The organism is Herbidospora sp. RD11066 (genome assembly GCF_054661255.1).
This window is the reverse complement of sequence record NZ_BAAGDO010000001.1, coordinates 1-57,671: the sequence shown is the minus strand read 5'-3', so window position 1 is coordinate 57,671 and position 57,671 is coordinate 1. Positions and strand designations below refer to the sequence as shown.

47 protein-coding genes are annotated in these 57,671 nt (G+C 69.0%); 23 read left to right on the top strand and 24 right to left on the bottom strand.

Annotated features, from left to right (window positions below; translation table 11 throughout):
- The first annotated feature begins 45 nt into the window (after positions 1 to 45).
- The 8 genes from ACYQ78_RS00235 to ACYQ78_RS00200 all read left to right on the top strand — a co-directional run bounded on the left by ACYQ78_RS00235 (position 46) and on the right by ACYQ78_RS00200 (position 9,043).
- Positions 46 to 927: a carbohydrate ABC transporter permease gene (locus ACYQ78_RS00235; RefSeq protein WP_459798566.1), complete on the top strand. Its 882-nt coding sequence runs from the start codon at positions 46 to 48 to the stop codon at positions 925 to 927.
- A complete protein-coding gene (locus ACYQ78_RS00230; protein ID WP_459798565.1) occupies positions 924 to 1,733 on the top strand; it encodes a carbohydrate ABC transporter permease in 810 nt (269 codons plus the stop codon). The genes ACYQ78_RS00235 and ACYQ78_RS00230 overlap by 4 nt, the downstream gene beginning before the upstream one ends.
- The gene (locus ACYQ78_RS00225; protein ID WP_459798564.1) at positions 1,733 to 2,614 is read left to right on the top strand and encodes an NAD-dependent epimerase/dehydratase family protein; all 882 of its coding nucleotides are present in this window, start codon (positions 1,733 to 1,735) and stop codon (positions 2,612 to 2,614) included. Before ACYQ78_RS00230 ends, ACYQ78_RS00225 begins: the two co-directional genes overlap by 1 nt.
- A gap of 1 nt (position 2,615) precedes the next feature.
- On the top strand, positions 2,616 to 3,470 hold the full coding sequence (locus ACYQ78_RS00220; protein ID WP_459798563.1) for a 5-dehydro-4-deoxyglucarate dehydratase: 855 nt from the start codon (positions 2,616 to 2,618) through the stop codon (positions 3,468 to 3,470).
- Positions 3,467 to 4,525 carry a mandelate racemase/muconate lactonizing enzyme family protein gene (locus ACYQ78_RS00215; RefSeq protein ID WP_459798562.1) on the top strand — a complete coding sequence of 353 codons (1,059 nt, stop codon included), beginning with the start codon at positions 3,467 to 3,469 and terminating at the stop codon, positions 4,523 to 4,525. The genes ACYQ78_RS00220 and ACYQ78_RS00215 overlap by 4 nt, the downstream gene beginning before the upstream one ends.
- Positions 4,522 to 6,468, top strand: a complete 1,947-nt coding sequence (locus tag ACYQ78_RS00210) for a DUF6807 family protein (protein WP_459798561.1) — start codon at positions 4,522 to 4,524, stop codon at positions 6,466 to 6,468. The genes ACYQ78_RS00215 and ACYQ78_RS00210 overlap by 4 nt, the downstream gene beginning before the upstream one ends.
- A gap of 5 nt (positions 6,469 to 6,473) precedes the next feature.
- Entirely contained in the window at positions 6,474 to 7,763 is a 1,290-nt protein-coding gene (locus ACYQ78_RS00205; protein ID WP_459798560.1) for an ABC transporter substrate-binding protein, read from the top strand.
- A 77-nt stretch (positions 7,764 to 7,840) separates the two neighbouring features.
- Positions 7,841 to 9,043 (top strand): pectate lyase family protein, encoded by a 1,203-nt coding sequence (locus ACYQ78_RS00200; protein ID WP_459798559.1) that lies wholly within the window; start codon positions 7,841 to 7,843, stop codon positions 9,041 to 9,043.
- Positions 9,044 to 9,140: 97 nt separating this feature from the next.
- On the opposite strand, the gene ACYQ78_RS00195 is transcribed toward ACYQ78_RS00200, so the two are convergent.
- From ACYQ78_RS00195 to ACYQ78_RS00185, 3 genes are read right to left on the bottom strand one after another with little or no spacing between them, the layout of a single operon-like run.
- Positions 9,141 to 10,040, bottom strand: a complete 900-nt coding sequence (locus ACYQ78_RS00195) for a hypothetical protein (protein WP_459798558.1) — start codon at positions 10,038 to 10,040, stop codon at positions 9,141 to 9,143.
- A 14-nt stretch (positions 10,041 to 10,054) separates the two neighbouring features.
- Positions 10,055 to 11,458, bottom strand: a complete 1,404-nt coding sequence (locus ACYQ78_RS00190) for an aldehyde dehydrogenase (NADP(+)) (protein WP_459798557.1) — start codon at positions 11,456 to 11,458, stop codon at positions 10,055 to 10,057.
- 41 nt (positions 11,459 to 11,499) lie between these two features.
- Positions 11,500 to 12,012, bottom strand: a complete 513-nt coding sequence (locus ACYQ78_RS00185) for a DUF402 domain-containing protein (RefSeq protein WP_459798556.1) — start codon at positions 12,010 to 12,012, stop codon at positions 11,500 to 11,502.
- Positions 12,013 to 12,052: 40 nt separating this feature from the next.
- On the opposite strand from ACYQ78_RS00185, the gene ACYQ78_RS00180 reads away from it, so the two are divergent.
- Entirely contained in the window at positions 12,053 to 15,469 is a 3,417-nt protein-coding gene (locus ACYQ78_RS00180; RefSeq protein WP_459798555.1) for an AfsR/SARP family transcriptional regulator, read from the top strand.
- Between the two features lie 72 nt (positions 15,470 to 15,541).
- Positions 15,542 to 17,104: an MFS transporter gene (locus ACYQ78_RS00175; protein WP_459798554.1), complete on the top strand. Its 1,563-nt coding sequence runs from the start codon at positions 15,542 to 15,544 to the stop codon at positions 17,102 to 17,104.
- 209 nt (positions 17,105 to 17,313) lie between these two features.
- Here ACYQ78_RS00175 and ACYQ78_RS00170 read toward each other — a convergent pair whose 3' ends face one another.
- Positions 17,314 to 18,999: a ribonuclease J gene (locus ACYQ78_RS00170; RefSeq protein ID WP_459798553.1), complete on the bottom strand. Its 1,686-nt coding sequence runs from the start codon at positions 18,997 to 18,999 to the stop codon at positions 17,314 to 17,316.
- Between the two features lie 38 nt (positions 19,000 to 19,037).
- A complete protein-coding gene (dapA, locus tag ACYQ78_RS00165; protein WP_459798552.1) occupies positions 19,038 to 19,958 on the bottom strand; it encodes a 4-hydroxy-tetrahydrodipicolinate synthase in 921 nt (306 codons plus the stop codon).
- Between the two features lie 229 nt (positions 19,959 to 20,187).
- On the opposite strand from dapA, the gene ACYQ78_RS00160 reads away from it, so the two are divergent.
- The gene (locus tag ACYQ78_RS00160) at positions 20,188 to 21,000 is read left to right on the top strand and encodes an ArsR/SmtB family transcription factor (protein ID WP_459798551.1); all 813 of its coding nucleotides are present in this window, start codon (positions 20,188 to 20,190) and stop codon (positions 20,998 to 21,000) included.
- A gap of 384 nt (positions 21,001 to 21,384) precedes the next feature.
- On the opposite strand, the gene ACYQ78_RS00155 is transcribed toward ACYQ78_RS00160, so the two are convergent.
- Positions 21,385 to 21,885 carry an ATP-binding protein gene (locus tag ACYQ78_RS00155; RefSeq protein WP_459798550.1) on the bottom strand — a complete coding sequence of 167 codons (501 nt, stop codon included), beginning with the start codon at positions 21,883 to 21,885 and terminating at the stop codon, positions 21,385 to 21,387.
- Positions 21,886 to 22,043: 158 nt separating this feature from the next.
- Between ACYQ78_RS00155 and ACYQ78_RS00150 the strand changes: the two genes are divergently transcribed.
- From ACYQ78_RS00150 to ACYQ78_RS00140, 3 genes are all read left to right on the top strand, one after another.
- Complete coding sequence (locus tag ACYQ78_RS00150) at positions 22,044 to 22,766, top strand: GntR family transcriptional regulator (RefSeq protein WP_459798549.1); 723 nt, start codon at positions 22,044 to 22,046, stop codon at positions 22,764 to 22,766.
- A 2,561-nt stretch (positions 22,767 to 25,327) separates the two neighbouring features.
- Entirely contained in the window at positions 25,328 to 25,987 is a 660-nt protein-coding gene (locus ACYQ78_RS00145; RefSeq protein ID WP_459798548.1) for a JAB domain-containing protein, read from the top strand.
- A gap of 93 nt (positions 25,988 to 26,080) precedes the next feature.
- Entirely contained in the window at positions 26,081 to 26,587 is a 507-nt protein-coding gene (locus tag ACYQ78_RS00140) for a GntR family transcriptional regulator (protein ID WP_459798547.1), read from the top strand.
- Between the two features lie 1,166 nt (positions 26,588 to 27,753).
- Here ACYQ78_RS00140 and ACYQ78_RS00135 read toward each other — a convergent pair.
- On the bottom strand, positions 27,754 to 28,548 hold the full coding sequence (locus tag ACYQ78_RS00135; protein ID WP_459798546.1) for a GNAT family N-acetyltransferase: 795 nt from the start codon (positions 28,546 to 28,548) through the stop codon (positions 27,754 to 27,756).
- A 424-nt stretch (positions 28,549 to 28,972) separates the two neighbouring features.
- Complete coding sequence (locus ACYQ78_RS00130) at positions 28,973 to 29,863, bottom strand: DMT family transporter (RefSeq protein ID WP_459798545.1); 891 nt, start codon at positions 29,861 to 29,863, stop codon at positions 28,973 to 28,975.
- A 145-nt stretch (positions 29,864 to 30,008) separates the two neighbouring features.
- On the opposite strand from ACYQ78_RS00130, the gene ACYQ78_RS00125 reads away from it, so the two are divergent.
- From ACYQ78_RS00125 to ACYQ78_RS00110, 4 genes are all read left to right on the top strand, one after another.
- A complete protein-coding gene (locus tag ACYQ78_RS00125) occupies positions 30,009 to 31,448 on the top strand; it encodes an aminotransferase-like domain-containing protein (RefSeq protein WP_459798544.1) in 1,440 nt (479 codons plus the stop codon).
- A gap of 90 nt (positions 31,449 to 31,538) precedes the next feature.
- Positions 31,539 to 32,078 (top strand): CGNR zinc finger domain-containing protein, encoded by a 540-nt coding sequence (locus ACYQ78_RS00120; protein WP_459798543.1) that lies wholly within the window; start codon positions 31,539 to 31,541, stop codon positions 32,076 to 32,078.
- Between the two features lie 38 nt (positions 32,079 to 32,116).
- Positions 32,117 to 32,734: an N-acetyltransferase family protein gene (locus ACYQ78_RS00115; RefSeq protein WP_459798542.1), complete on the top strand. Its 618-nt coding sequence runs from the start codon at positions 32,117 to 32,119 to the stop codon at positions 32,732 to 32,734.
- Complete coding sequence (locus ACYQ78_RS00110; protein WP_459798541.1) at positions 32,731 to 33,603, top strand: 1,4-dihydroxy-2-naphthoate polyprenyltransferase; 873 nt, start codon at positions 32,731 to 32,733, stop codon at positions 33,601 to 33,603. Before ACYQ78_RS00115 ends, ACYQ78_RS00110 begins: the two co-directional genes overlap by 4 nt.
- 236 nt (positions 33,604 to 33,839) lie before the next feature.
- On the opposite strand, the gene dapB is transcribed toward ACYQ78_RS00110, so the two are convergent.
- From dapB to rimP, 13 genes are all read right to left on the bottom strand, one after another.
- The gene (gene dapB / locus ACYQ78_RS00105; protein WP_459798540.1) at positions 33,840 to 34,580 is read right to left on the bottom strand and encodes a 4-hydroxy-tetrahydrodipicolinate reductase; all 741 of its coding nucleotides are present in this window, start codon (positions 34,578 to 34,580) and stop codon (positions 33,840 to 33,842) included.
- A 16-nt stretch (positions 34,581 to 34,596) separates the two neighbouring features.
- Entirely contained in the window at positions 34,597 to 35,904 is a 1,308-nt protein-coding gene (locus ACYQ78_RS00100; protein WP_459799725.1) for a M16 family metallopeptidase, read from the bottom strand.
- A complete protein-coding gene (locus tag ACYQ78_RS00095; RefSeq protein ID WP_459798539.1) occupies positions 35,904 to 38,225 on the bottom strand; it encodes a polyribonucleotide nucleotidyltransferase in 2,322 nt (773 codons plus the stop codon). Before ACYQ78_RS00095 ends, ACYQ78_RS00100 begins: the two co-directional genes overlap by 1 nt.
- Positions 38,226 to 38,451: 226 nt before the next feature.
- Positions 38,452 to 38,721: a 30S ribosomal protein S15 gene (gene rpsO, locus ACYQ78_RS00090; protein ID WP_030450882.1), complete on the bottom strand. Its 270-nt coding sequence runs from the start codon at positions 38,719 to 38,721 to the stop codon at positions 38,452 to 38,454.
- A gap of 128 nt (positions 38,722 to 38,849) precedes the next feature.
- Complete coding sequence (locus ACYQ78_RS00085; protein WP_459798538.1) at positions 38,850 to 39,782, bottom strand: bifunctional riboflavin kinase/FAD synthetase; 933 nt, start codon at positions 39,780 to 39,782, stop codon at positions 38,850 to 38,852.
- 119 nt (positions 39,783 to 39,901) lie between these two features.
- Positions 39,902 to 40,786 (bottom strand): tRNA pseudouridine(55) synthase TruB, encoded by an 885-nt coding sequence (gene truB / locus ACYQ78_RS00080; RefSeq protein WP_459798537.1) that lies wholly within the window; start codon positions 40,784 to 40,786, stop codon positions 39,902 to 39,904.
- Positions 40,783 to 41,769: a DHH family phosphoesterase gene (locus ACYQ78_RS00075; RefSeq protein ID WP_459798536.1), complete on the bottom strand. Its 987-nt coding sequence runs from the start codon at positions 41,767 to 41,769 to the stop codon at positions 40,783 to 40,785. Before ACYQ78_RS00075 ends, truB begins: the two co-directional genes overlap by 4 nt.
- Positions 41,766 to 42,245: a 30S ribosome-binding factor RbfA gene (gene rbfA / locus ACYQ78_RS00070; protein WP_061299970.1), complete on the bottom strand. Its 480-nt coding sequence runs from the start codon at positions 42,243 to 42,245 to the stop codon at positions 41,766 to 41,768. Before rbfA ends, ACYQ78_RS00075 begins: the two co-directional genes overlap by 4 nt.
- Positions 42,246 to 42,297: 52 nt before the next feature.
- Positions 42,298 to 42,594, bottom strand: a complete 297-nt coding sequence (locus ACYQ78_RS00065; protein WP_459798535.1) for a DUF503 domain-containing protein — start codon at positions 42,592 to 42,594, stop codon at positions 42,298 to 42,300.
- A 108-nt stretch (positions 42,595 to 42,702) separates the two neighbouring features.
- Complete coding sequence (infB, locus tag ACYQ78_RS00060; RefSeq protein WP_459798534.1) at positions 42,703 to 45,909, bottom strand: translation initiation factor IF-2; 3,207 nt, start codon at positions 45,907 to 45,909, stop codon at positions 42,703 to 42,705.
- 142 nt (positions 45,910 to 46,051) lie between these two features.
- Complete coding sequence (locus tag ACYQ78_RS00055) at positions 46,052 to 46,354, bottom strand: YlxR family protein (protein WP_459798533.1); 303 nt, start codon at positions 46,352 to 46,354, stop codon at positions 46,052 to 46,054.
- Positions 46,338 to 47,327, bottom strand: a complete 990-nt coding sequence (gene nusA / locus ACYQ78_RS00050; RefSeq protein WP_459798532.1) for a transcription termination factor NusA — start codon at positions 47,325 to 47,327, stop codon at positions 46,338 to 46,340. The genes ACYQ78_RS00055 and nusA overlap by 17 nt, the downstream gene beginning before the upstream one ends.
- A 23-nt stretch (positions 47,328 to 47,350) precedes the next feature.
- Positions 47,351 to 47,851 (bottom strand): ribosome maturation factor RimP, encoded by a 501-nt coding sequence (gene rimP / locus ACYQ78_RS00045; protein ID WP_459798531.1) that lies wholly within the window; start codon positions 47,849 to 47,851, stop codon positions 47,351 to 47,353.
- 239 nt (positions 47,852 to 48,090) lie between these two features.
- On the opposite strand from rimP, the gene ACYQ78_RS00040 reads away from it, so the two are divergent.
- From ACYQ78_RS00040 to ACYQ78_RS00025, 4 genes are all read left to right on the top strand, one after another.
- Positions 48,091 to 48,552 (top strand): hypothetical protein, encoded by a 462-nt coding sequence (locus ACYQ78_RS00040; protein ID WP_459798530.1) that lies wholly within the window; start codon positions 48,091 to 48,093, stop codon positions 48,550 to 48,552.
- Positions 48,549 to 49,085, top strand: a complete 537-nt coding sequence (locus ACYQ78_RS00035) for a ferritin-like domain-containing protein (RefSeq protein ID WP_459798529.1) — start codon at positions 48,549 to 48,551, stop codon at positions 49,083 to 49,085. Before ACYQ78_RS00040 ends, ACYQ78_RS00035 begins: the two co-directional genes overlap by 4 nt.
- 40 nt (positions 49,086 to 49,125) lie before the next feature.
- The gene (locus ACYQ78_RS00030; RefSeq protein WP_459798528.1) at positions 49,126 to 49,311 is read left to right on the top strand and encodes a DUF4236 domain-containing protein; all 186 of its coding nucleotides are present in this window, start codon (positions 49,126 to 49,128) and stop codon (positions 49,309 to 49,311) included.
- A 215-nt stretch (positions 49,312 to 49,526) separates the two neighbouring features.
- Positions 49,527 to 51,059: a recombinase family protein gene (locus ACYQ78_RS00025; protein WP_459798527.1), complete on the top strand. Its 1,533-nt coding sequence runs from the start codon at positions 49,527 to 49,529 to the stop codon at positions 51,057 to 51,059.
- A gap of 467 nt (positions 51,060 to 51,526) precedes the next feature.
- On the opposite strand, the gene ACYQ78_RS00020 is transcribed toward ACYQ78_RS00025, so the two are convergent.
- The 3 genes from ACYQ78_RS00020 to ACYQ78_RS00010 form a co-directional block, all read right to left on the bottom strand.
- A complete protein-coding gene (locus tag ACYQ78_RS00020; protein WP_459798526.1) occupies positions 51,527 to 53,251 on the bottom strand; it encodes a replication initiator in 1,725 nt (574 codons plus the stop codon).
- Positions 53,252 to 53,394: 143 nt separating this feature from the next.
- Positions 53,395 to 54,825: an FtsK/SpoIIIE domain-containing protein gene (locus ACYQ78_RS00015; protein WP_459798525.1), complete on the bottom strand. Its 1,431-nt coding sequence runs from the start codon at positions 54,823 to 54,825 to the stop codon at positions 53,395 to 53,397.
- A gap of 359 nt (positions 54,826 to 55,184) precedes the next feature.
- Positions 55,185 to 55,583 carry a plasmid replication, integration and excision activator gene (locus ACYQ78_RS00010; RefSeq protein WP_459798524.1) on the bottom strand — a complete coding sequence of 133 codons (399 nt, stop codon included), beginning with the start codon at positions 55,581 to 55,583 and terminating at the stop codon, positions 55,185 to 55,187.
- Between the two features lie 952 nt (positions 55,584 to 56,535).
- Here ACYQ78_RS00010 and ACYQ78_RS00005 point away from each other — a divergent pair.
- The gene (locus tag ACYQ78_RS00005) at positions 56,536 to 57,525 is read left to right on the top strand and encodes a pentapeptide repeat-containing protein (RefSeq protein WP_459798523.1); all 990 of its coding nucleotides are present in this window, start codon (positions 56,536 to 56,538) and stop codon (positions 57,523 to 57,525) included.
- Positions 57,526 to 57,671: the final 146 nt, after the last annotated feature.

Below are 57,671 nucleotides of genomic sequence, written 5' to 3'. Positions count from 1 at the left end.
GTTGCAGTGTCACTCCCTATCAGCTCCCGCTAAGGAGTCACGGCCATGCGTGTCGCACGGTCGCCGCGCACCCCCTATGTCCTGATCGCCCCGGCGGTCGTCGCGATGCTCGGGTTTCTCGTCTACCCGATGGGCAGCGTGATCTATTACAGCCTGCAGCACTACGACGTCACCCAGCCCTGGGACAACGGCTTCGCGGGCCTGGAGAACTTCCGCGTCCTGCTGTTCGAGGACCCGCTGTTCTGGCAGAGCCTCGGGTTCAGCGTGAAATGGGTGGTCGTCGAGGTCGTCCTGCAACTGCTGTTCGGGCTCGCGCTGGCGCTCATCGTCAATGAATCCTTCATCGGACGGGCGATCTCGCGCGCCTTGGTCTTCTCCCCGTGGGCCGTGTCGGGGGTGCTCACCACCGGCATCTGGATCCTGCTCTACAACCCCTCGACCGGGATCTTCCGCTACCTCGCCGACCTCGGCATCGGCACCTACGACACCGCGCCGCTGGCCGACCCGTCGACGGTGTTCACCGCCGCGGTGGTCGCGGAGCTGTGGCGCGGGGTGCCGTTCTTCGCGATCCTGCTGCTCGCCGACCTGCAAACGGTCTCAGGGGAGCTGTACGAGGCCGCGTCCGTCGACGGCGCCAGCCGGTTACGGCGGTTCTTCCACATCACGCTCCCCCACCTGAAGGACGCCATCATCCTGTCCACCCTGCTCAGGGCGGTGTGGGAGTTCAACAACGTCGACCTGCTCTACACGCTGACCGGCGGCGGTCCCGCCCACCAGACGACGACCCTGCCGCTCTACGTGGCCGCCAAGGCGATCCAGTCGCACGACTTCGGCTACGGCTCGGCACTGACCACGGCCGCGTTCGTGGTGCTGACCTTCTTCTCGATCGTCTACCTGAGACTGAGCAAGTTCGGAGCCCGCACATGAACCGGGTGAGTCGCTGGCAGATCTACGTGCCCCTGGGCCTGTATCTGCTGTTCACGCTGGTCCCCTTCTACTGGATGGTGGTGTTCGCCTTCCGGCCGCGCGGCTCGAACTCGCTGCTGCCGTGGCCGGTCACGCTGGAGAACTTCGAGCACGTGTGGACCGGCATGGGGTTCTCGATCTTCTTCCAGAACTCACTGCTGGTCGGCGTGGCCTCGCTCATCTCCACCACGGTGATCGCCCTGGCGGGCGGCTACGCGCTGGCCCGCTACGACTTCCGGGGCCGTCAGGCGTTCCTGGTCGGCATGCTGTGCACCCAGTTCATCCCGGGCGCGATGATGCTGATCCCGCTGTTCGAGATCTTCCGCACGCTCGGCCTGGTCAACTCGCTGTGGGCGCTGGTGATCGCCGAGACCGTCTTCCAGCTCCCGCTGTCGCTCATCCTGATCAGCGGGTTCGTCAAGAACGTCCCGGTCGAGCTCGAACAGGCGGCCTGGGTCGACGGATGCTCGCGGCTGCGCGGCTTCTTCGCGGTGGTGCTGCCGATGCTGCGGCCCGCGCTGGTGGCGGTCGGGTCGTTCGCGTTCATCCACTCCTGGAACAACTTCCTTTTCGCGCTGATGTTCGTGAACGAGCAGGACAAGTTCACGCTCCCGGTCGGGCTCGCGTTCACGATCGGCGAGTTCAGCGCCGACTTCGGGGCGCTCGCGGCCGGAGGCGTGGTCGCGGCGGTGCCGGTCGTGCTCGTGTTCGCGGTCATCCAGCGCTATCTCGTGCAGGGCCTGTCGGCGGGGGCGGTGAAGGGCTGATGAGAGTACTGGTCACGGGTAGCGCCGGGCGGTTCGGGCGCAGCGTGGTGGTGGCGCTGGCCGACGCGGGCCACGAGGTGATCGGGATCGACACGGTCGCGGGGACTCCCGCGCCAGCCGTGTGGCTCCCGGCCGACCTCACCGATCTGGGCGAGGCGTTCGGGGTGATGACCCGGTTCCGGCCGGACGCCGTCGTCCACCTCGCCGCCGTCGCGACGCCTTTCTCCCGTACGGACGGGCTGACCTTCCGCGTGAACACGCAACTGGCGTTCAACGTGTGCGAGGCGGCGGCCGGCACGGGGGTCGGCAGGGTCGTCGTGGCCTCCAGCCCGACGGTCATCGGCTACGGAGCGCCCGGCGGCTGGACGCCGTCCTATCTGCCGATCGACGAAGACCACCCGGCGCGGCCCTGGAACGCCTACTCGGTGTCCAAGCTGGTGGCCGAGCAGGTTATGGCGTCGTTCGCGAGGTCGTCGGCCACCCACTTCGCGGCGATCCGGCCGTGTTTCGTGGTCGCCCCCGAAGAGTGGGAGGGCGCGCCGACCCAGTCGGGCCACACGATCCGCGAGCGCCTCGACCGGCCGGACGTCGCCGGAGTGTCGCTGTTCAACTACGTCGACGCGCGCGACGCCTCCGACCTGGTGCTCACCCTGGTCGACCGGATGCACGAGGTGCCCAGCGGCGAGGTGTTCTTCGCCGGGGCGGCCGACGCACTCGCCAGGGAACCGCTGGCCGACCTGCTCCCCCAGGTGATCCCGTCGACCGCCGCGTTCGCGGCCGGGCTGACGGGCACCTCCCCCGCTTTCTCCGCCGCCAAGGCCGGGCGACTGCTCGGCTGGCAGGCCAAACGTAGCTGGCGTACCGAGATGGGAGACATCTGAAATGAACCTCAGCGGGGTTCTCTTCTTCCCCGTCACCCCCTTCGACGCCGAGGGGCGGGTGGCCGGAGACGTGCTGGCCGAGCACCTGTCCCGCGGCCTGGCCCACGGGCCCGGCGGGGTGTTCGCCGCCTGCGGCACGGGCGAGTTCGCCTCCCTGTCCGAGGCCGAGCACGCCCAGGTCGTCCGGGTGGCGGCCGAGACCGTGAACGGACGGGCACCTCTGTTCGCCGGGGCGGGCGGTCCCCTGGGTGCCGCGCTCCGGCATGCCCGCAACGCCCGGGAGGCCGGGGCCGACGGTCTGCTTCTGCTCCCGCCGTACACGAAAGGTCCCCGTTACTTCGACTACGTGCGAGCGGTCGCGGCCGAGGGGCTGCCGGTCATCCTCTACGCCCGCGACCACCTGGTGCTGTCGCCCGCCGAGGTGCTCGCCCTGGCGGAGGTCCCCGGGGTCGTCGGGCTGAAGGACGGCGTCGGCGACATCGACCGGATGCAGCGGATCGTGCGGGCGATGGACGGGCGCGACTTCACCTTCTTCAACGGGCTGCCGACGGCCGAGCTGACCATGCCCGCCTACCGGGCGATCGGGGTCGAGCTGTACAGCTCCGCCGTGTTCGCCTTCGCACCGGAGATCGCGGTGGCCTACGGCCGGGGGAACGAGCGGCTGCTGAACGAGTTCTACGTGCCGCTGGTGGAGCTGCGGTCGAAGGTCGCCGGATACGCCGTCTCGCTGGTCAAGGCCGGGGTGCGGCTGCGCGGCCTCGACGCCGGGCCGGTCCGGCCGCCGCTGACCGATCTGTCCCCCGACGACCTGGCCGAACTCGACCGTCTCATCAAGATTGGACTCGATCTGACATGACGCGGATCGCGGGCCTGCACACGCTCCCGCTGCGGGCAGCGCTGCCCCGGCCGTGGGGGCCCGACGTGCCGTACAACCACGTGATCGCCTGCACGCTCGTCCTGGACGACGGGCGTACCGGCACCGGGTTCTCCTGGACCCCCTCGATCGGAGCGGCGGCGGTGGCCGCCCTGCTCGATCACGACATATCCACCTATATCAAGGGGCTGCCGCCCCACCCGGAGGTCGTCTGGGACCTGTTGTGGCGGCACCTGCGCGAGGCCGGTGGCGGCGGGATCACGACCATCGCCATGGCGGCGGTGGACATCGCCCTGTGGGACCTGCACGCCCGGTCGTCGGGCCTGGGGCTCGTCGACGCTCTTGGACGCCGCCGCGACACCGTGCCGGTCTACGCGAGTGGTGTGAACAGGCACTACTCGCTCGACGAGCTCGTCGAACAGGCCCGGCGCTGGATCGGCTACCCGGCCGTGAAGATCAAGGTCGGGCGCGACGACGACGTGGAACGGGTGGCCGCCGTCCGTGAGGTCATCGGGCCGGACACCCTGCTGATGGTCGACGCGAACCAGCGGTGGGACCTCTTCCAGGCTCGCACGGCCATCAGGGAACTGGAGAACTTTGGTCTGTACTGGGTCGAGGAGCCCCTCCCCGCCGATGACATCGACGGGCTCCGGCGGCTGCGCGCATCGGTGAACGTCCCGATCGCCGCAGGTGAGAGCCTGTCCACGATCCACGACTTCGCGAGGCTGCTGGACGCCGCCGACGTCGTCCAGCCCAATGTGGTCAGGGTCGGCGGGATCACGCCGCTGCTGCGGATCGCCGAGCTGGCCCGGATCCACGGCGTGCCCACGTTCCCCCATCTGCTGCCCGACCTGTCGGCGCAGCTCGCCCTGGCGCTCCCGCTGCCGTGCATGGTCGAGGACGTCGAGGACGCGTCCCTGGCCGCGCTCGGCCTCCTCGACGGGCCGCCCCCGGTCGAGCTCGGCCCCGGCGGGGCCCGGGTGGGCGCCCATCTCGGTCATGGCCTGCGTTTTCCCACCTTGGAGGGTCAACGATGAACGGCACCACGACGCGCACCATCCCGGTGGTCCTGGCCGGCGCCTACGGCCACGGCTGGTGGCACCTGGAGAACCTGCGGCGGCTGACCGACGGCGGGCTGGTCCGGCTGGCGGGCGTCTGCGACGTTCGGGACATCGAACCCGGCCTGCTGCGCGGCCTCGGCCGCCCCGAGCAGTCCCGCGACCTCGGCGAACTGGTGGAGCGGACCGGCGCCGAGGTGACCATCCTCGTCACCCCCATCCACACCCACCGCGACCTGGCGATCCGCGCCCTGGACGCCGGATCTCACCTGCTGCTGGAGAAGCCGCCCGCCTCGACCATGTCCGGGTTCCGGGAGATCGAGGCGGCCGTCCGGCGGACCGGCCTGGCCTGTCAGGTGGGGTTCCAGAGTCTCGGCTCGGCGGCGATCCCCGCGATCCGCCGCCTGGTCTCCGAGGGCGTCATCGGCCGGGTGCGTGGCATCGGCGTCGCCGGTGCCTGGGAGCGCCCCTCGGCCTATTTCACCCGCTCGGCGTGGGCGGGCAAACGCCGCGCCGGGCGGGTCGACGTCATGGACGGCGCCCTCACCAACCCGTTCGCGCACGCCGTCGCCACCGCCCTGGCCGTCGCGGGCAAGGGCCTGGCCGAGGACGTCGCCGGGATCGACGCGGAGCTGTTCCACGCCAACCCGATCGAGGCCGACGACACCTCCTGCCTGCGCATCCGATTAGCCGACGGGCCGCCGATCACGATCGCGGTCACCCTGACGGCCGACCGCAGGCACGAGCCCTACGTGACCGTGCACGGCACCGAGGGGCGCATCACGCTGACGTACACGATGGACCAGGTGCGGGTGGAGAGCAGAGCACGGGGCGTGTCCACCACCACCTACGCCCGCGCCGACCTGCTGGAGAACCTCATCTCCCATGTACGCGGCGACGCGCCGCTGCTGGTGCCGCTGACGGAGACCGGCGCGTTCATGCGGGTGCTGGAGGAGATCCGGCTCGCGCCCGACCCGCTGCCGATCCCGGACGAATACCAGGAGATCGACCCCGACCGCCGGACCATCCCCGGCGTCGCCAACCTGACCGCGCGCAGCGCCGAGCACCTGGCGCTGTTCTCCGAACTGGACGTCCCCTGGGCCGCCGCTCGGGCGGTCCTCGAAGTGGCCGACCGGCCCGTCGCCGAGTACAACTGGCGCCCCGAACTGGCCACCACGCTCTCGCCCCGCCCCTACCTCCATCCCGTGCGCACGTTGAACGGCGTGCCGGTGACCGAGGTCAACCCGGCCGACCACGTCCACCACCTGGGCGCCTCGATCGCGGTCGCCGACGTGTCCGGCCGCAACTTCTGGGGCGGCCGCACCTACGTGCGCGACCGGGGCCCGACCTGGCTCGACAACCACGGCACCCAGAACCACGTCGCCTTCACCCGCCGCGACGCCCGCGCCTTCACCGAGACCCTCCGCTGGACGGGCGTCGACGGCCTCGACCTCATCGAGGAACGCCGCTCGGTCACGGCCCACCCGCTGCGCCGGGGCTGGGCCCTCGACGTGGAGTTCACCCTGACGAACCTCACCGGCGAGCCGCTCACCATCGAGAGCTCCGCCACCAAGGGCCGCGCCGGAGCCGGATACGGCGGCTTCTTCTGGCGGGCACCCGGCTCCGCGCCGAACCGGACGGCCTTCACCGCTCTCGGAGACGAGCCCCACGGCAGTCGCGCCCCCTGGCTCGCAATGTCCAGCGATCTCTGGACATTGGTTTTCGTCCAGGACACCGACCCGTGGTTCGTCCGCGTCGACGAATATCCGGGCGCCGGACCGGCCCTGGCCTGGGAGGTTCCGCTCGTCGTCGAGCGCGAGCTGACTCGCAGGGTCGTCACCATCATCGCCGACGGCCGCCTCACGCCCGACGAGGCCGCCGCTCTGGTCACAGACATCGGGGACATCCAACGAGAAAGGTAGACACGATGGCCAGACGCCTGCTGTGTGCCCTGTTGATAGGCGCCGGTCTGACCATGACCGGATGCGGCGGCGAGTCCGCTCCCGCCGGTGACGGCACGACCACCATCACCTTCTGGGACGACAACGGCGGCCCCGCCCGCACGCCGGTGTGGCAGCACATCATCGCCGAGTTCCAGAAGGCCAACCCGAAGATCAAGGTCCAGTACGTGGGCATCCCCATCGCCCAGGTCCAGCAGAAATACGACACCGCCATCGCCGGAGGCGGCCTGCCCGACGTGGGCGGCGTCTCGACGGCGATGCTCGCCAACCTGGTCGCCCAGAAGTCACTCGACCCGGTCGACCTGGCCGGACTCCCCCTGAACGAGCAGGTGGTGACCTCGGTCAAGTCGACGGTCCCGGACGGCAAGACCTACATGGTCCCGATGTCCACCAACATGGGCGTCTTCTGGTACCGCACCGACTGGTTCAAGGAGAAGAGCATCACCCCGCCGGAGACCTGGGACCAGTTCTTCGACGCGGTCGGCAAGCTCACCGACAAGGCCCAGAACCGCTACGGCTTCACGATCCGCGGCGGCGCGGGCTCGATCGCCCAGGCGCTGGAGGTCGTGTACGGCCAGTCGGGCATCACGGAGATGTTCTCCAGCGCGGGCGTCTCGACGGTGAACGACCCCAAGAACGTCGCCGCGCTGGAACGCCTGGCCGGCCTGTTCAAGAACGCCACACCCGAGGCCGACGCGACCAACGACTACGCCAAGATGGTCGCCCAGTTCGACGGCGGCTCGATCGCCGTCATGCAGCACAACCTGGGGTCGTACAACGACCACGCCAAGACGCTCGGCGCCGACAAGGTCGCCGCGCTGCCCGTGTTCCGCCCGGCCGACGGCGCGCCGCGCGCGGTGCTGTCGAACCCCATCGCCGGGATCGGCCTGTTCTCCAGCGGCGAGAAGAAGGACGCCGCGCTCGCGTTCGCGAAGTTCGCGGCCGGCAAGGCGATGAACAGCTACTGGGCCGACAAGACGGGCGTGCTGCCCGCCAACACCGAGGTGAACTCCGAACCGTGGATCAAGGAACGCCAGCACATCTCGGCGGCCCTCGACGTGCTGAACGACCCGGCCACCGCCGTGGTCCAGATGCCCTACTACCTGCCGGAGTTCAACGCCATCACCAAGACCGACGCCGAGCCGAACTTCCAGAAGGTGCTGCTCGGCGAGCTGTCGGCCAAGGACTTCCTCGACGGCATGGCCGCCTCGCTGACCGAGGCCCAGGCCAAGTGGAAGCAGCGCAACGGCGGCTGAACCCGTTCTCCCGTACGTCTCCCGCCCCCTGACCTGGCGGGAGCCGTACGGGCTCTTTTCACCCAGGAGACACAGGTATGCGCAGCATGCTCATTCTCAGCCTTCTGCTCTCGCCCCTACCGGCGAACGACGGCTGGGCCTCACACGGAACCGGCACGTCGGGCGGATCGGGCGGTACGGTTCACACCGTCTCGACCAGGGACCAGCTCGTGACCGCCCTCGCCGCCCCCGCACCGAAGATCATCAAGATCAGGGGCACCATCGACGGCAACCTGCCCTGCTCGTCGTACGTGACCGGCGGCTACTCCCTGGACGCCTACCTCCAGGCCTACGACCCCGCCACCTGGGGCCGCGTCGACCCGGCCGGTCCGCTGGAGGACGCCCGCGCGGCGTCGGCCGCCCGGCAGACCGCGCGGATCAAGCTCAAGGTCGGCTCCAACACAACGATCGTCGGCGAGGGGAAGACCGCCCGCCTGCGCGGCGTCAACCTCCACGTCGACAAGGCCGACAACGTCATCATCCGGAACATCACCTTCGAGGACGCCCACGACTGCTTCCCCCAGTGGGACCCGCTCGACGGCGCCACCGGCAACTGGAACTCCCTCTACGACAACATCTCGGTGACCGGCTCGACCCACGTGTGGGCCGACCACAACACCTTCACCGACGGCACCAACCCCGACAGCGCGCAGCCGGTCTACTTCGGCCGCCCCTGGCAGGTCCACGACGGCCAGCTCGACATCACCAACGGCAGCGACTTCGTGACGGCGTCGTGGAACCGCTTCTCCGGCCACGACAAGACCATGCTGATCGGCTCGACCAACAACCCGTCCCAGGACCTGGGCAAGCTCAGGGTGACGGTCCACCACAACCACTTCGAGAACACCCTCCAGCGGTTGCCGCGCGTCCGCTTCGGCCAGGTGCACGTCTACAACAACTACTACGAGGTGTACGACCCCGCGGCCTTCGTCTACGCCCTCGGCGTCGGCGTCCAGTCCCAGATCTACAGCGAGAACAACTTCTACCGCCTGGGCCGCGGCATCGACCCGGCCAAAATCCTCTACAACTGGGGCGGCACGAGTCTCACCGCCAAGGGCGACCTGTTGCGGGTCGGCGGCCAAGTCACCCCCTTCGACCCGATCGCCGCCTACAACGCAGCCAACGACCCCGACTTCGGCACCGACGCAGGCTGGACCCCCACCCTCCACACCGGCATCGACCCGGCTGCCGACGTCCACAAGGACGTGTCCAGGCACGCAGGCGCAGGCAAGATCCCGTAACCGACAACCGCGACTTCCGGGCACGGGCACGCACTCCGAACCCTCTGACCGGCGGTTCCGCGCCTCGACTTGCGGGGGGCGCGGGACCGCCACCAGATCAGGCCTGCCACACCTCTTCGGCGCAGAGCACGCGGGCCGCCTCGTGGGGTTCGGCGTCGCGGACCTTCACCGATCCGGCGCTCTCGCCGAGGGCCGTCACGATGCCCGAGACCAGCACCCTCCGCCCGACAGCGTCGCGCACATGGACGGTCCGGTCGGTCAGCAGATGGCCGTCTTCCGGCCGCCCGTCAGGCGTGTCGGGCTCCCAGCGCCACGCCCGAAATGTGCATCCCGGTTCCTTGTCGCGCAGGTCTCCCAACTCGAGGGGAACCTGGAAGGTCAGCGCGTGATCGGGGTTCAGCGCGTCGCTGACGGGATCACACGGGAACACCGCGAGCGGCCCGAACATGGACTCGATCGGCACCTCCAACCGGGCCAGCGGCCAGTCGGCGTTCCCCCACCCATGCGATTTGTCGGGCCGCATGGCCGCCCACCACCCGGCCTCCGTGACGGGCGCGGTCACCGGCCGGGGCACCGGCAGCGGCGCCAGGCCGCCCGGCTCTCTGGGCCTCATGTGGACGAGCGGATCGAACGCGTCGCGGATCGGCCACACCCGTAAGAGCCACAGCGTCGGGTTCGAGGCGTCGGCGTAAGCCGCCAGGCCGTATTCGAAGAGCGGTGGGCCGATCACGAACTCACGGGCCGCCGCCTCGGGCAACTGGACGCCGATCACACCGGTGTCGGCCACGAAGGTCAGCCGCCGGAGAACCTCCCACGACTCCCCCGGACCGGGCGGCTCGCCATCCCACGCCTCGATCCGGAGGTCCACGTCGTAGAAGGACGCGTCGTATTCGTCGTGGCCGATCTCCACGTCGCCCGTGCCGTCGAGGTGGATCGCCGAATATTCGACGGGCACCGAGTCGGTCAGGCGGCGGAGCAGGCGGGCCGATGAGGTCACCCGCGCAGCATGCCCTACGCCACCGACAGAACCCCGTCCACGCGTCGCGGGATCCCGAGCGGGTTCCCCTCCCGCAGTTCGGCGGGCAGCAGCGCGTCGGGAAGGTCCTGGTAGGCGACCGGGGTCTGCCAGCGGCGGATCGCCGTCGCGCCCACCGAGGTGTGCATCGGCGTGGTACTCGCGGGCCACGGACCGCCGTGGTGCATCGCCCACGTCACCGCGACGCCGGTCGGCCAGCCGTTCCAGATGACCCGCCCGGCCAGCCGCGCGAGCTCCGGCACCAGCGGCGCCGCCTCGACCGGATCGGCCGAGTGGATGGTGGCGGTCAGCGACCCGGGCAGGTTGCGGAGCACCTCGGGCAGATCCGAGATCTCCGTGTACGTCACCACGATCGCCGACGGCCCGAAGCACTCCTCGGCCAGGTCGGGCAGTCCCATCGAGAAGGTGGTCAGGTCGGCGGTGTAGACGCGCGGCGCGACGGCGCCCTCGGCCGGTCCGGCCAGCCCCCGGGCCAGCTCGGTGAGCTTCCCGTCGAGGGTGGAGGCGCCGCTCTCGAAGCCCTCGCGGATCGCGGGGGTCAGCATCGTCCCGCCGGTGGTCGCGGCGACGGCGGCCGTGATCGACTTCAGCAGTTCGGCGTCGTCGGGCACGAACAGCAGGCCGGGGTTGGTGCAGAACTGCCCCACGCCCAGCGTGAGGGAGGCGGCGAAACCCTCCGCGATGCGTACGGGATCGGAAGTGGCCGAAGGAAGCACCACGACCGGGTTGACGCTTCCGAGCTCCCCGTAGAACGGGATCGGGTCGGGCCGCTCGTTGATCAGCGCCTGGATGGCCTTGCCGCCGCGCAGCGAGCCGGTGAACCCGACCGCCGACACCAGCGGGTGTTGCACCAGCTCACGCCCCGCGTCGAACCCCTCGACCAGGCCGAGCAGGTCGGGGTCGGACAGCGCGCCCTTGATCACCTCGGCCACCAGCTTCGACAGCTCGGGGTGCCCCGGGTGGGCCTTCACGACGACCGCGCATCCGGCGGCCAGCGCGGAGGCGACGTCGCCGCCCGCGACCGAGAACGCGAACGGGAAGTTGGACGCAGCGAACACCCCGACCACACCCGGCACCGGCTGGAACATCCGCCGCACGTCGGGCTTGGGCGGAGTCGCCGACGCGTCGGCGTGGTCGACGATCGCCTCGGCGTGCCCTCCGTCGCGCAGCACGGTGGCGAACAGCCGGAACTGCACCGCCGACCGGGTGATCTCACCGCGCAACCGCGCCTCGGGCAGCGACGTCTCGTCGCGCGCGACCGGCCACAGGTCGTCTTCTGCGGCGAGCAGCGCGTCGGCGACGCGGTCGAGCACGTCGGCGCGTTCCGCGGCGGGGCGGGTGCGCCAGATCTCACCGGCGCGGGCAGCTTCGTTGATCATCGATTCCTCCACTTGGTAATATATGACATTGTCACCAATGCTCAGCTGGTGACGAGTCCCTCCAGCTTGTCGAGCCAGTCCTCCGCCACCCGGCCGAACGGTTCGTGGCGGTGGGTCACCGCGTCCATCAGCCATTCGGCGGCCTGCTCGGCCTGCTCGATGACGTCGGGCGGATAGCCGAAGCGGACCTGGTGCTCCTCGAACTCGTCGGCGTCGTCGAGGAAGATCCGGCCGTCGGTCTTGCGGATCACGTCGAGGTCGAGGTCGATCATGGTGATCTCGGTGTCGGAGATGACCGGGATCGTGGTGACGTCGACGTAGACGGCGGTCTCGTGGGGGTAGGCGTTGAACGAGGCCGTCCACCACGCGTGCCGGGGAAAGAGCATCACGAAGGGGAACTCGTAGACGAACTTCGGTTCGTGCCCCTTGCGGCCCACGATCCCCTTCTGGTGGCCGGTCCAGACGCCGTGCTCGTCTTCTCCGAGGAGGACGCCCGGGAAGTTCCAGTGCAGGGATTCGTCGTACTTGCGGTAAACGATCGCCAGGTCCGTCACGTCATCCGACCTTAACCGAAGGTGGGACAGAATCAGAGGTATGCGTTTCGCCATTCTGGGCCCCCTCGACGTGCGCCGCGACGACGGCACCCCCGTCGAGCTCACCGGCCCGCGCGGACGCACCCTCCTCGCCGCCCTCGCCCTCGACGCCGGCCGGGTCGTCACCACCGGCCGCCTGATCGACGTCCTCTACGGCACCAGTCCCCCCGCCGGAGCGGCCAACGCCCTCCAGGCCCAGGTCAGCCGCCTCCGCACCGCCCTGGGCGGCCACCTCACCCACACGCCGGCGGGTTACCGCCTCGACGCCGACCCGGGCGACGTCGACGCCCACCGCTTCGAACGCCTGGCCGCCTCGGGCCACCTGACCGAGGCCCTGTCCCTGTGGCGCGGCCCGGCCCTGGAGGGCCTCCCCGACACCCTGGCCCCCGCCGCCGCCCGCCTGACCGAACTCCACCTGACGACCTTCCTCGCCTTGGCCGACACGCCCACCGACGCGTCGTCCCTGCTCACCGGCATCGGCCCCATCCCCGGCCTGCCCGAGATGATCACCCGCCACCCCCTCCACGAGGGCCTGCGAGCCCGCCACATCAGGGTGCTGGCCGCGCTGGGCCGCCCGGCCGAGGCATTGGCCGCCTACGAAGAGGCCCGACGTCTCCTCGACGAAGAACTCGGCACGACGCCATCCCCCGAACTGGCGGCGGCCCACCTGGCGGTCCTGCGCGGCGAAAGCCCCACATCCACGGCAGGCGGCGCGAGTTTCGCGACAAAGCCGCATAAATCGGGTCTCGACCAGACACCGCATGGATCGCGTTTCGACCCGACACCGCACGAATCAGGTCACAGCCCGACAGCGCATGGATCGGATCCCGACCAGATAGCGCATGAATCAGGTCACAGCCCGACGCCGGATGAATCGCGCTTCGGCCCGACATCGCATGAATCCCGGCTCCCCGGCTCGCCCAAAGCTGCCAACGCTCCGACCGGACCCGCCTCCGACACGTCCGCCACATCCACCCCCCGCCCGAAATTTCACGACACGCCCGAGAGGGTCGGAATCCCCACGCTCCTCACCGATCTCGTCGGACGCGACGCCGAACTCGCCGCCATCCGGGAGCTGATCTCGACCGCCCGCCTGGTCACCCTGACCGGCCCCGGTGGCACCGGCAAAACGCGGCTGTCCGTCGAGGCCTGTGCCCACGTCGACACGCCCGTCTACTTCGTCGAGCTCTCCCCGCTCGCCGACGGCGGCGAGATCCCCCAAGCCGTCCTCAGCACGCTCGGCCTGCGCGAGGGACGCCTGCTGCGGCAGGACAGCCAGCCCGTCAGCGACCCGTTCCACCGCATCGCGGCCGGGATCGGCGATCGCCCGATGCTCATCGTGCTGGACAACTGCGAGCATCTCGTCGAGGCCGCCGCCACCTTCGCCGGACGCCTGCTGGCCGCCTGTCCCGGCCTGCGGATCCTGGCCACCAGCCGCGAGCCCCTCGGCATCACCGGCGAGCGCCTGCGGCCGATCCCGCCGCTGGCCCTCCCGCCGTCGGGGATCGACCCCGCCGACGCCCTGTCCTTCCCCTCCGTACGCCTGTTCGCCGACCGCGCCGCCGCCGTCAGGCCGGGCTTCTGGGAGGAGGCCCACGCGAGCGAACTCGACGCCGTGGTCAGGATCTGCCGGGCCCTCGACGGGCTGCCGCTGGCGATCGAACTCGCCGCGGCCAGGGTGCGCACGCTCCCGGTGACCGACATCGCCGACGCGACCGACCCGTTCGCCGTGCTGGCGCGCGGAAGCCGTACAGCCGAACCGAGACACCGCACCCTGCGCGCCGTGATCGCCTGGAGCTGGGACCTGCTCGACGACGACGAGCGGACCCTCGCCCGCCGCCTGACCGTCTTCCGGGGCGGCGCGACGCTGAAGGCGGCGCAGGAGGTCTGCGGCCTGCCCGCCCACCAGGTCCTCGACCTGCTCGCGGGCCTGGCCGACAAGTCGCTCATCGAGGTCGCCGGAACCCATTACCGGATGCTCGACACCATCCGGGCGTTCTGCGCCGAACAGCTCGCCGAGGCGGGCGAGGAGCGGCGGCTGCGCGACGCCCACGTCGCCTACTTCCTCGATTTCGTCGCCACCGCCGACCCCCATCTGCGCACCGGCGACCAGATCGACTGGCTGCGCCGCATGGACGCCGACCACGAGAACCTGCTGGCCGCCCTCCGCCACGCCACTCCCGGCGACGCGCTGCTGCTGTTCTCCGGCCTGACCGGCTTCTGGTGGCTGCGCGGCCTGCGCAGCGAGTCGGACCTCTGCGCCCGCGAACTCCTCGCCCGCCTCGGCCCGGAGCCCGAGATCACCGAGGAGATCGCGCTGTGCGTGCTCAGCGCGATCGTCGGCGGCGGCCCCACCCCCGAGCTGCGCCCCCATCTCGACCGCGTCGCCGCGTGGATCGACGGTTTCCGGGCGCCCAACCGCCAGCCACTCCTCTGGGTGCTCTGGTCGCAGGCCGTCGGCCCGCCCGACCCCGCCCTGGCCGACGAGCTGATCGCCATCCAAGCCACCTACGACCTCGACGCCTGGACCCGCTCGCTGTCCCGCTTCGGCTGGGGCCTGCTGGCGCTGTTCGAAGGCGATCCCGTCAAGGCGGAAGAGCACCTCCTCCCCTCGCTGGCCGGATTCACCAAGATCGGCGACCGCTGGGGCATGGCGATGGGCCTCACCGGCCTGGCCGACATCGCCGAATGGACCTGCCGCCGCACCGAGGCGCTCGACCTCGTCAACCAGGCCCTCGACCTGGTGCAGACGCTCGGCACCACCGTCGACATCGCCGACCTGCTCTGCCGCCGCGCCCAGAACACCCTGGTCCTGTCGGAGCGGTCGGGCGCGGCGGGCCCGGCCATGCGCGGCAGCGCGCGGGCCGACTTCTCCCGCGCCGCCGAACTGGCCCGCCACGCGGGCGCCATCGAACTCATCGGCCGCGCCCACATCGGCCTCGCCGACCTCGCCCGCCTGCACGGCTCCCTCACCGAGGCCCGTGACCTGGCCGAACGGGTGCTGACCGACCTGACCGAGAGCGGCGGCGACTGGTTCAGCCTCGACGAGATCCGGGTGGCCGCCCACCTGACCCTGGGCTGGACCGCCTACGGCGAAGGCGACCCCGACCGCGCCGAACACCACCACCGCCAGGCCCTTTCCTCCGTGTACGTCCAGCGCAACCGCCTCCACGCCGCCCGCGTCACCGAAGGACTGGCCGGAGCCGTCCTCCTCCGCGACGACCCCGCGGGCGCGGCCGCCCTTCTCGGCATCAGCACCGCCCTGCGCGAGGGCCTGCCCAGCGACGAACCCGACGCGACGCGCCTGGCCACCCGCTGCCGCGCCATCCTCGGCGAGGCCGTCTACACGACCGCCCACGCGCGCGGCCTCGACATGCCGAAAGACCGGCTGATCCCCGTCGTCCTGGAACTCGCCTGAGGCGTCAGCGTTCCGTCAGCGCCGTCAGCAGGCGGTCAGCCGCAGGTCAGCGGCCTGCCGGAGGCTGAGGCCATGACTTCCACCACCCCCGCCACCGCCGGGAAGAAGTGGGGCACGCTGGTCATCTCGTGCCTCGCCATGTTGCTGCTCGCTTTGGACATGACCGTTCTCCACCTGGCCACGCCCCGCCTGGTCGAGGACATGACCCCGTCGGCGACCCAGCTGCTCTGGATCCTGGACGCCTACGGTTTCGCGCTGGCCGGCATGCTGATCACGTTCGGCAACGTCGGTGACCGCATCGGGCGCAAGAAACTCCTGCTGACCGGCACCGTCGCCTTCGGCGCCGCGTCGGCCCTGACCGCCTACGCCCCGACGCCCGAACTGCTGATCGCCGCCCGCGCCCTGCTGGGTGTGGCGGGCGCGACCATCATGCCGTCCACCTTGTCGATCATCCGGAACGTCTTCACCGACGCGAAGGAGCGCACCACCGCCGTCGGCAGCTGGAGCAGCGTCTCGGCCCTCGGTTTCGCCATCGGCCCGGTGGTCGGCGGCGCCTTCCTCGACCACTTCTGGTGGGGTTCGGTCTTCCTGATCAACGTCCCGATCACGATCGCCCTGGTCGTCGGCGGCGCGCTGGTCCTGCCCGAGTCGCGCAACCCGCGTCCCGGCCGCCTCGACGTCGTCAGCATCCCCCTGTCGATCGTCGGCGTCGTCGCGATCGTGTACGCCATCAAGGTCGCCGCCCACGACGGCATCGCCGACCCGGCGGTCTGGATCTCCGCCGTGATCGGCCTGGTGACCTTCGCCGTCTTCGTCGTCCGTCAGACGAGGCTGGCCGAGCCCCTGATCGACGTGCGGCTGTTCCGGGTCCCCGCCTTCTCCGGCGCCGTCGGCGCCAACGTGGCGATCATGTTCGGCACGCTGTCGGTCTCGGTGGCCTTCGCCCAGTACTTCCAGCTCGTCCGGGGCTGGTCGCCGCTGATCTCGGGGCTGGCGGGCCTGCCGGGCGGCGTCGGCGCCGCGATCGCGGGCGGCTTCGCGGGCACCCTGGTCATGGCGCTGGGCCGGGCCAAGACGATCGCGCTGGGCCTGGCGCTGACCTCGGCCGGGTTCTTCCTGTACGGCCTGGTCGACGTCGACACCAGCTATGCCTTCATGCTGATCCCGATGGTGGTCGCCGGTCTGGGCATGGGCTTCACCTTCGCGGTGACCAACGACACGATCATCGCCTCGGTCCCCCGCGAACGCGCCGGGGCGGCCTCCGCCATCTCGGAGACCGCGACCGAGGTCGGCGGCGCGCTCGGCATCGCCGTCCTGGGCAGCGTCCTCGGCGGCCTCTACACCGCCAACCTGGCCATCCCGCCGGGGGTCCCCGCCGACGCGGCCACCATCGCGGGCGAGTCGCTGGGCGGCGCCGTCCACGTGGCGTCCCAGCTCCCCGCCCCGGCCGCGACCCAGCTCCTGGACGCCGCCCAGCGCACCTTCGTCGACGCGATGCACGCGACCCTCGTGGTCGGCGGCGTCTCGATGGTCGTGCTGGCCGTGTCGTGCCTGTGGGCCCTGCGGGGCACCCCGAAGGAGATCCCCGAGGTCATCCTCGACGACACCGGGCACGTCGAAGAACCGGTCCGCTAATGGAGAAACGGCCCGCCCACGGGGGCAGGGCCGTTTTTTCTTGGACGAGTTGCGCCCGTCGTCGCGGCGCGAGGAGGCGCGGCCGGTCGGCGCCGGATGCGGCGGGGGGCGGCCTCGGCGGGCGGTGCCGTTGTCGGCGAGAGCCGTAACGGAGAAAAGGCTTTAAAGCAGTGGCCCTTCCCAGTCGAGGAAGGGCCACTGTTCGGAGGTCAGGCCTCCACGACGACCGGGATGATCATCGGGCGTCGGCGGTAGGTGTCGCTGACCCAGCGGCCGACGGTGCGGCGCAGGACGCGGCGGATCTGCTGGACGTCGGCGACTCCGGCCGCCGCCGTCTCCTGGAGCGCCTTCTCGATCTGGGGGATCACCGCGTCGAGCGAGTCGGGGTCGATGCCCGAGCCGCGCGCCGTGATCTCCGGACCGCCCGTGAGGCGGCCGGTGGTCGAGTCGACGACCACCACGATCGAGATGAAGCCCTCGTCACCGAGGATGCGCCGGTCTTTCAGCGCCACTTCGGTGATGTCGCCGACGGAGGTGCCGTCGACGAAGACGTAACCGGCCGGAACGGCGCCGGTCACCTTCGCCTGGCCGTCGACCAGGTCGACCACGACCCCGTCTTCGGCGATGACGATGTTCTCCTCGGGCACCCCGGTCAGCCGCGCGAGCTTCGCGTGGGCGCGCAGGTGGCGCCACTCCCCGTGGACGGGCATGAAGTTCGACGGCTTCGTCGCGTTGAGCACGTAGAGGAGCTCGCCTGCGGCGGCGTGGCCGGAGACGTGCACGAGCGCGTTGCCCTTGTGCACGACCTTGGCGCCCCAGCGGGTGAGCCCGTTGATGACCTTGTTGACCGCCGTCTCGTTGCCGGGGACCAGCGACGACGCCAGGAGCACCGTGTCGCCCTCGGCGATGCGGATCGGGTGGTCGCGGTTGGCCATGCGGGACAGCGCCGCCATCGGCTCCCCCTGCGAACCGGTGCAGATGAGGACGACGTCTTCCGGCGGCCACTCTTCGATCTCGCGCGAGTCGACCAGCAGCCCGGCCGGGACCTTGAGGTAACCCAGCTCGCGGGCCACCCCCATGTTCCGGACCATCGACCGACCGACCAGGGCGATCTTGCGGCCGTGCTTCTGCGCCGAGTCGACGACCTGCTGCACGCGGTGGATGTGCGAGGCGAAGCAGGCCACGATGATGCGCTTCTCGGCGACCCTGATCACGTCGTCGATCACCGGCGCGATGTCACGCTCGCTGGTGACGAACCCGGGCACCTCGGCGTTGGTCGAGTCGGACATCAGCAGGTCGACGCCCTCGGCCCCGAGCCGGGCGAAACCGCCCAGGTCGGTGAGGCGGCCGTCCATCGGCAGCTGGTCCATCTTGAAGTCGCCGGTGTGCAGCACGATGCCGGCGGGCGTCCGCACGGCGACCGCGAGCGCGTCGGGGATCGAGTGGTTGACCGCGAAGAACTCGAGCTCGAACGGCCCGAACCGGCGCCGCTCCCCTTCGACCACTTCTTCGGTGACCGGCTGGATGCGGTGCTCGGTGAGCTTGGCCTCGATCAGGCCGAGCGTCAGCTTCGCGCCGACGAGCGGGATGTCACGCCGCTCGCGCAGCAGGTAGGGCACCGCGCCGATGTGGTCTTCATGGGCGTGGGTGAGGACGACGGCCTCGATCTTGTCGAGGCGATCGCGGATGTATTCGAAGTCGGGCAGGATCAGGTCGACCCCGGGCTGGTCGACCTCGGGGAACAGGACCCCGCAGTCGACGACCAGCAACCGGCCTTCGTATTCGAAGACCGCCATGTTGCGGCCGATCTCCCCGAGCCCGCCCAGGGCGACGATCCGCAAGCCTCCTTCGGGTAGGGCCGGAGGCGGACCGAGTTCCGGATGGGGATGGCTCATGCACGCACCCCGAGATCATGGGGTGTAACCAGCAGCACTCAATCTCCTATGACCTTCAGGCCGCCCGCGACGAGGTCGGCGCGGAGCAGCGAAATCTGTTCAGGTGTCGCCTCGACCAGCGGCAGCCGCATCGGACCGGCTTCCTGGCCGACAAGTCTCAGAGCGGCCTTCGCCATGATCGCCCCACCCGCCTGGTTCATGATCCCCGAAACGACGGGCACCAGACGCTGGTGGATCTCGCGGGCCCCCGCGATGTCACCCTTGCGATACCGCTTGATCATTTCTGCGAGGTCTGCCCCCGCGACGTGGCCGATCACACTCACGAACCCGGCCGCCCCGATCGACAACCATGGCAGGTTCACCGCGTCGTCGCCCGAATAGACGGCGAGCGACTCGGCCGCGAGCATGACCTCGGACGTGGTGTGGAAATCTGCCTTGGCATCCTTCACCGCGACGATCCGCGGGTGCTGGGCCAACCGGATGAGCGTCTCCCGCGAGATCGGGACCACGGAACGCCCCGGAATGTCATAGAGCATCACCGGCAACTCGGTCGCATCGGCGATCGAGACGAAATGCCGGTAGAGCCCCTCCTGGGGCGGACGGCTGTAATAAGGCGTCACCGCCAGCAGACCGTGGGCACCGGCCCGCTCGGCCGCCTTCGCCGCCTTCACACTGTGGGCGGTGTCGTAGGTACCCACTCCCGCGATGACAAAGGCCCGGTCGCCAACCGCCTCGACCACGGCCCGGACGAGGAGCTCTTTCTCCTCGTCGGTCGTGGTGGGACTCTCACCGGTGGTTCCACTCACGACGAGGCCGTCATTGCGCTGTTCGTCGACGAGATAGCCGGCGAGCCGCCCTGCCGCGTCGTAGTCGACGGCTCCGTCGACGGTGAAAGGGGTCACCATCGCGGTCAGCATGCGGCCGAAGGGGGCGTCAGAGGTTCCAGTTGGCGATGCCATAGACCGAACGGTACCCGGATCCGCCCAAACGGTGGACCCCGCCACCCCGCCTGTGGATAACCCGGCGCGGATATCGGGGCACGAAAGAGGCCGCCGATATGTGCTCGGGGGTACACACATCAGCGGCCTCTATCCCTCAATCGAGCTCTCTTACGGCCGCGTTACAGACTCTTGGAAAATATTTTCCCGCGTTGACATGCAGCCGGATGGCTGCCTATCGTGCGTCGGCGTGAGGGACGAGGCTTTCGACGGTGTTTTCCGAGCTCTGGCCGACCCCAGCCGCCGCCGGCTGCTCGACCGGCTCAACGCCGTGAACGGCCAGACACTGCGTCAGTTGTGTGACGGCCTGACGATGGCCCGCCAGTCGGTGAGCAAGCACCTGGCCGTCCTGGAGTCGGCCGGACTGATCACCACGACCCGGCGCGGCCGCGAAAAACTCCACTACCTCAATGCCGAACCGATCAACGCGATCGCCGACCGCTGGCTCGGCCAGTACGCCAGGGCTCGCGCCGGCGCCCTCGCCGACCTCAAGACCGCATTGGAGCAGGTAACGCCCATGACCACGACCGAGTTCGCGTACACGACGTACATCAAGACGACCCCCCAGCGCCTCTGGGAGGCGCTGACCACCCCGGAGTTCACGAAGCGGTATTGGGGAGTGACCCTCGAATCGACATGGGAGGTCGGCGCGCCGGTCGTGTGGGGCATGGGCGAGGTGGTCATGGACGACCCCGACCACCAGGTGGTCCTGGAGTCCAAGCCGTTCGAACGGCTCGCATACACCTGGCACACCTTCACCGATGAGTTCGCACAGGCCGTCGAGTTCGGCGGGGAGCAGTTGGATGCCTGGCGTGCGGAGCCGCGCTCGAAGGTTACGTTCATGCTGGAACCGATGGGTGAGCTCGTGAAACTCACGGTCGTCCATGACGATTTCATGAAGGGCAGCGGCATCCTTCCCGAAATCACCCAGGGCTGGCCGCCGATCCTCTCCAACCTGAAGACCCTCCTGGAAACCGGAGAAACCCTCCCTAACCTGGCGTGACCGGGAGGAAATCGATCACACCGAGGTGGAGCGCGCCCGGAGCTTCGTTGCGTGAAGCTTCCGGCCGCCCCCCTCGACATCTTTCGATATGTCCGAGCATCAAGTTCGAGCCACGCCCCGGCACAGCCCGCCCAATTTGTTCGGGCCCCAAGTCGTGACCACACGCCTCCATCACTGTCCGAAATTTCAGGACAACGGATGGACTCTGCATAATTCGCGACCGCGAGCCCGGGTCTCTCCCTCGCGCATCTCGAAGCCGTCGGATATTTGACTGCACAACTTTGTCCGGAATTAGCCGAAAATAAGGTCCGAAAATCTTCTCGTGCGCCACATAGGGTCACGGCGGATCCGCGAGTGCCCCTCTGACCGGATCCGGGCGTTCGCCTACTGCTCGCATCGCGGAATTCGATGACCGCCGGCTCCCTCACCCAGTTCCGGTAAGTCTCCGGGAGAAACCACGCTCAGCGGCAGATCGCGCAGCGGATCCGAGCCCGACGGGCACCATCCGGGCCCGATCTGCGGGAGTGGGCGGAGCATGGCGCCGGGGTCGTCGAGCTGGGCCCACGAGGTGACGTACACATCTCCCAGACCTTCATGTCCCCAGGCCGTGGCCATGGAGCGGACGATCCCGAGGCCCCGGCCGTGTTCGTCGGCGAGGGAGGGGCGCTTCTCGTGTGGCAGATCGGCTCCGCCGCCGGAATCTGTCACTTCTATACGAATGGATCGTTCCATCTTTATTACGCAAATGCGGACATTGCCACCATTCAGGCTTTTGCTATGGCGAATGGCATTCGAGAAGAACTCGGAAACGACGACCTCGGCATCATGGGCAAGTGGGTGCCCATCGAGGTAGCGACGGACGAATGCCCTGGCCACGGCCGCCATCGAAGGTCGTCCAGGCAGGGACAAAGTATGACGATCCACGACAGGATCCTCCACAGGTCAAGAGTAAAGTTGGAATCACAACTGATGGCCATTACTCTGGGTTGTGCATCGGATACGGGAGGATCGGAATTAACGCTTTACAGTCCAAGGATGGATAAGTGGCCAACTCCGATCCGGTTTACCTGCGTGTTGTCGAAGACCTCCGCCGTCAGATAACGGAGGGCCTGTTGCAACCCGGAGCGCCGATTCCCTCACGGCACCAGATCACTAGGAAGTACGGCGTGGGCGAGACCGCCGCCCGCCACGCGCTTCGAGTGCTGGCCCAAGAAGGGTTGATCATCGGCCGCGTCGGGTCGGGCCATCGGGTCCGCCAACGGCCGGACCTGCTCCCGCTCCACCGTGCACAGGCCCACTTCTCGACCGACATGCACGCCATCGGGCGCCGCCCGACGTGTGACGTCAAGACCGATTCCGCCGAGGCCAGGCCCGATATCGCCATACGCCTGCGCATCGCCGCCCAATCCCCCGTCACGAGAACGCGCATCGTCTATCGAAGCGACGGCAAACCCGTGCAACTCGCGGTGTCGTACGAACCCGTCGTCTACAACGACGGCACCGAAGACGTCACCCAGGTCGCCCACCGCCTCGGCGGCAACGGCCTGAAGCTGACCGAGGTGACCGAACACGTCTACGCGCGGGTCCCCCAGCCCGTGGAGAGCGACGTCCTGGACCTTCCGGCAGGTGTTCACGTACTCCACGTCGAACGCACCCACTGGGCGGGCGACAAACCCGTGGAAACCAGCGACGTGATCATCCCGTGCGACCAGTTCCGGCTCGTCTACACCCTCCCGGCACCTTACGGAGAACCGACCAGCCGCTGAGGCCCTCCTTCCAACGGGCTTCTTGCTTTGTGTACGACCCGGGTCGCGGGGACCTTGTTTCGGCAGGGTCCCCGCGACCCGCTTCACATGTTCCAGCTGCGAGTGGCGCATCAACGCAACGTTCGTCTGACTGTCGACGCGGGCGTCTCGACGTGTTCCTTCCGCATGCATGCCGCGCCGAGGCGCGACGAACGCTTGCCCAACAAGCCGTGGTCGATCGCCGGCTCGCCATGGGCCAAAGTCCTCGCCGCGCATGCTCAGGTTCGCTCTAGCGCCCCGGTTAAGTGCTCCTAACAGATGAGCATCACCGGTCTTGGCGCCGGTGCGGCGAGGTGCCTCACCTGCATAGTCGGGGCAAGACAACGGCGAGCAGCCCGAGTGCCGGTGTCATTTTGTTTGAACCTCTGAGCGTGCCGACGCCTCTCGCGGCAACCTCTGGGGTTCGTCCGAAACACATGCCTCGACAGCCGTGCGAGCTCGCCCCCGCATCCGAATCACGCGGATTGACTATCCGGCCCGCGCGATCCGCCTTCACCAACCTCGCCACGAGCAGCTGCGCTTGCCCAACAAGCCACGAACAATCTCAGGCTTGCCATGGGCCGTCACCACAGCTCAGTGATCAACGCACGTGTGCCAGACAGCCGAACCACACACTGACCGATGGACTCTCACGACGAGCGCGTCGGCGTCGTTCAGCCCTGGTGTGGCGTCAAGAATCACGGACAAGTCCGCGATGAAACGCTGGCTCCCCGCATGGCTGAGACAACCGCTGCTGATCAGGCAGCCATCTCCGCGACGGCTGGGCCGCATCAGCAATCGGGTCGGTGAGTCGTCTCGCAGGTTGATCCAACAGGGTTGTCGAAGTCACTGAGCTCCTAACCATGCCATCGGTCGCTGGAGCCCCCCGACTGGCTCCAGCGACCGGCCCTCACCGCTTCTGAACACGGATCACAAGCGGCGAGAGATCAGTGGGCATCAGCTGCGCACAGGAATGCGCTACTGCCGTCGCGATGCCGCTCCTAGCGGGGTTCTTCATCACCAGCGCTCATGGATGACGCGCATCGCAACAGCAAGCCTGAACACACCGGTCCACGCGTTCCCGAACCCTGGCCGGCCTCCATCGACTCAAGCCGGTCAGCGTCAACGCGACGACCGATCAGGATCAGCGTCGTCGGTGGACACACCTACCTCGCACAAAGCGCCCAGAAGCCGAACAGGTCTTACTTGGCCCTCACCCGATCGAGCGCAGAAGTTCCGCGTCTTGACGCCCAGACAGTCCACCCCGGCATCCAGCCCCAGCGTCCAAGGCCCGCCTCCAAGGCCAGCAGTCCAGCCCCAGCATCAACTCCGGCGACCTGCCCCTAGCATTCAAGTCCCGCGTTCAGGTCCTGCGGCAGCCCCAGTATCTAACTCCGGCTCCGGTCCTGTTCTGGCGTCCTGCCCCGGCATCCAACTCCCGTATGCAAGTCCCGTAAGCAAGTCCGGCGGTCCAGCCCCAGTATCAAACTCCGGCTCCTGCGTCGGCTCTGGCATCCAAGTCCCGCATGCAAGTCCGGCGGTCCAGCCCCCGTATCTAGCTCCGGCTCCTGCGTCCGACTCCAGCGTCCAAGTCCGGCACCTAAGAGCACCTACCAGAATGAAGCTGGCTGAATCCGGCGCCGGTGCGGCGAGATGTATCACCTGCATGGGCGGCGCTCGGCAACGGCGAGTTGTCGGGCACCGGAGTCATGGTGTAGGACCTCTAAGCACGCCGTCCGGGGCTGTCCCGGCCTCACCCGAGGTGGGTCAACCGGCCGCTGGAAGCTACCGTCGCGTTCCAGCGGCCGGTGTCCTCGCCGCCTGACAAGGCAGACAGGTGGCGAGTGCTCGCGAGGGCCCTGCTCTCGCGTCGATCGAGGAATGACGCACCTCAATGACAAAGCCTGGGCGTTCGCCTTTGCTGACATCGCAGGAGATCTGCCGGTCGCTGGAACCCTCCCTCGTCCTCTTGGAGCTCCAGCGACCGGCCCCTCGCCACTCCACAAATGGGGGCGATATGGAATGGCGAGCGCTTTGGGTGATGCAGCACGCCCCCCTCGCACAGGCACCACAAATCGGACAAATACGAATTGTCCAGACGTGGATTCGACAACGACAACGCTCAGACGCGATCGAGTGACACGCAAATTGATCATTTCGGTACGCGCAGGGTGGCGACCGTTCTCTGTGGTCTACAGGGCCCGCCACTCGAGACCAGCCAGCATCCCCCCAGGTCAGGGGATGGCGGTCAATTCAGCTCCACGGAAAGCGATCTCGCACTCTCAACGCGGGCGCACGGCAGGCTTCCCGGCCTTCGCCAGGTCGTACAGGAACTTCAGAGAAGGGACGAACACGCCCAGACAGCAGTGACGCAGACATACTCTCGCGAACGAGGCAACAGGACATCCTGGTAGAACAAGCAGTTCTAATCAGGGAAATCACGTCACAGTCATGCCCGGGACATAAACCACTTTCAGCTGCATACCGGATGGACAAATGCGGGCACCGCAAGAACGTCGGTGGGTGATGGTAAAACGTGCGTCATGGGGTTGCGGGTCAAGGACATGGCGGCTGGCGATCAGCCACGTGAGCGTTTGCTGGAGAAAGGAGGAAACGCCCTGGCCGATCGTGAATTACTGGCCATACTCCTCGGATCGGGCAGCCGCGGCATGAGTGCCGTCGAGCTCGCCTCGCGGGTGATCTCCCACTGCGGCGATCTCGGGGAACTCTCGCGTTCCGAACCACATCGGCTGCTCAGCGTTCCGGGGGTCGGGCCGGCCAAGGCCGCCCGGGTCGCGGCCGCGTTTCATCTTGTACGCCGCTCGCAAAGCAGCCCCGGCCCATTACGCATCACCACCTCGGCCGATCTCGCCGCCCTGGTGGCCCCACTGCTGCGGGAGCAGGCGAAGGAGCGGCTGGTCTTGGTGGTCTGCGACTCCGCCGGCGGGGTGCTGCGCCAGTCGGTGGTCACGGAGGGCGGTAGCGACCACACCTCCCTTCCGGTCCGCGACGTGATCACCGCCGTGCTGACCTCGGGGGGAGCGGCGTTCGGGCTGGCCCACAACCACCCGAGCGGCTCCGTCGAGCCGAGCCCTGGCGACGTGGCCTCGACCGACCACCTGCGACACGCTTCCGACATCGTTGGCCTCACCTTCCTCGATCACCTTGTTGTCACCGACACCCGGTGGCGCCGGGTCGCTTGATGCCAATGTACATAGTGGTCTAGTCGCCGTCTATGCAGTTTTAGCAAGTGTCTGGTTTCTGGGTATACGTACTGTTTGGTCTAGGATACGAAGATGCTCGACCGAGAGGGACCTGTGCCGGTCTACAAGCAGATAGCCGATGAGCTCCGGCGGAAGATCGCCGACGGTGAGCTGAGCCCCGGCGACGCCATCCCCAGCGAGGCGGAACTCGAAGCCGAATACAACGTCGCGCGCATGACCGCCCGCCGGGTCGCCCGCGAACTACGCGATCAGGGTCTCGCCTACACGATCCAGGGCGAGGGCACCTTCGTGGGCACGCCCGACACCCCGCGGTCGGAACTCCCGGTCTACCAGCAGATCGCGAAGGTCCTGGCGGAGAAGATCCGCTCAGGCGAGTTCCCGGCGAACCGCGCATTGCCGAGCGAGAAGGCCCTGATGGCCGAACACGGCGTGGCCAAGGCGACGGTCCGCCAGGCGATCGCGACCCTGCGCAAACAGGGCTACGTGTTCACGGTGCCTTATCGCGGAACGTATGCGACGGCCCGGGAGAAGTGGCCCAAGCCGAAGCGTCCCCCGGCGAACCGTCTGAACGGACGCTGACACCGGACGCTCCGGTCCGGGGCTCCCGGTTTGCAGGACGTGACGATCCGGGGCAGGCGACCACCTGCTCCGGGTCGGCGCATCCGTGTCCGACGTGCGCGGGTCGCGGGGCTTGCCGTTCCTGGTCAGGCAACGTGCATCCATGCCTGCCGTGCCCATGCAGACTGGGCAGTTGCCCTGCCCCGAGCGGGGAATCGCACCGTCGCGCGGGCCACCACGGCATTCGCCCTCGCCGGATCGCGTCCTTGCCTGCCGTCGGACAGCCAGGTGTTGGCCTGACCGAGCAGAGCATCGCTCCATCACGCGGGTCGGCAGGGCATTCGGCCTCCCTGGCGAGGTATAGCGCATCCGTGTCTGCCGTCGGCCAGGCCTGATGAGCACTTGCCTGCCCGAGCAGAGCATCGCACCGTCACGCGGGCCGGCAGGGCGTTCGGCCTCCCTGGCGAGGCATAGCGCATCCGTGTCTGTCATCGGTAAGGCCTGATGAGCACTTGGTCTGCGCGAGCAGAGCACCGCACATTCGTTGTCTGCAGTCGCGAGGGCGGACGCCGCGTATCAAGTCGGCGCACGCCGAGCTATGCCTGCCGTCGCCTAGGCATCCGCCATACCCAATCCGGGTATCGCGCGCGGGCCAACGCCACTTTTGCGCTGCCCGGTCGGGCCCAGCCGAGCTATGCCTGCCCTCGTCTAGGCATCCGCCATGCCCGATCAGGGCGTCACGCGCTAATGCTTGCCTTCGCGTGGGCCGATGCCACGTTTGCCTGCCGAGATGGCCGCAGCCGGTCTACGCCTGCCGCCATCTCGCCTGACTAGCCGTCTTCCCATCTGACCGGTGCATCGCGCACTCGTGCATGCCGTCACGCGGACCGATGTCATGTTTGCCCTGCCAAGATGGCCGCAGCCGATCCATACCTCCCGTCGCCTGGCCTGGCTGGCCGCCTTCCCGCCTGAGCAGCGCATCGCGCACGAGCGCATACCGTCACACGGACCAAGTCGGCTCCACCCGATCCATGCCTGCCGTCGTCCAACTGCCTCGGCTCGTTCATCCTCCTGGGTCGGGCACAGCGCATCGACGCCTGCCGTCGTCCCGTGCTGGCGTGATGTTCGACCTTCTGGTCAGACATAGTGGTTTTGGACAAGGCGCTTGGCGGGTTGGCGTGGTGGACTCAGGGTTCGGGCTGCGGCCCCGCGTGGGACTTGGGTTCGTAGATGTATGGCTGGGTGCGGGTCAACAGCTTGAAGCCTCGTTTGCTGAGGGTGGGTTCCGAGGTCGGCAACGCGTCGACGAAGACGTGGGTGCGGGACCGGTCGCGGGCCTCGTGGAGTCTGGCGCCCACGGTCGCGATGAACAGGCCTCGTCGGCGATGTGTGGTCTTGGTTCTGGCGCCGGCCAGTTCGGCGAAGCGGCTGCCTTGCTTGAAGTAGATCCGCCCTGCGGCTACCGGCTCGTCGCCCACGTAAGCGATGTGGATGCTCATCGCTTCGGGCGTGTCACGCAGGATCCGCGCGAGCCGTTCCTGTTCTGCGTCCACGTTACGGCGGCCGATCTCACGGGAGATCTCCGCATAGTCGGCCAGACCTTGCGGGTCGGTCACGCGTCGGATGTCGAAGGCGGTGGGGTCGAAGGCGGTCAGGGTCGCGTCGTCGAGCGGAAGGGCCAGGACGTTCTCCGGGTCTTCGGGGGTGAAGCCTGCGGCGACCAGGTGAGTGCCCAGATCGGGTGGCTCGTCGTGGCCATAGGTCTTCCACTCCAGCGTGTAGCCGCCGGAGCGGGCCAGCGCGGTCTCTGCGGCGATGACCTCGTCGATCTCCTCAGCGGTGCAACGGCTGTAGGTGATCCGGCATTCGGCGCCGTCGGCCGAGCGTTCGCGGACCACGCCGCCGTGTCCGGCGAGCTCGCCACCGGAGCGGCGGTCGGCGTCGAGACCGGCGAGCATGTCCGCGTTCCTGAGCCCATTCATGCCGCGCCCCCTCTGATCTCCTGGCTTCGAGTGTGCTCCTGAGCCGTGATGTCTATCGGACCATCGAACCGATGCACACGGCCTGGCTCCTGACGAGCACCAGTCACCTTGGCAGGCAGCATCTTGATCTTCGCCGCGCCCACCACCGCAACGATCTCACCCCGCCGAACAGGGCCACACCATCACAGCCGACCCCGCTTCACCCCTCCGTAGTCTCCTCACTGCACTGACACCGCCGAGCTGCGCGAGTTCCCACGCGCTATGACTAGTCGTCAGGCGTGTCCTGCGAACTATGGTCGGCGGATTCCTCATGGCACCGCTGAGAACAGCCCGCAGCAGATTGGCGGTATCCGGAGCCGGCCACGCCAATCCGGATCTCGGCGCCCCGACCAGGGACACTTGCCGTGAGCTATGAACTGCTGGGTCATCTGGCTCGGGAGCGTTGGGTCGCGGCGACGCAGATCAGTACGGCGGCCGCCGCCACGATCATCCATGGGTCGAAGGCCTCGCCGAGGAGTAGCCACGCCCATGCCAGCGTCAGAAGTGGCTGGGCCAGCTGGGTCTGGCCGGCTCGGGCGATGCCGCCCTGGGCGAGGCCCGCATACCAGGGGATGAAGCCCAGGTACATGGACACGAGACCGGCGTACAGGAGACCGGAGATCGACTCCCCAGTCAGGGTGACGTCGGTCGTCAGGGCGAGCCACACCGTGAGCGGGACGGTCAGTGGGGCGGCCACGACGAGGGCGTAGGAGACGACGCGCCAGCCCGGGGTGGTGCGGGTCAGCCGGGCGCCTTCTGTGTAGCCGACGGCGGCGGAGACGAGGGCGAGGACGAGCAGCAGGTCTGCGGGGGTGACGTGGCCGCCGCCCCGGGCGAGGGTGAAGGCGGTGATCGAGAGCGCTCCCAGGGCGGACGCTATCCAGAACGCGGGCCTCGGGCGTTCCCCCGCGCGCAGGACGGCGAAGACCGCGGTGGCGGCCGGGAGCAGGCCGATGACAACGGCGGAGTGGGAGGCGGACGCGCCGCCGTACAGGGCCAGGCCGCTGAACACGGGGAAGCCGAAGACCACACCGGCGGCGATGACCACGTAGGACCAGAGGTCGCGGCGGGGCGGCAGCAGGGGCGCGCGGGCGATCAGGAGGAATCCGACGGCCACGACCAGGGCGAGCACGGCCCGGCCGATGGAGACCAGGAAGGGGTCCAGGCCGCGCATGGCGTACACAGTGGCCGGAAACGAGCCGGAGAAGGCGAGCACCCCGACTGCGGCGAGCGCCGTCCCGATGCGAGCCCGCGATTTCGCCGCTGCGATCTGCACGCCGGAAGATCCCCTGCGGTCGGCCGGGGCAGCGCTATCCGCCACATCTCCAGAACGAATAGCGGTGGGCTGAGTCGCCATCCCGTCCAGAACCAGGCTGGCATCCGCTACGCCATTCGAGCCAGTAGCGCTATCCTTATTCCTCATGAACGACGATAGCAGTATCGCTCGTCTCGCCGACACCCTGCGGGCTCACGCCGCCGCCCTCCGCCCAGGTGACCGGCTTCCCTCCAGCCGGGAGATCGTCCAGGCCCACAACGTCTCTCCGGGCACCGTCTCCAAGGCCATCGCCAAGCTCGTCGCCGAGGGTGTCGTCGTCACCCGCCCGGGTGCGGGCGCGTTCGTCGCGACGCCGCCGCAGCGGCTCGAGACGGACCCCTCCTGGCAGACGGTCGCGCTGAGCGACAAGGTCATCGACGAGGCCCCCCTCACGTCGATCCTTCAGCAGCCCGCCGACGGCGTCATTCCTCTCACCGGCGGCTATCTCAACCCCGTCCTCAGACCGACCAAGGAACTCAGCGCCGCCGCGATCCGCGCGGTCAAAAGGCCGGACGCCTGGTCGATGCCCCCGCGCACCGGCATCCCCGAGCTGCGCACCTGGTTCGCCGGCGAGACCGGCACCACGCAGAACGACGTCCTGATCGTCAGCGGTGGCCAGGCCGCCCTCACCCACGCCTTCCGTGCCCTGGCCGCGCCGGGCGATCCCCTCCTGGTCGAGACCCCGACCTACCCGGGCGCCCTGGCGACGGCGAGGACGGCGGGGCTGCGCATCGTACCGGTCCCGACGGACGGCGAAGGGGTCCGCCCCGACCACCTCGCGGAGGCGTTCGCGCGGACCAGGGCCAAGGTCTTCTACTGCCAGCCGACCCTGCAGAACCCGACCGGTGCCACGCAGTCACGGCAGAGACGGCAGCAGGTCCTCGACATCGCGCGAGCCGCCAACGCGTTCGTCGTCGAGGACGACTTCGCCCGTTATCTCGCCACCACTCCCCCGCCGCCTCCGCTGGTCGCGCTCGACACCCATGGCACCGTCGTCCACGTCCTGTCGCTGAGCAAGATCACGGCGCCCAGCCTTCGGGTGGCGGGGCTCATCGCGCGAGGGCCCGCGGCGGCGAGACTGAGGGCGGCGCAGATCGTGGAGTCGTTCTTCGTCGCGCGGCCTCTGCAGGAGACCGCGCTGGAGTTCGTATCGGCGCCGGCCTGGCGGCGGCATCGGATGGCCGTCGCGGCGGAAATAGACGAGCGGCGGAACATTCTGCTGGAGGGCCTGCACCGGCATCTCCCCGAGGTCCGGGCCGAGCTGGTGCCCAAGGGTGGGCTGCACGTGTGGGTGGGGCTACCGCCCGCGCTGGACGAATCGGCTCTCGTCGAACGCTCCCAGCGGGCGGGCGTGCTGGTCAGCCCCGGGACGATCTATCACGCCGCCGAGCCGCCGGGGCCGTGGCTGCGGCTCACGCATACGGCCGCTTCTCATCGGGCCGAGCTCGCCGAAGGGGTTATTCGTCTCGCGCGGGCTTTCGGGGAGTCTGCGTCTGGCGTTCCCGGCGCTTCTTCTGCTGGAAGGCCAGGTAGGCGAGGTAGCTGACGTGCATGATCTCTCCTTTGAGGAATTCTCGACACCGGCTAAAGCGTTTCAAGGGTGTCTGATTATTCCCGCTAGAGTGCCCCGGAAGAGGTGATCAACGTGTCCGGTCCGGCCGAACTGCTGCGCGACTTCGTCAACACCTACGACGTCGAGACCGATACCGACGACCTCACGTCCGACCAGGATCTGGCCGCCTGGCTGGCCGACCACGGGCTCGAACCCGATGGTGCCGATCTCGCGCTGGCGCGAGAACTCCGGGAAGGGCTCAGGGTGAGTCTGCGGCACCACCACGACGTGGTGACGTACACGACCCCCGAACCTCTGGAGACGGCGCTGGCGGCGGTTTCGCTGCGGGTCACCATCGACGGCGGGGCGCCTCGGCTCGTGCCGGTCGACGGCGCGGCGCATCGAGGTCTGGCGGGACTCGTCGCGATGATCGTTGCGGCGCACGCCGACGGCACGTGGCCACGCCTTAAGGTGTGCGTCGAGAGCACCTGCCAGGCTGCGTTCATCGACGCGTCGAAGAACCGGTCGCGGGCCTGGTGCTCGATGCGCGTGTGTGGAAATCGCACGAAAACCCGGACATATAGGGCACGACGTCAGGCTGAAGGTCCGGGGATGTCCGCCTGACCAGTACGGTGTCATTGGCACAGAAAGGAGCCGGCCAAATGGGTGTCAGACCTGCCCGTCTCGAAGATGTCGACGCGGTGACGAACACCCAGATCAGGGCGTGGAAGCACGGCTACCGCGACTTCCTGCCCCCCGGCCCGCTGCAGCAGATGACCGGCCCCGCCGCCGAGAAGATGTGGCGGCGCCAGTGGGATGAGGCGATCATGTCGCCCCCCTCTCCGCGGCACCGGGTCCTCGTCGCCGTGGAACGTGTCGTTCCCGACACCGAAGAATGGCACGCGCTCGGTCCGGGCGGCGTGCTCGCGGCGCTGCCGACGGCCAACGAGCGGGCCAGCGACCGGGTCGTCGGGCTCGCCTCCCACGGCCCCGCGGAAGACCCTGATCTGCACCCCGGCTTCACCGCCGAACTGCTCACGCTGCTGGTCGACCCCAACCACATCCGGCGCGGTCACGGCAGCAGGCTGCTCAACGCGACCGTCGACCACCTGCGCGACGACCACTACTCGTCGGTCGTGACCTGGGTGTTCGCCGAGAACTACGCGATGCTCGGGTTCCTCGAGTCGGCCGGCTGGGGCGAGGACATGGCCGAGCGCGTGCTCGACATGGGCCGCCCGATCCGGATGGTCCGCATGACCACGGACATCTCACGCGCGTGACCACCCCCGCTCAATGGGTCGCCGGTGCGCGGCCCCGCACTCTCCCCGCCGCGGTCGTCCCGGTGGCGGCCGGAACCGGTGTCGCCATCGGCGACGGCCGCTTCGTCTGGTGGGCGGCGCTCGCGGCGCTCTTCGTGGCGCTGGTCCTCCAGGTGGGGGTCAACTACGCCAACGACTACAGCGACGGCGTGCGCGGCACCGACGACGGCCGGGTCGGCCCGATGCGGCTGGTCGGCTCGAAGGCGGCCACGCCCAAGGCGGTGCTGACCGCCGCGCTCGGCTGCTTCGCGGCGGCGGCGGTGGTCGGCCTCGCGCTGGTGGTGGCGACCTCGGCGTGGTGGATGCTGGCGTTCGGTGCGCTGTCGATCCTGGCGGCGTGGTTCTACACGGGCGGCTCGAAGCCCTACGGCTACCGGGCGCTGGGCGAGCTGTCGGTGTTCTTCTTCTTCGGGCTGGTCGCCGTCATCGGCACCGCCTACGTGCAGACCGGCTGGTCGTGGCTGTCGGTGTGGGTGGCGGTGCCGGTCGGCTTGCTGGCCATGGCGCTGCTCGTGGTCAACAACCTGCGCGACATCCAGACCGACGAACCCGCCGGGAAACGCACCCTCGCGGTGGTCCTCGGCGACCGTCGCACGCGGGTTCTCTACGCGGCCTGCCTGCTGGTCCCGTTCGCGTGCGTGCTGCCGCTGCTGTGGGAACGGCCGTTCGCGGCGCTGGGGCTGCTGGCGCTCCCGCTGGCCGTGCCGCCGGTGCGCGAGGTCCTGGGCGGCCTCCAGGGTCGCGCGCTGATCGCCACCCTCCAGCAGACAGGGCGGCTCCAGATCGTCTTCGGCCTGCTCTTCGCGATCGGCCTCTCGATCACGCTGTAAAGGCTCTTTTTCCGTTACGGCTCTCGCCGACCCCGGCACCGCCCGCCCCACCGAGAGCCACCGTCACCGGCGCCAACCGGCCGCGCCGACTCCGCCCCGCAACGGCGGAACACGCATGACGAAAGGCCAGGACCCCCGTAACGATCCTGGCCCACCGGCACCCACCCACCCCGGGCAGAGTCATCGTGACGCGGCCGACCGACGTTTTCGCGGCGCCCGACGCCACCTGTGGAGACCTAGAGGTCGAGAAGTGCGTCGAGCCCCACCGTGAGACCGGCCGGAAGCTCGCGCACCCGCCGCACCCCCAGCAGCACGCCCGGCGTGAACGACGCCCGGTTCATGGTGTCGTGGCGGATCGTCAGGATCTCGCCGTCACCGCCCAGGATGACCTCCTGATGCGCGATCAGCCCGGCCAAGCGCACAGCGTGCACGCGCACCCCGTCGACATCCGCCCCGCGCGCCCCCGGAAGCTCCTGGGAGGTCGCATCAGGCATGGGCCCCAGCCCCGCCTCGGCGCGAGCGGCGGCCACGAGTTCGGCCGTGCGGCGGGCGGTCCCCGAGGGGGCGTCGGCCTTGTTCGGGTGGTGGAGTTCCATGATCTCGACGGACTCGAAGAAGCGCGCGGCCTGCTGGGCGAAGTGCATCATCAGCACGGCCGCGATGCCGAAGTTGGGCGCGATCAGCGCGTTGGTGCCGGGGTTGGCCGCCAGCAGGGCCCTGACCTCGTCGAGGCGGGCGGCGTCGAAACCGGTGGTCCCGACGACCGGGTGGACGCCCCGCTCGATGCACCAGCGGAGATTGCCCATCACCACGTCGGGGTGGGTGAAGTCGACCACCACATCCGCGGCGGCGATCGGGTCGAGGGCGTCGTCCTTGTCGACGGCGCCCACGAGCTCCAGGTCGTCGGCCGCGTGGACGGCCTTGCACACTTCCACCCCGACGCGGCCACGCGCGCCCAGCACACCTACTTTGATCACGTGCTAAGGCTAGCGGTCAGCTCACCGCGTCCGAGAAGTCCTTCCCGGCGAACGGCCCGATCACGGCCAGCGTGAGGGGGCGGGTCAGGACGTCGGAGGCGACCTCGGCGATGTCGGCGGCCGTCACGGCGTCGATGCGTTCGAGGACCTCGTCGACCGACATGAGCCGGTCGTAGACGAGCTCGCTCTTGCCGATCCTCGACATGCGGGAGCCGGTGTCTTCAAGCCCGAGCACGAGACCGCCGCGCATCTGGCCCTTGCCGCGCGTGATCTCCTCCTCGGTGAAGCCCTCGGAGACCACGCGGGCGATCTCGTCGCGGCAGATCTTGAGGACGTCGTCGATCTTGGCGGGCAGGCACCCGACGTACACCCCGAACTGGCCGGTGTCGGCGTACTGCGAGGTGTAGCTGTAGGCGCTGTAGGCCAGGCCGCGCTTCTCGCGGATCTCCTGGAACAGGCGCGAGGACATGCCGCCGCCGAGCGCCGCGTTCAGGACACCGAGGGCGAACCTGCGCTCGTCGGTGCGGCTCACGCCGGTCGTGCCGAGCACCAGGTTGGCCTGCTCGGTCGGCCTGTCGACGACCTTGACGCCGCTGTGGGCGGGCAGTCCGGTGCCGCCGACGCGGGGCGGGATCGGCGCGGCGTCGCCGCCCAGGGCGCCGGCGCGCTCGTAGGCGCGGGCGACCAGTTCCACCACGTGTTCGTGGGACACGTTGCCCGCGACCGAGATCACGGTGTGGGTGGGCAGGTAGAAGCGCTGGTAGTACTCGTGGATGCGGTCGCGCGTGAGGGCGTTGATCGTGTCGTCGTTGCCGAGGATCGGGCGCCCGATCGGCGTGTCGCCGTAGAGCTCCTCGGAGAACGCCTCGTGGACCACGTCGGAGGGGTCGTCGTCGTGCATGGCGATCTCTTCGAGGATCACGCCCCGCTCCGACTCGACGTCGTCGGGCGTGATCAGCGACGAGGTGACCACATCGGCCAGGACGTCGATCGCCAGCGGCAGATCCTCGTCGAGGACCCGCGCGTAGTAGCAGGTGTACTCCTTGGCGGTGAACGCGTTGATCTCTCCGCCGATGCCCTCGATCGAGGCGGAGATCTCCATCGCGTCGCGCGTGGGAGTGCCCTTGAACAGCAGGTGTTCGAGGAAGTGGGTGGCGCCGGTGTGCTCGGGGTCCTCGTCGCGTGAGCCGATGCCGACCCACGCGCCGACCGCGACGGAGCGCACGGTCGGCATCGTCTCGGTGACCACGCGGAGCCCACCGGGCAGGACGGTGCGGCGGATGACCCCCGCACCGTCCTTTCCGGGGAACAGCGTCGTCGTTATCACGAGTTGCGGTCGTCCCGTCCGGAACGGCTGCGGGTGCGGCGGCGGCGGGGCTCGCCACCGTCGCCACCGTCGTCGTCGGAGTCGGCACCGGCGGCGGCCACCGGCTCGGGCTCACCGGACTCGGCGCGGGCGGCCTTCTCGGCCGCCTCCTTCTCCACGACCTCGACCGGGACCAGGGACAGCTTGCCGCGCGAGTCGATCTCGGCGATCTCCACCTGGATCTTCTCGCCGACGCCCATCACGTCTTCCACGTTCTCGATGCGCTTGCCGCCGTGCAGCTTGCGGATCTGGGAGACGTGGAGGAGGCCGTCCTTGCCGGGCATCAGGCTGACGAAGGCACCGAAGGCGGCGATCTTGACGACCGTGCCCAGGTAGCGCTCGCCGACCTCCGGCATGTGCGGGTTGGCGATGGCGTTGATCGCACTCCGGGCCGCCTCGGCCGAGGGGCCGTCGGTGGCGCCGATGTAGATCGTGCCGTCGTCCTCGATGGTGATCTCGGCGCCGGTGTCGTCCTGGATCTGGTTGATCATCTTGCCCTTCGGGCCGATGACTTCGCCGATCTTGTCTACCGGGACCTTGATCGTGATGATGCGCGGCGCGGTCGGGTTCATCTCCGCCGGAGAGTCGATCGCCTCCTGCATCACGTCGAGGATGGCCAGGCGGGCGCCGCGCGCCTGCTTGAGCGCGGCGGCCAGGACCGAGGCGGGGATGCCGTCGAGCTTGGTGTCGAGCTGCAGGGCGGTGATGACGTCCTTGGTGCCGGCGACCTTGAAGTCCATGTCGCCCATGGCGTCTTCGGCGCCCAGGATGTCGGTCAGGGTGACGAACTGGTCACCCTCGCCGATCAGGCCCATCGCGATGCCGGCCACCATCTCGCGCAGCGGCACACCGGCGTCGAGCAGCGCCATCGTGGACGCGCAGACCGAGCCCATCGAGGTCGAACCGTTGGACCCGAGGGCCTCGGAGACCTGGCGAATCGCGTACGGGAACTCCTCGCGGCTCGGGAGAACCGGGATGAGCGCCCGCTCGGCCAGCGCGCCGTGGCCGATCTCGCGGCGCTTGGGCGAACCCACGCGGCCGGTCTCACCGGTCGAGTAGGGCGGGAAGTTGTAGTTGTGCATGTAGCGCTTGGTGCGCTCGGGGTTGAGCGTGTCGATCATCTGCTCCATGCGGAGCATGTTCAGCGTGGTGATGCCCATGATCTGGGTCTCGCCGCGCTCGAACAGCGCCGAGCCGTGGACGCGGGGCACGACGTGGACCTCGGCGCTGAGCTGCCGGATGTCCTTCGGGCCACGGCCGTCGATGCGGACGCCCTCGTTGATGACGCGCTCGCGCATCAGCTTCTTGGTCAGGCTGCGGTAGGCGGCCGACAGTTCCTTCTCACGGCCTTCGAAGTCGGAGAGGAGCTTCTCGCCGACCAGGGCCTTGACCCGGTCGATCTCGGCCTCGCGCTCCTGCTTGCCCGCGATGGTGAGGGCGGCGGCCAGCTCGGAGCGCACGGCGCCCTCGACGGCCTGCAGGGCGTCTTCCTGGTAGTCGAGGAAGATCGGGAACTCGCCGGTCTCCTTGGCGGCGACCCGCGCGATCTGCGACTGGGCCTCGCACAGGACCTTGATGAACGGCTTGGCCGCCTCGAGACCCTGGGCGATGGTCTCCTCGGTGGGCGCGACGGCGCCCTCGGCGACCAGCTTCAGCGTGTCCTTGGTCGACTCGGCCTCGACCATCATGATCGCGACGTCGCCGTCGGCGAGCACGCGACCGGCCACGACCATGTCGAAGGTCGCGCCCTCGAGCTCGGTGTGGGTCGGGAACGCCACCCACTGGCCGCTGATCAGCGCGACCCGGACGCCGCCGATGGGGCCCGAGAAGGGCAGCCCAGCGAGCTGGGTCGAGAGGCTGGCGGCGTTGATCGCGACGACGTCGTAGAGGTGCTCCGGCTGGAGCGCCATGACGGTGGCGACGATCTGGATCTCGTTGCGGAGACCCTTGACGAACGACGGGCGCAGCGGCCGGTCGATCAGACGGCAGGTCAGGACCGCGTCTTCAGACGGACGGCCCTCACGCCGGAAGAACGAGCCGGGGATGCGGCCCGCGGCGTACATGCGCTCCTCGACGTCGACCGTCAGCGGGAAGAAGTCGAGGTTCTCCTTCGGGTTCTTCGAGGCGGTGGTCGCGGAAAGGACCATCGTCTCGTCGTCGAGGTAGACGACGGCGGACCCGGCCGCCTGGCGGGCGAGACGACCGGTTTCGAACCGGATCGTACGCGTGCCGAAAGAGCCGTTGTCGATAACGGCTTCCGTGCTGTGGACACCCTCCACGGGGGACCTCCTTTGTCGGGTCGGTCACCCCACGTCGCCGGCTCCCGGAGGTGCGGCGCCGGTCTTCGATCGAAGCGCCCGGTCGCGTCGACCGGGGGCCACTACCGAGGACCGGCCCTCTTTTTCCGCGGATTGACGCGGGGCACTGGTTTCACGGGTGGTTTCGGTATTCGGTTGTACTACACGTAAGGGAGCGGCGAACAGATCGCCGCTCCCTTACCGCGCACTATCGGCGCAGGCCCAGCCGCTCGATCAGCGAGCGGTAGCGGGTGATGTCCTTCGCCTGCAGGTACTTCAGCAGGCGGCGGCGGCGGCCGACGAGCAGCAGCAGGCCGCGACGGCTGTGGTGGTCGTGCTTGTGGGTCTTGAGGTGCTCCGTCAGGTCGCTGATGCGCTTGCTGAGCAGCGCGATCTGGACCTCGGGGGACCCGGTGTCGCCCTCGCTGGCGCCGTATTCGGCGACGATGGCCTTGGTCGTGGCGGTGTCGAGCGACACTGCTTCTCCTTTGTTCCCTGGGCACGCGCAAACTGGTTCAAAATCCCGCGAACGACCGTGCGTGCCTACAGTCGCCGTGACGAGAAGCCGGTGATGACTCAGCCGACATTCAAAGGTACCACCGCGCGTTAACCAGCCGAGACGGTCAGTCTCCGGGCCTCGTCGACGTCTGCGCGCATCTGTTCGATCAGAGCGTCGATCGAGTCGAACTTCAGGGTGTCGCGCAGCCGGGCCAGGAAGTCGACCCCGACGTGGAGGCCGTAGAGGTCGAGATCGTCGCGGTCGAGGGCGTAGGCCTCGACGGTGCGGGTGACGCCCTCGAAGGTGGGGTTGGTGCCGATGGAGATCGCGGCGGGCCAGCGTTCGTCGGGCGACTCGAGCCAGCCGGCGTAGACGCCGTCGGCCGGGATCGCCGTGTGGGACGCCGACTCGACGTTGGCGGTCGGGAACCCGAGGGCCCGGCCGCGCTGGTGGCCCCGGACCACGACGCCCTCGACCCGGTGGAGGCGGCCGAGCTCGTCGGCGGCGGCCGCGACGTCACCGTCGGTGAGGTGCTGGCGGATCAGCGAGGACGTGATGTCCTCCAGGCTGCTCACCAGGGGCACCCCGACGGCGACGAAGTCGTATTTCTCGCCGAGTTCCCGCAGGGTGGCGAGGTTGCCGGCGGCCTTGTGGCCGAACCGGAAGTTCTCCCCCACCACGACCCCGGCGGCGTGGAGCCGGTCGACCAGGGCGATCTGCACGAACTCCTCGGGCGAGGTGCGCGAGAACTCCAGCGTGAACGGCAGGATCAGCACGGCGTCGACCCCGAGGGCGCCGAGCAGCTCGATGCGCCGGTGGGGGGTGGACAGCTGCGACGGGTGGCTGCCGGGCCGGACCACCTCGTCGGGGTGCGGGTCGAAGGTCACCGCGACCGAGGCGACCCCCAGCTCATGGGCGAGCTCGACGGCCTTGCGGACCAGCGTCTGGTGACCCCGGTGAACGCCGTCGAACACCCCGATCGTGACGACGGACCGGCCCCAGTCCGTAGGCACGTCGTCAAGTCCGAGCCAGCCGCGCACGTCGACCCCCACAGGCAATTAGCGAAGTAACCCTAAGCGTCCCACACGTCCCCGAACCCGTAGACGGCGAGGCCGAACACGGCCGGTGGCGCCGGAGCCGTATCGGAAGAAAGCCCTTATCAGCCCACGAAGACGGCGAGCGGCTTGGCGGCGCCGCCCTTCTCCTCGACCAGAGCCAGGAGCTCACCGCCCGGGGCGAAGACCCCGATCGGGCCCTCCCCCAGCCCGGCCGCCTTGAGCCTGCCGCCGTGGGAGACCAGGCGGGCCTCCTCCTCGGTGACGTCGCGGCGCGGGAAGGCCTGGGAGACGGCGTCGGCGATGGGCAGGATGACGCACTCCTTCTGGAGCTCCTCCAGGGTCTTCGCGCTCTCCGCCGTGTACGGCCCCACGCGCGTGCGGCGCAGCGCCGTCAGGTGCCCGCCGACCCCCAGGCCGTTGCCCAGGTCCCTGGCCAGGGAGCGGATGTAGGTACCGGAAGAGCACCTGATCACAGCCGTGACGTCGACGTGCTCACCCAGGGCGACCGAGGTCACCTCGAAGGAGTACACCGTGATCGGCCGGGCCTGGAGCTCCACCTCTTCGCCCTGGCGGGCCAGTTTGTACGCCCGCTCACCGTTCACCTTGATCGCGCTGACCTGCGGCGGAACCTGCATGATCAACCCGGTCAGGGCCTCGACCCCCTTGTGGACGTCGTCGGCGGTGACCGCGGCGGCCGACGCACGGCCGGTCTCCTCGCCCTCGGCGTCGTCGGTGTTGGTCGAGACGCCGAGGCGCATCGTGGCCTCGTACACCTTCTCGGTCAGCGCCAGGTGGCCCAGCAGGCGGGTGGCCTTCTCGACCCCGACGACCAGCACGCCGGTCGCCATCGGGTCGAGGGTGCCGGCGTGGCCGACCTTGCGGGTGCCCGCGATGCCGCGCATCTTGGCCACCACGTCGTGGGAGGTCCAGCCCGAGGGCTTGTCGATGATGATGATCCCGCTCGGGGGCGGGGGGCGTCTGGTCACGCGAGCAGCTCCGTGAGGCGGGCGACGGTCTCTTCGGGGGTCTCGCGGGAGGAGAACCCGGCCGCGCCGGGGTGCCCGCCACCCCCCAGAGCGGTGCAGGCACGGCCCACGTCGGCCGCGCCCTTCGATCGGGTCGACACGTTCCAGGCGCCCTCGTCGTCTTCCTTGAAGACCACGGCCACCTCGGCGTCGTCGACCTTGCGCAGGACGTCGATGACGCCCTCGACCTCGTCGTAGGGCAGGGCGTTGAGGGCCCGGTCGGCGCGGGTCACGGTCGTCCAGACCAGCCCTGCGCCACCGACGGCCGACCGGTCGAGCTCGGCCCGGGACAGCGCCGAGCCGAGAACGCGCAGGTAGCCGAACGGCGAGCGGTCCCACAGCTCGCGGGCGATCACATCGGGGTTCAGGCCCGCGTCGAGCAGCCGGCCGGCCAGGGCGTGCACGGCCGGGGTGGTCGAGCTGTAGCGGAACGACCCGGTGTCGGTCACCAAAGCGGTGTAGAGGCAGGTCGCGATGTCGCGGTCAATCTGGAGCCCCAGCCGCCGGAGCAGCTCCTCGGCCAGCACCGCCGTGGCCGCCGCCGAGGCGTCGACCAGCGGAACCGTGCCGAACCCGGTGTTGGACGCGTGGTGGTCGAGCACCACCAGCTCGCGTGCCCCCTTGGCCGCGGGGACGAGCAGGCCGAGCCGCTCGATCGTGGCGGCGTCGAAGGTGATCATCAGGTCCGGCTCGGCCGGGAAGCGCGCGGATTCGACGAGCAGGTCCTGGCCGGGCAGGAAGCGCAGCAGCCGGGGAACGGTGAGCACGTGGTCACCGAAAGAGGCGACCACGTGCTTACCGGCCTGCCGCAGGGCCTGTCCGACGGCGAGCATCGAACCGAGGGCGTCGCCGTCGGGGGTGACGTGACAGGCCAGGGCGATCGAGTCGTGCGAACCGATGAGCGCGACCGCGCGCGCCCATTCGGCCTCTGGCGGCAGCGTCACTTCGCGCTACGCCCGGACACCTCATCGGTGTCGTCCTCGAAGGAGTCCTCGTCGAACTCTTCGTCGTCCTTCTTGTACGGGTCGGCGTCGCCCGCGTAGGCGGCGCCCTCCGCCTTCTTGGCGATCTCGGCGTCCCGCGCCTTGGCCTCGGCCAGCAGTCCGTCGAGGTGACGGGCGCTGTCGGGCAGGGGGTCGTGGGTGAACGTGAGGGTGGGCGTGTGCCGAAGCCCGGTCTGCCGGCCGACCTCCGAACGGATGATCCCCTTGGCGCTCTCCAGCGCCGCGGCGGTGTCCTTGCGTTCGGCGTCCGACCCGAAGACGGTGTAGAAAACCGTCGCGTCACTCAGGTCGTTGGTGACCCGGGTGTCGGTGATGGTGACGAAACCGAGTCGCGGATCCTTGATCCGGCGCTCCAGCATCTCGGCGACGATCTGCTGGATTCGGTCCGCCAGCTTCCTGGCTCGCGCGGCGTCCATGGGCGCGCTCCCCCTTCTTCCAGATGTACGGCTGACGCTGCGACCCTGCGGTCTATTCCTCGTCGTTGAACAGGCGGTGCCGAGCCGAGAGCAGCTCGATCTCCGGGCGGAAGGCGACGGCCCGCTCGCACGCGTTCAGGACCTCATCGACGTTCCCGGCCGAGCCCGAGACGACGGCGACGCCGATCTCGGCTCTTCTGTGCAGGTCCTGATGGCCGGTCTCGGCCACCGCGACCGCGGGGAACCGCCGGCGCAACTCGGCGATGAGGGGACGGACAACGGACCGTTTCTCCTTCAGCGAGTGAACGTCGCCGAGGATGATGTCCAACGTCAGAGCACCGACATACATGTGATGTTGTGGCGCCAATAGACCCTGGCGCGTGGGTCGTGAGTGGGTCTATCTGGGAAACCGGTCCCCCGCCTCGCGTACGAGGCGGGGGACCGGGTCGATCAGCCCTTAGTCGCGGGGCTTCTCCCGCATCTCGAACGTCTCGATGACGTCGTCGATCTTGATGTCGTTGTAACCGACACCGATACCGCACTCGAAGCCCTCGCGGACCTCGGTCGCGTCGTCCTTGAACCGGCGCAGCGACGAGACGGTGAGGTTGTCGGCGATGACGACGCCCTCGCGGATGATCCGAGCCTTGCTGTTGCGGGTGATGACACCCGAACGGACCAAGGTACCGGCGATGTTGCCGATCTTCGGAACCTTGAAGACCTCGCGGACTTCGGCGGTGCCGGTCTGGATCTCCTCGAACTCGGGCTTGAGCATGCCCTTGAGGGCCGCCTCGATCTCCTCGATCGCCTGGTAGATGACCGAGTAGTAGCGGATGTCGACACCCTCGCGCTCGGCCAGATCGCGCGCCCGGACCTCCGGCCGCACGTTGAAGCCGATGATCACCGCGTTGTCGTCGGCGATCGCCAGGTTGACGTCGTACTCCGTGATCGCACCGACGGCGCGGTGCAGCACGCGGAGGTTGACCTCCTCGCCCACATCGATCTTGAGCAGCGCGTCTTCCAGTGCTTCCACCGAACCGGACACGTCGCCCTTGATGATGAGCTTGAGCTCGTCGATCTTGCCCTTCTCGTAGTCGCTGAACAGCTCCTCGAGCGTACGGCGGCGACCGGCCTTGGCCATCTCCGCGATGCGCTGACGAGCCGCCCGCTCCTGGGCGATCTGGCGGGCCATCCGGTCGTCGGAGACGACCAGGAAGTTGTCACCCGCGCGGGGCACGGCCGTGAGGCCGAGCACCCGGACCGGACGGGACGGGTCGGCGACCTCCACCGGCTGCATGTTGTCGTCGAGCATCGCCCGGACGCGGCCGAAGGCCTCGCCACAGACGATCGACTCGCCGACCCGCAGGGTGCCGCGCTGGACCAGCACGGTCGCGACCGGGCCGCGGCCCTTGTCGAGGTGGGCTTCGATCGCGAGGCCCTGGGCGTCCATGTCGGGGTTGGCGCGAAGGTCGAGCTCCGCGTCGGCCGTCAGCAGGATCGCCTCGAGCAGGCTGTCGATGCCCAGGCCCTGCTTGGCCGAGATGTCGACGAACATGGTCGAGCCACCGAACTCCTCGGCCACCAGGCCGTATTCGGTGAGCTGGGCACGGACCTTGGTCGGGTCGGCGCCCTCCTTGTCGATCTTGTTGACCGCCACGACGATCGGCACTTCGGCCGCCTGGGCGTGGTTGAGCGCCTCGATCGTCTGCGGCTTCACACCGTCGTCGGCCGCGACCACCAGGACGGCGATGTCGGTGGCCTGCGCACCACGGGCACGCATGGCGGTGAACGCCTCGTGACCCGGGGTGTCGATGAAGGTGATCTTGCGGTCTTCGCCTTCGTGCTGCGTGTGGACCTGGTAGGCACCGATGTGCTGGGTGATGCCACCGGCCTCACGCGCCACCACGTTGGTGTTGCGGATGGCGTCGAGGAGCTTGGTCTTACCGTGGTCGACGTGACCCATGACGGTCACGACCGGCGGACGCGGCGCAAGGTCGGCCTCGTCGCCCTCGTCTTCACCGAACTCGATCTTGAACGACTCGAGCAGCTCACGGTCCTCCTCCTCGGGGGAGACGACCTGGACGACGTAGTCCAGTTCGGCGCCGAGGAGCTGCAACGTCTCCTCGTTCACCGACTGGGTCGCGGTCACCATCTCACCGAGGTGGAGCATGATCTGGACCAGCGCCGCCGGGTTCGCGCCGATGCGGTCGGCGAAGTCGGACAGCGAGGCACCGCGCGGCAGGCGGATCGTCTGACCGCCACCACGGGGAGCCTGCACGCCGCCGATCGCCGGCGCCGACATGTTGTCGAACTCCTGGCGCCTCTGACGCTTCGACTTACGTCCACGCGTCGGACGGCCACCGGGACGCCCGAAGGCACCCGCCGTGCCGCCGCCACGACCACGGCCACCGGGACCGGGACGGCCACCGAAGCCACCGCCGCCACCACCGGGACCGCCGCCACCGGGACGACCGCCACCGCCACCACCGGCGGCACCGGCGCGCGGAGCGAAACCGCCACCGCCACCGGGACGACCGCCGCCGCCACCGCCGCCACCCGGACGGCCACCGCCGCCGCCCCCACCGGGACGACCGCCGCCACCACCGGGACCACGGCCACCGCCACCGCCGGGACCGCCACCGGGACCGGCGGGCCGGCCCTGCGGCATCATCGACGGGTTGGGACGGGGACCACCGGGACGAGGACCACCGGCACCCGCCGGCGGACGCGGACCACCCGCACCGGCGGGGCCGGGACGCGGGCCACCGGGGCCGGGACGAGGACCGCCCGCACCGGCGGGGCCGGGACGGGGACCACCGGGACGCGGGCCGCCGCCCTCACGGCGCGGCTCGCGGGGCCCGCGATCGCCACGGTCCTCGCGAGGGCCGCGGTCGGGACGGTCACCACGGTGCTCGCCGCCCCTGTCGGGACGGTCACCGGCGGGCCGGTCACCACGGTCGGGACGGTCGCCGGGACGGGCGGGCCGCTGGCCCATGCCGCTGGCGTTGGAAGAGAACGGGTTGTTGCCCGGACGCGGGCCACGCGGACCCGGCTTGGGCGAGTTGGACCCACCCGGACGCGGAGCGCCACCACCGGCGGGGCCGGCGGCCGGACGCGGAGCGGGAGCGGGCCGGGGACCCGGCTTGGGGCCGGGACGCGGGCCGGAACCCGAAGGCGCCGAAGAAGGGCTCGGTGCGGACGGAGCCTGCGGAGCAGCCGCGGGCGGGTTGGCCGCCGCAGCCGGACGGGGCGCCTCGGGGCGCGGAGCCGGAGCGGGCGGAGCCGCCGGGCGCGGAGTCGGCTCGCTCTGGGGAGCGGGCTGCTGCGGCGCCGGATGCGGCATCGGAACCGGACGCGGCGCGGGCCGCGGACCGGGCTTGGGAATCGGCCGGTTGCCGAATTCCGAGGGTGAAGCGGGCGCGGACGCGCCATTGCCGGCCTGGTCGTTGCCGACCGGCCGGGGTGCCGGCCGTGGGGCCGGACGGGGGGATTTGCCCCCCTTGGAGTCGCCCTTACCGAACGCCTCCGTCAGTTTGCGGACAACCGGTGCCTCAATCGTTGAGGATGCCGATCGAACGAACTCGCCCATTTCGGTGAGCTTGGCCATGACGACCTTGCTCTCTACCCCGAACTCCTTGGCGAGCTCGTAAACCCGGACCTTCGCCACTGCACTCCCTAACTCGGCCCGGGAGGCTGTGCCGCCGGACCGTCGCTACCTGGACGTACTCATTGCCGCGTGCTCATCAGGCGCTCATAGCAATCTGACTCCGCCCATCAACTCGGCTTCTTACAAAACAGTTGGTAACCATTCACCCGGCGCCTTTCCTCGTCAAGTCCTCCAGGTAAGCCCGCAAGCGCGCCTGATCGAGCGTTCCCTCCACGCGGAAAGCGCGGGTGAACGCCCGGCGACGTTCTGCGAGCTGCAGACAGGGCAGGGAGGGGTGCAGCGAAGCACCGCGTCCTGGAAGCCGTTTCTGCAGGTCAGGGATGATCACATCCCCGGCCACCACCAGTCGGAGTAGCTCGGACTTGGCCGTGCGAACCCGGCAGCCCACGCACGTTCTCAGCGGGACGGCCTGGCCACCATATTCCAGCTTACCTTGCCGACGCATCAGCGGGATCGGCCGGTGCCTCATGAGTATCCGGCTTGATGTCGATGCGCCACCCGGTCAGCCGGGCGGCCAGCCGGGCGTTCTGCCCCTCTTTACCGATCGCCAGCGACAGCTGGTAGTCGGGCACCGTCACCCGCGCGACCCTGCCCTCGGCGTCGACGACCTCGACCCGCGAGACCCGCGCCGGAGACAGCGCGTTGCCCACGAAGTTGGCCGGTTCCTCCGACCAGTCGATGATGTCGATCTTCTCGCCGTGCAGCTCGGTCATCACGTTGCGCACCCGGGAGCCCATCGGGCCGATGCAGGCGCCCTTGGCGTTGACACCGGGCTTACGGGAGCGCACCGCGATCTTGGTGCGGTGACCGGCCTCGCGGGCGATGGCGGCGATCTCGACGGTTCCGTCGGCGATCTCCGGCACCTCCAGCGCGAACAGCTTCTTCACCAGGTTCGGGTGGGTTCGGCTCAGCGTCACCGAAGGGCCCTTGTTGCCCTTCTTGACCTGGACCACGTAGCAGCGGATGCGCTCGCCGTGGACGTATTCCTCGCCGGGGACCTGCTCGTTGTGCGGCAGGATGGCCTCGATCTTGCCGAGGTCGACCAGCACGACGCGCGGATCCTTGCCCTGCTGGATGACGCCCGCGACCAGCTCGCCCTCGCGGCTCGCGAACTCGCCGAAGTTGATCTCGTCTTCGGCGTCGCGGAGCTGCTGCAGGATGACCTGCTTGGCGGTGGTGGCGGCGATGCGGCTGAAGTTGCCCGGGGTGTCGTCGTACTCCCGGAGGACCTCGCCCTCCTCGCCGATCTCGGCGGCCAGGATCGAGACGTGGCCCGACACCCGGTCGAGCTCGGCGCGGGCCTTCTGCGCGGCCCCCTCCGTGCGGAAGTAGGCGATCAGCAGCGCGTCTTCGATCGCCTTCACGACCAGGTCGAACGAGATGTCCTTCTCCCGTTCGAGGCTGCGCAGGACGCTCATGTCAATGTCCACAAGGCTTCCCCTCAGCCCTCATCGCCGTCTGCGATGTCATCTTCATCTTCGTCCTCGTCGTCCAGATGCTTGAACTCCACCTGGACCTTGCCCTTTGCCAGATTCGCGTACGCGAAACGGCCGGCCGCTTCGATCTCCACACCCTCGTCGTCGGCCTCGGCGATCCGGCCCTCGACTTCGGTGCCGTCGGTCAGCGCCGCCTTCACCAGCCTGCCTCGCGCGCGGCGCCAGTGGCGCGGCTCGGTCAGCGGGCGGTCGACACCGGGGGAGGTGACCTCCAGCACGTAGGGGCTGTTGCCGAGCGCGTCGCTCGCGTCGAGCTTCTCGGAGACCGATCGGCTGACTTCTGAGACGTCGTCGAGGCTGATGCCGCCGTCACGGTCGACGACCACCCGCACCAGCCGGCGCTTGCCTGCGGGGGTGACCGTCACGTCTTCGAGGTCGAGACCTTCGGCCTCGACGACCGGGGCGAGCAGCGCCACGAGGCGGTCGCGTCGGGCGGATTCGCCCATGGTGACCTCCTTACCAATGGCCATCGGGGGCGTACCTCGCCCAACGTGCACACAGCCTATCGACAGCCGGGCACCGCTCGCCGCGCCCCGCGAACGCGCCCCCGCCAGTGTCCCGTGGCCGGACGACCCTGGAGCGCTCTACGCGTAGTGAGAGCGTGGGCCGCCAGTGTGGCGCGGGCCGGATGGGCTCTGGAGCGCTCTACCATGGGCGGGTGCCTGTGGGAGAGTCCGGTATGAACATGTCCCGGCGTACCCTTCTGGGTGCCGGGGCCGGCCTGGTGCTGGTGGGCTGCGCGAAGGGGCAGGAGCCCGCCTCGGCGCCCGTTTCGCCCTCCCCCGATCCGCAGGCGGTGTTGCTCGCCGGGCTCATCGAGGGCAAGGAGAAGCTGGTCGCGCTCTATCAGCAGGCCGCCCTGTCCCACGTGAAGCTGGCGCCCGCGCTGCAACCCTTCCAGCAGCGGCATCTCGATCATCTGGCGGCGCTGCGGCGCCATCTGTCCAAGCCCGGCTCCCCCGCCGCGACCCCGACCCCCGTGGTCAACCCGGAGGTGACCGTGGAAGCGCTCAAGGAGGCCGAGCGGGCCGCCGCGGCGTCCCGGCCGGAGCAGGCCGCCGCCGCTGTGCCCGTGGTGGCGCAGCTCGTGGCGAGCATCGGGGCGTGTGAGGCCGTCCACGCGCAGGCTCTGGGGCGGCTCAAGTGACCGCCCTCGCGAAGGCGCTGGCCGCCGAGCACGCCGCCGTCTACGCCTACGGTGTCATCGGCGCCAAGACGAGCGGCGCCTTGCGGGTCAGGGCGACGACCGGGTTCGACGCCCACCGGGCCCGCCGCGACCAGTTGCGCAACCTGATGCGCCGCCGGGGCGAGACCCCCGCCGAGCCGGGCAGCTACCAGCTGCCCTTCGTGGTGACCACGCCCGCGCAGGCGGCCCGGCTGGCCGCCTACATCGAGGAGCGGGTCTGCGCGGCCTATGTGGAGCTGTCGGCCGACACCGACCAGGCGCTGCGGCGGCTGGCCGTGCTGGCCACCCAGGAGTGCGCCGTACGGGGCTACGGCTGGCAGCCGGAGATCGTGGCCTTCCCCGGCATGCCCGGCCAGGTGAAGACCGTCCCGAGCACACCCGCCACACCGCCTCCCGCCACCACGCCGCCCGCCTCCGGCGACCCGGCCGCACCCCAGGACGCGATCTCGTCATCCCCGGCCCCGTCGACGCTTCCGGCCCCCGCCGACAGCTGACGCCTGTTTATTCCCGTATCGGCGGGTAGTTCAGATCGTCATGAGTTGGGGCTTCCGAAAAACCATCAAGATCGGTCCGTTCCGGATCAACTTCTCGCGCGGTGGAGTCGGCCACAGCGTCGGCAAGGGCGGCGTGCGATACACCAAGCGCGCCGACGGTGGAAAGCAGGTCAGCGTCGACCTGCCCGCTGGTTTCTCCTGGCGGCGGTCACTGAAGCGCCGCTGACCCGGTTGACTCCCCTCCCACGCGGAGGGGACGTGGAGCGGGCGGTTCGTCACACTCCCCCCGTGGTGACGAACCGCCCCTCTCTGTGTCTATGGCCGCGCCTCCGGCACGGCGGGCGTGGCCGCCTTCAGTCCGCGCCTTCCCTCGTCACTCCGGTTCGCTGCGCTCTCCTGCGTTCCTCAGTACTCCCGCCTTCTTAGAGTTACCTTGAATGTATGGAGAAGCGATTACGTCCCAGGTCAGAGAGTGTTTCCTCCGCTGCCGCCCTGTACCCCGGTGACCTGCCGGGAAGCAGGGAACTGGTCGGCCGGGAGTACCTGCGGGTCAGTGAAGACCGGTCTAAGCGTATGAAGTCGCCCGCTCAGCAGCACGAGGACAACGAGCGGGCATGTGTGGCGCATCGGATCACTCTGGGCGAGCCGTACCGCGAGGGCCGGGCTGTGTCGGCGTCCCGCTACAGCACCGACGTCCGCGACGACTTCGACCGCCTGATGGCGGACCTGCGCAGCGGGGAGTTCGGCGCGAACGTGCTGGTGCTGTGGGAGAGCTCCCGGGGATCGCGCCGGGTGCTGGAGTGGGTGACCATGCTCGACCTGCTGGAGCAGCAGGGGATCTTGGTTTTCGTCACCACCCACGGCCGTCTGTATGACCCGGCCAACCCGCGTGACCGGCGCGGGTTGATCGATGACGCCAACGACTCCGAGTACGAGTCAGCGAAGATCGCCCAGCGGATCAGGCGGGACATGGCCGCCAACGCGGCCGAGGGCCGACCGCACGGTCTGTGTCCGGTGGGGTTGCGCCCGGTCTATGACGAGCGCACCGGGAAGCTGATCACCTGGGAAGGCGACCCGGACAAGGGCCCCATGATCGTGGAGCTGTTCACGCTGCTGCGCCGGGGACGGAGCTTCCGGAGTCTGGCCAGAGCGTTCGAGGCCAAGGGGTACCGGAACAAGAGCGGCAAGCCCTACGGTGCCGCTCACCTGCGGGACATGGCGCAGAAGGGCGCCTATTCCGGTCTGCGCGTCTGGCATGGCGAGCTGATCGAGGGCACCTGGGAGGGGATCATCGAGCGCGACCTGTGGTGGGACGTTCAGCGGATCTTGACCGAGCCCGCGCACCAGACCACCGCGCCCGCGCCCCGGTTCGGGAGCGTCAAGCACGAGTACACGCGCACGATGCGGTGTGCCAAGTGCCTGGGGCCGATCACCACGCTCAACAGCAAGCGCGGTGACTACATGTGCCAGACCGGGGGATGCGCCCGGATCACCAAGGGCCCCGTGGACAAGATCCTTGATGAGGTCATCGAGGATTTCCTGTCGCAAGCGGACTTCAGCGCGCGGGTAGCCCGCCGGGTGGACACTCCGCAGGTTCGCGCGCTGGAGACCGCGATCGCGCAGCTCCGCGCCGAGCTGACGGAGGCTGAGACCGCCGTCCCGGCCAACGTGTCCGAGGCCCGCCTGTTCGCCCAGTTGATCGAGGACATCAGGCCGAAGCTGTCGGACAAGCAAGCTCAGTTGCGTGAGCTGACCACCCCGTCCGAGCTGGCCTCTCTCCTGGCGGCCGATGACGGCGGCCCGGTCGCCGACGCGGTGACCCGGTGGCGGGACGCCCCGGTCGAGGTCCGCCGCAAGATCGCCAAGGTCCTTCTTAGCCCGCCCTTCCTGGGTCAGGTCCGGCTCAACCCCAAGACGCCGGGCAAGCGCCTGCCCGCCCACGAGCGCCTCACGTGGGTCCGCGATGCCGCATAGCCGCGACCGTGACGGGCAGGCCCGCGCCAGCAGCTACCGGCGAAGGCTTGCCCGTCCGCAGACGAGGAGGGGAGGTGGGCGCCGCTACCGGTAGCCGAGCAAGGCCGCCAGCCGATCCACGGCATCATCGCTGAGAGGCCCCGCCGCAGCCACGATCGATCGGGCGTAGGCAGCGATGACCTGATCTTCCGAGGTCATGTCGCCGACGTCCGCCCGGTGCCGCGTTCCCGCCGACGTGCTCTCAGGCCCCCCAGCAAGATCAACATTCGCGGCGGTTCCCTGATCGGCCTCGCCGCATCCCGCCCGCCCACCCTCCGCTGAGTCGTGGCTGGCCACCGCCGACAACCACTCATCCATACCCGGCAGAAACTCAGGCCCAGACGAAGCAGCCCCTACGGGACTCTTTGCCGAACGACGGCGACGCTTACCCGCACCCGACCGCACCGACGCGCGACCCCGGGCACCCATCAAGCACCAGCCCCCACCGAACCCGACGAACCCGCCAACCCTGGCAACTCACCAGGAGAAGGCCCCCACGTCGGTGGACCACCCGGGCCGCCTCCGCCCCCCGCAGGTCCTTCACGCGCCGCACGCGCCGCCTGCCGAGCCGCCACCAGCCGCAACAGCCGCACCGCCACCGGCTCCAACGCCGGATCAGACGCGCTCAGACGACGCCACACATACCGGCCCGGCTCCTGTGCTTCCTGCTCCGGATCCAGCCCGGCCGCAGCCAGAGCCCACGCCCGCCGATCCGCCTTATGACCCGCCAACGTCTTACCCGACCACTTGCGCGAGACCAGCACGCGACGGCCGCCGTACCCCATCCGGTCCGGACTGTGCGCCTTCTTCCGGCACCACCCCGCCCGAAGACCCAACTTCGCCTTACGCGGCTGCACCCCGTAACGCAGCCAGTTCGCACACTCAGGGCTACACGGCTCCCACCGCAGCGCCTCAGCCAACCGCGCCACATGCCCCGCCCGACCTGACGAACCCATGTCGTCGGACTTCAGGACCGCGTCCCACGACAGCGACTTGGTCAGGTACTTCGTCAGGTACCGGACCCGCTGATCCGCATCGGCCGTCCCGGCTAACACGCCTTGCATGTCCATCTGAGAGCCGAACCGAGCCACATGCAACGGCTCCACCAGCCCGCCGCCCGACGAGCCGCCATCATCCAGGGCGTCTACCGCCTCGTCCCAGGACTGGAGCACCTCACCCGTACCCGGATGCACGTACCCGTGACCTTCCGACCAGACCGGCTCCGCGTCACCCTCACCGAACACCACCCGATCGACCGAAGGCCACCACACCTGCGTATAGGTAGCCTCCACCACCTGACGCAGCACCGACCGGGGCAGCGTCCCCCGGATCGCCATGTGGAGATGAGGGGTCAGCCGCCGTTGCGGCTCCACCGCCGCGAAATACTGCACATCCCACCCCGCCACCCGGCGGAGGTTCTGCACGAACCGGTCGACGAGCTTGGAGAAGTGCAGCGCATCCCGCGCCGCCGACCGGTAATCGTAGGTCTTCGGATCGACCGGCACACCGTTCAGCACCCGCCCGTAGGACGGCAGCGTCAGCGTCAGGAACATGGACGGACGGAACCCCTTACCGTCCCGACCCTCATAGACCCGCCCCAGCGTCCCCGGCACCTGCTCACGCCGAGGAAGATTCACCGCGTCACCCCGACGCCGCGTCGACCGCGAACGCCGCTCCACCACAACGTCAGCCGAGGCCCCGTCGTCGCCCGCGTCCTCCGCATCGGCCAAGACTTCCGTGGTACGGCTCACCGGCTCCAACGCGCCGATCTCGACATCCAGCTCCGCCAGCGCCAGATCGAGATCCGTGGTGTCCTCACCGGCCGACGCCGCGTCCTCCCGCCAGCCTTGAGCCTGCTCCCGAAGGTCATGCAGATACGTCCGGTACTCGCCCCGCGTGTACTCCACGAGCGGTTCGGACTCCATGTGCCAGCCCTCACGGCACTGTGCCTGCCGCACCTGACGAGCCCGCTTTGCACACGGAGGACACCAGCTATCCCGCCAGGACCCGCACGGCAGATCCACTGTGTCCACCACACCCGTCACCACGTCCTGACGACGCATCGGGATAGGACGAAGACACACCCCGTTCGCCACCGCGAGCTGTTCGGCAACCTCACGGGACACCAGCCCCGATGCCGTCACCGCAGCCATGCTGACCAGGCCCGACCCCAGGTCCGACGTACCACCGCCGACGCCGGCAGACTCCCTCGCAGTCGCCCCTACAGGGTGCCTGACGGCATCAACCGGCCTCCGCTCACCGGACGCCCCGACGTCGCTCGCCCCACCGCCCGAGGTCACCACGAGCGACCCCCGAACCAGTCGCACATCTGTCGAATGTCGGCATCCGACACATACGCGGCCCGCACCCGCACTGGATCCGGACTGTTCTCCAACCTGACGTACGCCTCACCCGCGCCCACCGAAGGGTCATCCGGATCACGCGGAATCTGATCCGCCACCCCGCCCCGGTCCCGAGCACCGTCACCGAGGACCATGTCGACCTGACCCGGCTCGTCCAGACGAAGCGCGACCTTGTCCGGGAACAGGTTCCGAATGTTCAGAACCTCTTTGCGCGGGTCCTGGATCGCCGCCACGACCGCGATACCGACCGCGCGGCCCTGGGTGGTGAGCGTGGCCAGCGCCGCCGAAATCCGCAGACGTAACGCCTTGTCCGGCTGGTAGGCGGTCAGGAACGCCACCTCATCCACGACTACCAGGACGAACGGGTCCTCAAGGGTCGGGATGTGGTTGCGCCGCACCCCCGCATACCGGTGCGCCCGCTCCTGCATCAGCGCCACGGCCTGTTCCAGCAGGTCCGCGCACTGCTCAGGCGTTCCCGCGTACTGGTCGAACAGCTCACGGCCAAAGCTCAGTTCCATGAGCTTGGGGTCCAGGCCCCACACCTGCGCGATGCCCGCCGCACACGCCGGGAGCAGAGCCCGAACGATGCCCCACAACCACGACCCCTTACCCGAACCGGTCGCGCCCGCGATCAGCACATGGGTTCCGTGGACCTGGAGACGGAACACCAAGCCATCTTCGGACAACCCGATCTCCACCGGCCCCACCCACGGCCGGTCCGGAATCGGCATCGCCGGAATCACCCGCGACAGCACATCGGCCCGCGGAAAGACCAGCGTCACCCACCCCGGCTTGGGCGAGGTGATCCGCACCCGGGCAGCGCCGAAGCCGCTCGACAGGTTCGGCGCGTGATCGGTGAACTGCTCCACCGCCTGACCGGCCAGCATCCGCACCCGCACCACATCGCAACGGGCATCACAGCGGACCCGCACCAGATCGGGGAGATACAGCCGACCGCCGAAGTTGCCCGCCAGCCCGGACATGACCATGACCGACTGCCACTTACGCCGGTACACCCACACCCAGCGCCACCACGCCATCAGCGGCCAGCCCACCCACCGGCCGAACACGTGCGGATAAGCCCAGACCCACAGGACAGCGATAGCCGACAGATCGACCACCATGAACGCGACCAGCTGCCACGCGCCGAACGACCACAGCCAGCCCGTGACGATCGGCACCGCGCAGGCCACCGGATGACGCCACAGCATGCGGACCGAACCGGCCAGCAGCCGCCACAGCCACACCGCGACAGCGATGAAAGCCGGGGTGCGGACGACGGTCGGAGCGAACACGACCGTGGTGTCAGGACGGGTAGAGACGACGCCGACGATTTCCTGACCAGGAAGTTTACGGAAGATCATGGGACACCCCCATTCAGACCAGAGGACCCCGCACCCCACACCGCAGCCCGCGCCTAGCAGCGAGAGCCGCTCACACCAGCGGTGCCGAAACCCGAGGACCGGCCAGCGCCACCAAGCACCGGCCAGCCCCCAGGCTCCGAATCGGGGGAACAGGGCAAAACGCAGGCCCCGAACGGCACGCCGGACCACACGCGGAAGGGGTTCCAAGCCCCCACGCGCAGCCCGGCATGCCGGGGCAGGCCCCCGACCGCGCAGCGGATCACGGGGACTCAGGCGTGTTGAATGATCGGCGGCTACCGCGCCGCAGCAGGCACCGGCACTACCGGCCCTGAATCAAGACCCTCAGGTCCTCAGCAGGATCATCCCCTGCTGGTCTCTTGCGAACGGGCGACCGCCAAAGGACGAAACCCGCGAGCCCGGAAGCTGTAAGCCATCCGGTTGTTGGCCGAGTTCACATACGGCGTGACCGCAAGATCAATGAACTCGACCGGAACGAACGGCAAGCCGAGACTTGCCATCGCGGCAGGGACCGGAGGCATCTCCGGAGCGACCGCCGCAACGATCTTCACGCTCACCGTCTTGTCCGCCGCGCGGACATTCGGATCGACGTTGGTCACCGCGACCGACCACACCGGCTCACCGGTGATCTTGTCGCGCTGCTGGACGGGACGGTCTTTCGTACTCGCGTCGAAGTCGAGTACCGGGGTGACCTCTCCGGACAGAAAGGCACCGCTGGGAAACACGAACGCGTGGTGCACGGGGATGGGGCCCCTAATCAATTTGGCATCAGCCTCCTCGATAGCCGGTCCCCGCCCGAGCCCTGCCACCTGCTCTCTGACAAGTGATCTGACTCGACGGGCTTGTGACCAGTAAACGGCCCGAGAAGGCCAACAGATCCAGCCATAACCGGACGGCATCAATCGCGCATTCCCAAATCAGGAAACCGCTGTTATTATCCCGCCCACGCCGAACGGCCCCGCATGCGAGGAGCGCACGGAGGCGAGCTGAACAGCGCATATGACACATATGACATTGGTGATCAACCCTCCTCTTCTGCCTCTCGCAGTTCCATCCCTGACAGGGACCAACAGTTCGGACCGGTCACGCGCCCCCGCCCGGCAACCACACGGGACAAGGAAACGCGCTCCAACGACATCGTGCATCCGACAGCGCAACGCCGCCAGACTTCGCACACTCACTACAACCAGACAGCATCGAAGTCGCGCCCGACAATCGCGCATCGGCCTGACCATGGCCCAAACAAAATGCCCGGAAGACCTGCAACCTGCACCAATGCTCACAACTGACGCCGACAGACTCCCTCACGGTCGCCCCTACGGGGTGCCTACGACATCAACCGGCCTCAGCACCCCCACTCGCGAATACAACCGGCGCGATCGCATTCAACGCTTAGCAATCAGCCTTCCGTAGCGTTAAACCGTGACTACCCCCCGCCATCCGCGCTTCACTCGCCGATACCGCAACCTCCCGCAGCGGCCACCGTCCCCCGCTGACGCACCGATACCGACGCCCGCCGCAGCGGCCCGACCGCGCGCCGCCTCATGGCTGGGCCGACTCCTCCGCCGCCACCCACCCGTCAACCGGCCCACCCTCGCCGAACTCGCAGACCTCACCCCCAAAGAACGCCAAGAACTCTGGGACGCACACCGCCAACGCCCCTTTCAAGCCATCACCTCACTCATCACCTCCGTGACCGTCATCCTGGGCATCCTGTTCACCGCCCGCACCCTCGACTACACCGCAGGCACCCTCGACTACACCGCCCGCGCACTCGGCACCACCCAGGAAGGCCAGATCACCGACCGCTACACCAAAGCCGCCGAACAACTCGCCCACAACGCCGTAGACGTCCGCCTTGCAGCCATCTACTCGCTCCAACGCCTCGCCAACGACTCCCCACGCGACCGCCCCACCATCAAAAACGTCCTAGCCGCATTCGTACGCAACCACGACCTCTGCACCCCCACACCCCCGCCCCCGCAATGCGCCCTAAAAAGGAAATCCTCCACAACCGAAACCATTCGCCTGCCCACCGACGTATACGCCGCCCTCACCATCGCCCCGACCCTCACCAACCCACCACCAGCGACCAACGACACCAACACCCAAACCGACCGCTCCGACTTCTCCAATACCCGATTCCCCTACGGAGACCTGCGCAACGTGAACCTGCGCAACGCGGACCTGGCCAGCGCGGACCTGCGCAGCGCGTGGCTGCACGACGCGGACCTGACCGGCGCGGACCTGAACCACGCGGACCTGACTGACGCGTACCTGCGCGGCGCGCACCTGCGCGGCGCGGACCTGGCCAGCGCGAACCTGAACGAGGCGAACCTGACCTACACGGATCTGAACGAGGCGAACCTGATCTACGCAGAAATGAACGAGGCTGACCTGACCTTCGCAGACCTGAACGAGGCGGACCTGACCTACGTGGTCCTCAGCTACGCGAACCTGCGCGACGCGGACCTGACCGGCGCGAACCTGCGCGACGCGAACCTGACGGACGCAGACCTGACCGGCGCGAACCTGCACCGCGCGGACCTGCGCGACGCAGACCTGACCGGCGCGAACCTGACCTACGCGAACCTGACGGGCGCGGACCTGAACCGAGTGCGAGGCATGTCACCGGATGAGATACGCGCAGCAGCCAAAACCGACGTGAACACCGATTTCTGATCTAATCCCGTCACGCGGCATCAGACACCAGCCCGACAGATCCCCTGACTGCGAAGCTGAACCCGCCATTTGTCCAGTCCCACGAGATGATTGACGTTTCTGTCCCAGCACATGCTTTACAGGTGGGCTAGGAAACATGACCGGCC

Excerpts from the sequence above, each read along its gene's own strand:
- ACYQ78_RS00055 (WP_459798533.1), bottom strand. The coding sequence starts at position 46,354 with ATGCGTCGGCAAGGTAAGCTGGAATATGGTGGCCAGGCCGTCCCGCTG.
- ACYQ78_RS00190 (WP_459798557.1), bottom strand. The coding sequence starts at position 11,458 with ATGATCAACGAAGCTGCCCGCGCCGGTGAGATCTGGCGCACCCGCCCC.
- ACYQ78_RS00020 (WP_459798526.1), bottom strand. The coding sequence starts at position 53,251 with ATGGCTGCGGTGACGGCATCGGGGCTGGTGTCCCGTGAGGTTGCCGAA.
- ACYQ78_RS00175 (WP_459798554.1), top strand. The coding sequence starts at position 15,542 with ATGACTTCCACCACCCCCGCCACCGCCGGGAAGAAGTGGGGCACGCTG.
- ACYQ78_RS00065 (WP_459798535.1), bottom strand. The coding sequence starts at position 42,594 with ATGTATGTCGGTGCTCTGACGTTGGACATCATCCTCGGCGACGTTCAC.
- ACYQ78_RS00145 (WP_459798548.1), top strand. The coding sequence starts at position 25,328 with ATGGGGTTGCGGGTCAAGGACATGGCGGCTGGCGATCAGCCACGTGAG.
- ACYQ78_RS00230 (WP_459798565.1), top strand. The coding sequence starts at position 924 with ATGAACCGGGTGAGTCGCTGGCAGATCTACGTGCCCCTGGGCCTGTAT.
- ACYQ78_RS00210 (WP_459798561.1), top strand. The coding sequence starts at position 4,522 with ATGAACGGCACCACGACGCGCACCATCCCGGTGGTCCTGGCCGGCGCC.
- ACYQ78_RS00170 (WP_459798553.1), bottom strand. The coding sequence starts at position 18,999 with ATGAGCCATCCCCATCCGGAACTCGGTCCGCCTCCGGCCCTACCCGAA.
- rbfA (WP_061299970.1), bottom strand. The coding sequence starts at position 42,245 with ATGGACGCCGCGCGAGCCAGGAAGCTGGCGGACCGAATCCAGCAGATC.
- ACYQ78_RS00215 (WP_459798562.1), top strand. The coding sequence starts at position 3,467 with ATGACGCGGATCGCGGGCCTGCACACGCTCCCGCTGCGGGCAGCGCTG.
- nusA (WP_459798532.1), bottom strand. The coding sequence starts at position 47,327 with ATGAGCGTCCTGCGCAGCCTCGAACGGGAGAAGGACATCTCGTTCGAC.
- ACYQ78_RS00200 (WP_459798559.1), top strand. The coding sequence starts at position 7,841 with ATGCGCAGCATGCTCATTCTCAGCCTTCTGCTCTCGCCCCTACCGGCG.
- ACYQ78_RS00220 (WP_459798563.1), top strand. The coding sequence starts at position 2,616 with ATGAACCTCAGCGGGGTTCTCTTCTTCCCCGTCACCCCCTTCGACGCC.
- ACYQ78_RS00155 (WP_459798550.1), bottom strand. The coding sequence starts at position 21,885 with ATGGCGGCCGTGGCCAGGGCATTCGTCCGTCGCTACCTCGATGGGCAC.
- ACYQ78_RS00015 (WP_459798525.1), bottom strand. The coding sequence starts at position 54,825 with ATGATCTTCCGTAAACTTCCTGGTCAGGAAATCGTCGGCGTCGTCTCT.
- dapA (WP_459798552.1), bottom strand. The coding sequence starts at position 19,958 with ATGGCATCGCCAACTGGAACCTCTGACGCCCCCTTCGGCCGCATGCTG.
- ACYQ78_RS00030 (WP_459798528.1), top strand. The coding sequence starts at position 49,126 with ATGAGTTGGGGCTTCCGAAAAACCATCAAGATCGGTCCGTTCCGGATC.
- ACYQ78_RS00115 (WP_459798542.1), top strand. The coding sequence starts at position 32,117 with ATGGGTGTCAGACCTGCCCGTCTCGAAGATGTCGACGCGGTGACGAAC.
- ACYQ78_RS00040 (WP_459798530.1), top strand. The coding sequence starts at position 48,091 with ATGTCCCGGCGTACCCTTCTGGGTGCCGGGGCCGGCCTGGTGCTGGTG.
- ACYQ78_RS00180 (WP_459798555.1), top strand. The coding sequence starts at position 12,053 with ATGCGTTTCGCCATTCTGGGCCCCCTCGACGTGCGCCGCGACGACGGC.
- ACYQ78_RS00235 (WP_459798566.1), top strand. The coding sequence starts at position 46 with ATGCGTGTCGCACGGTCGCCGCGCACCCCCTATGTCCTGATCGCCCCG.
- ACYQ78_RS00025 (WP_459798527.1), top strand. The coding sequence starts at position 49,527 with ATGGAGAAGCGATTACGTCCCAGGTCAGAGAGTGTTTCCTCCGCTGCC.
- ACYQ78_RS00205 (WP_459798560.1), top strand. The coding sequence starts at position 6,474 with ATGGCCAGACGCCTGCTGTGTGCCCTGTTGATAGGCGCCGGTCTGACC.
- ACYQ78_RS00225 (WP_459798564.1), top strand. The coding sequence starts at position 1,733 with ATGAGAGTACTGGTCACGGGTAGCGCCGGGCGGTTCGGGCGCAGCGTG.
- ACYQ78_RS00135 (WP_459798546.1), bottom strand. The coding sequence starts at position 28,548 with ATGAATGGGCTCAGGAACGCGGACATGCTCGCCGGTCTCGACGCCGAC.
- ACYQ78_RS00140 (WP_459798547.1), top strand. The coding sequence starts at position 26,081 with ATGCTCGACCGAGAGGGACCTGTGCCGGTCTACAAGCAGATAGCCGAT.
- rimP (WP_459798531.1), bottom strand. The coding sequence starts at position 47,851 with ATGGGCGAATCCGCCCGACGCGACCGCCTCGTGGCGCTGCTCGCCCCG.
- ACYQ78_RS00125 (WP_459798544.1), top strand. The coding sequence starts at position 30,009 with ATGAACGACGATAGCAGTATCGCTCGTCTCGCCGACACCCTGCGGGCT.